The organism is Nocardia sp. CY15 (assembly GCF_009829295.1).
Classification (GTDB): Bacteria; Actinomycetota; Actinomycetes; order Mycobacteriales; family Mycobacteriaceae; genus Nocardia; species Nocardia sputi.
Map to the genome: position 1 here is coordinate 1 of NZ_VUOT01000030.1, position 57,671 is coordinate 57,671.

Genomic DNA, 57,671 nt, shown 5'->3' on the forward strand with positions numbered 1-57,671 from the left:
CCGAAATCCGGGTCACGCGACGCACGACCGGCCGAGCGGGTGCTTCGACCTCACGACGCACCGAGCCACACAACGCAGCAGCGAGAAGACTCTACTGAGTTGACATCCGTTAGGAACTCAACGGCGCATGCTACAAAGCGACCGACTTTGCGAAAGTCCTGCTCGGAGCCCGCCACCAACGCATTACCCCCTACACACCGCGGCACAACGGCAAGGTCGAGCGCTATCACCGGATCCTGGCCGAGGAATTCCTCTACGCCCGGGAATGGACCAGCGAAACCCAACGCGCAGACGCACTCGGAATCTGGAACGTCCACTACAACTACCATCGACCACATTCCGCCGCCGGAAACCGGCCCCCAGCCAGCCGCCTCCACACCGGCGTCACCAACGTCACGGCCTCATACAGCTAGTCGCTTGGGTAGCGCGGCGAGGTAGGGCTGTAGTCGCCGGTACACCCACGGCTCGACCCTGCCCGGACCGGCCAGAGCTGTCCGCAACTGTTCTCGTTCGGTGTCGTCGCCGTAGCCGACCAGCACCGGGACGGTGTGTTCGTCGATCATGCGGAACGTCTCGGCGACTTTCGGGAAGTCGAAGGACGCCCGCAACTGCTGGATCGTGGCCCCGACGCCGGTGTTGTCGATGTTCTTCACCGCATACCGGGTGGTGTAGTAGTCGCGCAGCAGCTCCAGCCGATCCGGGTCCCGCCCCGGACCGAAGAACGATCGTGTGACATCCAGGGCAGGCCCGTACACCATCGCCGTGCCTTCCACACTGCCGTCGACCGGGTCGAAGACCACCACCCGGCCCTCGTCGAGCAGCCCGTTACGGTTGCAGCGCCCAGCGGCCTGCAACAACGCCTCCGCAGTCGCGAAAGCCCGATACACCACCGGGAAATCCAGATCGACACCCGCTTCGACCAGCTGCGTGGCGACCACCGCCACCGGCTGCCCGGCGGCGAGGCGCGCGCTGATCTGCGCCAGCACATCACGGCGATGGGCACCGGCCATCCGCGTCGACAGATGCAGCACCGGCCCCTGCGTGTCGTGGGATTCGATCAGCCGATGTAGTTCGGCGGCATCAGCGGTCGTATTGACGATCAGCAGCACCTGCCGCTGCCCTGCCGCGTCCTCGGCGATCTGCTCGAGGGTGGGCTTGGGATCGCACCGCCACTCGAACCGGACCCGTCGTAGCCGGTCGTATAACGGCTGCGGTCGCGCAATGACATTGCGTCGCTCGACGTCCCGGAAGATCTCCAAGCTGAAGAACTCCGGCTGGGTCGCCGAGGCCAGCAACACCGTCGTACCGAAGTGCTCGCTCAGATGCCGCAGCACCGACAGGATCGGCAGCAACAACGAATCCGGCAGCGACTGCACCTCATCCAGCACGATCACCGAACCCGCCAGCCGGTGCAGCTTCCGCATCGCCGACGGCTTACGGCTGAACAGCGACTCGAACAACTGGACCGTCGTCGTCACCACTACCGGCGCATCCCAATTCTCCGCCGCCAACCGCTGCCAACGCCCCGCCGGACCGAGCCCGTCCACATCGAGGCCACTGTGATGCTCGAGCACATGCTCATCCCCGAACAACCGCCGATACACCTCCGCGTTCTGCTCGGTGATCGACAGGAACGGCACCGCTACAATCACCCGTGCCAAACCGTGCCGGACAGCGTGATGCACCGCGAAACCACCCGCCGCGATCGTCTTCCCAGCACCCGTCGGAGCGGGAAACGGGAAAACCCCGATCGGCTGCGACGCCGCAGCAACAGCCTGCTCGTACACCTCGCTACGGATAGCGTCCACCCCCGCTGCCCCACCATCCGAACGGGCCGGGCGGCCAGCCAGATACTCGAGACGGTTCCGTTCATACACTTCCGCCAACTCCGACAGCCGACGCGGCGACAGTCGCCGTTGCCCGGTGAAATGCCGCTCTGTGTCGAGGAAGTCGGCATCAACCACAGCGCTGAAAACCATCCGCAGCAGCAACTCCACCACACACCGATCCGCCGGTGGCAGCGCCCACACCGGGATCTCCGGCAATGGATCCGGGAAGATCTCCGGCATCACCGCCACCACCCGAGCGACCGCCTCCTGCACCGCGACCCGGTCCGGCCCCTCGGCACGCCCAAGCGCCTTCGCCAGTGCCGGTCGATCGCTCAACCCACCGTGATGACCGAGAACCGCCATCGAAAACAGACCCAGCCCGGCCTCTTTCGCCGCCAACCAGGTCCCGGCAAGTTTATGGTCAATACTCCGGCCCTGCCCATCGACCACGCGCCCACCACAGGTTCCGGCCCGCAGCAGCCCCGCCTGCCACGAACAGCCGCCTTTACCCGTGTCATGGACTAAGCCGACATACTCCGCAACCTGCGCGGCCCCGAACACCCTGGCGAACTGCGCCGCCAGCGCGGCAGTGCCTCGTGAATGATCGACCAGATCGTGACGAATCCCCGCCGTATTCTCACTGTGCGCCCACAAACCCGACGACAAACCTCCCCCTCATATCCAGAGCAAATTCGGCACAGGCAGCGACCGTACGCCAAGGGGCCGACAACCCGTGGCGCATCACAGGATTAGGGACAGCAGCATGCTTTCGCCCCCGTTCCCGAACTACATCGAACGATCTTCACCCTCGCGGCGCTGATCATGAGCGCGAAGGAAGTCGACGCCGAGACGGCGATCCCACTGACCGTCCTGCTCGTGTCCGGGATCGTGACGTGCATAATGACTCCGACCAACCGAAAAGACCGATACCAGCGACGGATCGGCAGGACCCGCGCACGGGTTTGCGCGTCGGAGGCAAAAACCTCCAATGCACAGAGATTCCCAGGGAGGTTCCGAACCGGCGAACAGCAGTTATCAAGTTCGACACACTCGAAGCAGTGCCTGCGCGCGGCCCCAGTCGACATCCGCCCAGCTCACGCACCGTGGCGCTCGCCCTCACGGGCGACCGAGGATCGCAACCCCGAGCACCTGGACACCGGCAACTGGTGGCGGATGTGGCGGTCGCCCTCACGGGCGGCCGAGGATCGCAACACCTACGAAGCCGAAGCGTGGAATGCCATCCGCGAGGAGGTGGGCCTTCAGGGCGGCCGAGGATCGCAACTGGGACATGGTGGAGATCACCGAGCACTACGGGCAGTGGCGGTCGCCCTCAGGGGCGGCTGAGGATCGCAACTGGCCGTCGCTGCAGCGGGAAGTGTCGTGGGTCAACACCGTGGCGGTCGCCATTACGGGCGGCCGAAGAGTACGAAGCCGACGCGTCCATGACTCAGATCAAGGCGGAGCACCACATGGCCAAGCGGACGGCAAGAGTGCTCCGGGAGGCCGGAGCGACGATCCGGCCCAGAGGTGGACGACAGCTATAGGTGACACCCGGCTCGAACTATCCACTACGCCACGACTGGTAGCTACTGACGAAAACAATCAAGGGGCTGCACGGCCTGCGCCGACTAAGCCAAAGCTCGAGGCGGCGTTCGAGGATGGCATTGGCGAATTCGATTGCCAGCCTGGCCTCTTCGCGGCTGGCGTGGTATACGTCGACCATGACAATGCGCGGTTAGGGTCCTCGGCGGCGCGGATGTTCCAGCACCCACACCGTCGTATCCACCGACCACACCGGGAACAGGTCCCTCGACAAGCGAATGACCGCGCGCATCGCGCCCCGGTCACCAACTCCTTGCGGACCGACTGTTCATGTTCATCCGATGACGCCGCCGCCGATACCGGCATCAGCACCGCTGCCCGCCCCTGCTCCGCTGTTGCTTTCAGCGCGGCCTCCAGCCAGGCGACGTTAGCGTGTGGCTCGCCACCAGCAGGCCAGCTCAGCCACCTGGACTGCGGCCTGGAGGACAACGCACGAAGCACCTCTGCCTGACCGATCCGCCCCGCCGAGTACCACCAGTACTCGATGACTCTCTTGCTCTCACCTCCGCATCGCGACCCGCCGATGGCCAGAGTCTGACAACCCCCTTGTTGCACCTCTAGTGGTTGGCCGCCTACGGTCGCAGGGGTCCGAGACGCGGTTCCCGGAGCGGAGGGGCAGTACACCATGTTCGTTGACGAGTTCGTCTCGCGCACGACTTGCCGACTTGGCCGACGTCAGGCGGCCGACGATTACCACGTGGTCGACCCGGCACGACGACTTCCCTCGGCCGGAACCCGGCTCTCGCCATGTGCGGCTCCCGGCAGCGATCAAATGGCTCGCAGGCGCCCGATCCCGGCCAAGGAACTCCAGGACGGCGAACCCGCCCGGTTCACCTACGGCGCCCGCGTCCTCGCCCGGGTCTCGACATCGAAACGAAGGAGCCGGAGCAGGCCACACCAACCGAGAGAGAAGACGGACGGGTGGTCGTCGATGAGCTCGTTGGCCCCCAAGCCGCCAGGATCCGGGGCAATGGATCACACGCGGACTATCTGGAGTACTTGTTGTGCTTGATTTTCCTGCTGCGTTTCGAGAGCCCCGCCAGCATTAGGGACAGAATATTCTACCGCGCTGGTAGCACGGGCGAGTTCCTGGAGAATCCCGAGCGCCTCACCCACGAGCTGATGCTCCAGCACGCAATCCCCGCCGGATTGGAAACGGCGTTCCGGCGCGTAGAACCTGCCAACATCGCTGACCTCGAACGGATAGTCGAGATCTGCTCGACCGTGGGCACCAACTCGTTCCGGTATCTGCTCGACCTGCTGTCACACGAGAGGAGCGCATCCGGCAGCGAGTTCTTCACCCCGCCCCGGATCGCTGCTCTTGCCGGAGCGTTGGCTGTCGGGCCAAGGGGCGAGCCGGGCAGTGTCTACGACCCCTACGTCCGCGGCGGCGAGCTAAGGGGTGAAACCAGCAGCAACGCACGCCAACCCCTATCGCAGGCCGACCGTCAGCGCGATCCTGCATCGGCACAATGTTCCGTTGCGTTCCTCGCTCCAACAGGGCCGGGCAGTGCAGGTCGCCAACCCTCGGTGGCTTTGTTCGCGAATTCGGACGGCACATGCTCACGAATTCCAGCGTCGATCGGACCGAACGATGCGCCCGGCTGTTCGCGAACGTCGACGGCACCCCAACGGCCCGAGGACGGCCGTTGGCTCGAAAACGATTGCAGCGCTGCATTATACGAGCAGGACGGATCAAGGCTTGGTGCTGTCGACATTCGTGGACATCGAACCCGCCAGTTGGGTGTCTCCGTCGGTGTTCGTGAACATGTGCCATCGCAGATGGCGGACAGAGCCACCTCGGCGACTTCAGATTAGAAACCCTCCAAGACCGTACGCCGCGGGATCAGCGCGCTACGTCAGCGACTGCAGGCCGCTGGCGAGGTCGGCGTTGATCAGCGCATCACGCTCATCAACGGTGAGCCACCGTGCCGTCGAGCTGCCGCCCGTCGGCCGCTCGACCCACAGCACATCGTCGACGGCTTCCGCGACTGCGTGCAGGTGGCTGATCACCATGACCATGCGGTCCTCACCGGTCTGAGCCCGCAAGACTTCGAGAGCCGAATGCAATGCCTCAGTGTCCAGCGTCGCGAAGCCCTCGTCGAGGAACAGAGACCCGAGTCGGGGCCCGCTGAGCGAATGCAGTTCGGCCAGGGCGAGAGCCAACGCCAACGAGGCCAGGAACTTCTCACCTCCAGACAGTCGATTGGCGCTGTGCGCTACTTGACTGCCGCGACTGACGATGTCGCAGTTGGGGGCGAAGCCGAACTGGTCCTCGGTCAGTTTCCCGAGCAGCGAACTGGCGATTCCGAGGAGCGTCTTGGTGTTCAGAGTGGTGAGGTGGCCCAGGAACTTTGCGTCAACCAATTCCTTCTTGAGTACTTCGAGGGCTGCGTGGCGAGCCTGGCCGGCGGCGATCGCGAAGTCGAGGTCGGCTGCCTGCTGTACCTGCGCTGTGGCCTCGCCTTGTGCCGCACGCAACCGTTCAGCATCCTTGCGTGCATTCGCCATCGCGACGATGAGCGGGCGAACAGCCTGGGACGTGGTCCAGTCGACCGTCTCCGCGATCTCGGGTATGTCGGGCAGTTTCTCCACCTCGACTTTGATACTGGCGATGGCGTTATTGGCTACAAGAGTGTGAGCAGCGCTCGCACCGGTCAGCTTCGAGTTGGCCGCAGCCGTCGCGTCGTTCAGTCTGTCGACGAACTCACGTGCGTCACCTATCCCGCGGCCCTTTGGGGCATCCGGAATTAGGCAGTCGCCATCCTCGAGATAGTCAACCGCGCGACCTAACGCTCTTGCCCAGTTGCCCAGCGCATTGCGCAGGTCCGACAGCGGATTGTCCAGAAGTTGGTTGGCTTCCTGGTCCAGTCGGCGCTGCTGGTTGAGCACATCAGCAGCCTCACGGCGTACCCGTTCGAGGGATTCGGTCAGACTCTCCATCTCAGCCTTCGAGGCGGCGACTGCTGCGGTTGCCTCGTGAACAGATTCAGCAGTGATGTCGATCACTTCGCTCGGCAGCATGTTGCGGGAACCGACGGGCAGGCCGTTGATCTCGGCTGCGGTCAGGGCGACCGCCGCGTTCTCACGGGCCTCCGCTTGTTGAACCTCGTCGACACGCGAAATATGGGCCTTCTGTCGGTCGACTAGCGCCTTGCGGTCGGCGTCGATGCCGATGGTGGCTTGTGACGCTCTGCCGCGCTGCAGGTTGACGTCGGCTGCGACCGCCGTCTCACATGTGGCGATCGCCTCGATAATTGGGTTTGTCGCAGTCTTGTCCGGTGCCGAGTCGCTGGGCAGAACGGCGAGTTGAAGAGCGGCAGTGAGCGTCGCCCAGGATGCGGCTGCGTCGAAGTGTCCACCGACTTCGCCGGCTGCGGCGGCGAACTCATTGAGCTGCGTGCACGACGCGTCGGCGGATCGTTGCGCTTCGAGCTCCGCGTCACGGTGCTTCTTCGCACTGATCGAGACTGTCCGTTCAGCGGATGCGACTGCGGCTTTGGCATCGGCGATGTCGTCGCTGATCTTCTCCCGCAGCGCCGTGGCCTTGCCGAGCGCCGTCTGGACCTTGCGGATCTCGTCCGAGGTCGCGGTCCCGCCCGCTTCGAAGGGATCCGGTACTTGCTGGTGGCAGACCGGGCAATCGTCTCCGGGATGGATGTCCGCGGCGATCAGTGCGGCCCGATTCTGCAGTTCCAGTGCACTTTTTCGCGCCTCCGCGAGGGTGACCGCGTCCTTGGCGGCCACGAGTTCCTGCGTGAGATCTGCGAACAGTTTATTGGCCCTTGCCAGTTCGTCGTTGGCTTCCTGCCGCGCATTGGTTGTTTCGGCGACATGGAAAGCCGCCTCGAGCGCCTCGCGGACTTTCATTCGGAGTTCGTTGGCGCGGCTGCGCACGTCGTCGCCGACTGCGGCGGCCGTGTCGGCGGCGTCGATGAGTGGCTGAGTCTTCTCGCTCCGCTTGTTCAATTCGGCTTCATCGGCAGCGATTTGGCTGGACTCCTCGGCCAGGCTCGTCGTGCGGTCGTCGAGGCTTCGCCGCTCCTGGCGATGGCCTTCAGCGCGCTCAACGAGGCGCGCCAAGATCCCTTCGGCGTTGCCCAACGAACTAAGGCCCTCACCTGCCTGTTCACGCAGTCGGATCTGATCGACCAGACTCTGCTCACGAGTGTCGATCTCGGCAGCGCTCTCGTCGAGCGACGCCCGTTGTTGCCCTATTCTCTCGGCGATCGGTCCGAGCTTGTCCAGGGTGGGGATCGCCTCGTGAACAATCCCTTCGGCGAGGTTGTCGGTGGCAGTCCGAGCCGCGATTGCTGCCGCACGAGCCGCCGAAACCGTCTCCTGCAGTGCGGATATCGTGCCGATGGTCGTGTCCAGTTGATCCGCCAATGCTTCAGCGACCGAGGCCTTCGAGCCGTATTCCGCTGCGGTCTGTGCCGGATCCGGCCACATGCCCTTGCGTTTCTCCGTCGCTGTTGCGAGAAGCTTTGCGAGGTCCGTCGCCCTGTCCCGGGCGGTTTCCTGGACCTTCACCAGCGATTCCGCCCCGAACAGCTCACGGAGGTGCCTCTTGCGCTCGCTCGCCTTCGAGGTCAGAAGCTGGTCGAACTTTCCTTGTGGCAGCAGTCCCACTCGAAGGAACGTGTCGTAGCCCAGCTGCAGGATGCCTTCGATGCGCTTGGTCACCGCCGTAGCGCCGTCGACTTCTTCGCCGGTATCGAGGTTCTTCAGGTGGTGTCGCCCGGCATTGGGATTGGTGGCATGAATTGTGCGGTGCACCCGCCAGCGGACGCCACCGTGGATGAAGGTGAGTTCCACGCTGCCGACGCTGGCCTTGTCGGCGATGAGAGGCTTCGTCTCTCGGCCGTCCCACGAACTCTTGTTGAACAGCGCGAAGGTGACCCCTTCGAGAATACTGCTCTTCCCGGCTCCAGTGTCACCAAGTACCGCGGTCAAGCCCTTGCCAGCGAAGTCGATGGTCGCGGATTCTGGGTAGCTGCGGAACCCTTTCATGGAGAGCGTGACCGGCTTCATCGCAGTGCCTCCGAATCTGTCGTGTGTCCGGTTGTCAGGACGCCGGCGCGGTCGATGTTCTCTGGGGTATGGCCGTCTATCGCGGCAGCCAGCAGGCTCATCTCGCAGCAGCGCGTGCCATCGGCGGGATCAGGGTCGGCTTGAATGTCAGCGAGAGTGGCCATGACGTGGTCCAGCGCTCGCCCTGCCACGCGACCGTCTGCTAGGTACTCGCGCAGGATCTCTTCGACACTGGGGAGGTCGTCGGCAGTCGTGGTCCTGTCCATGATCTGCTTTTCGGCCCCTGGCCGGTATTCGTCGATCCCCACGATCGTCGCCTTGGGCAGCATCTCGGAGAGAGTCTCCGAGAGTCCGAGTACGGGGCTGTCGGCATGGACGCTGACTTTCACCCACGCATCGCCGACTCGACTCGCATCCGCCCTAATCTGATCCAACGTTCCGGCGAGCCTCACCAGGCGGCGGCCGGACTCCAGTGCCACGAGCTCGATTCGAGGTTCCCGTCCAGGCGCGATCTCAGCGAGAACCACGCTCTTAGTGTCCCTTATCTCACCGAAGTCCATCTGAAGCGGACTGCCCGCGTAGTGCGCGCTGAAGCCGACCCCGTCGATTCGTTGTGGCTTATGGATATGACCGAGCGCGCCATAGTCGACCTCCGGCAGCCCCATTGCACTCGAAGCGAAGTCCGGCCCAATGGAGATCTTCCGCTCGGAATGCGACGGCGTCGCACCCTCAACGAACAGGTGCGCGGCGTACACCAGCACATCCCGAGGACCACGGTCGCGAGCGAGGCAACGGTAGACGTCGGCCTGCACGGCCCGCATCCGTTCGGCGTAGGTCGCGGTCGCCGTCGCTGGGTCAGAGAAGTCGTAGGCGAACCGGTTAGGGTGCAGATACGGCAGCCCACCCACCCGAACCGTCAATTCTCCTTGCGCTGCTGGATACTCGGCGACCAGCAGGCCGCCGGGACGAGCGTCGGTCGCGAATCGCACCCTGGATTCCGTGCATGTACGGGCGCCCAGGTCGCTGATCATGAACTCCAGGAACGACAGCACGTGCCGGGTGTCGTGGTTGCCCGCGACGACTACCACGGGTGCGATGTCGCCAAGCCGTCGAAGTGCCAGCGCGGCACGGCGCATGTCGTCCAAACTGGGTCGATGACCGTCGAATAGGTCACCGCTGTGAACGATCAAGTCAGGAGCGAAATCAGCTGCGATACTCCCGATCTCATTCAGTACGGCGTCGAACTCTGCGTCGCGTCGATGACGTCCGATTTGGCGCCCCAAATGCCAATCGGAGGTGTGGAACACGCGTGCTGTCACGGGGTTCTCCGAAGAAGGTAACGGGCGGGCATCCCATGCGCCGCCGCGGTCGAGTGGAGTCGAGCGACACCGAGACTACACCACACTCGGGAGAATGTCGGGAAAAAGTCTGGAACTCTGGTAGTCTCCAAAGCTATGAGCAACCCGCTGGACGAGTTGGACAAGAGCATCGCCGAGCTGCGGCGCGCGATCCGCGATGCATCCGCCGCCGGCGACACGGAGCGGGTCGGCGAACTCCGAGCGCAACTTCGCCGAACAGAACGTGCGTGGGATGCACTGCTGGAGACCGACGAACCGGCCCAGTCGGCCACCATGCCGGGCCAGCCGACATCGGCCGAACCCCCATCAACGACGCTACCTGCTCGCGAGCACGTACAGCGAGCGTTGGTGCTCCTCCAGACACCCGCCGCGCCGAAGCTCATCGTCGACGTCCACGACGCGTTCTTCCCTGGAGACCTGACGACAGCCAAACTGTCGAGTCTTCGCCGCGACGAAGAGCGGTCCTACCGTGCTGCTCCCGGCGCTCGCCCCTACTACCTGTGCCCGGCACTCAACCACGAGCTTCTGTCGCCGGCCAGAGCATTGCTCACGATCAGCACCTGGTCGCTCGAGCAACGCATCGTCGGCCCACTCTCGCCGCGGGTGAACTTTCTTACCGGCGCGATTCGAATCGCCGAGGCAATTCGTGGGATGCGAACAGCTGGTTCGGAACCCACGCCCGCCGCGATGCGCTTGCTGTGGCGGTTCGCGACCAACATCCCCGACGCGATGCCGCCGGAGGCGAGCCTCGTCGTCAAGGATCTGGACCAGGTGATCGACGCGGCCCTCACCGAACTGGAAGTTCACTCAGACGCCGATCACGCGGCCAGAACCGCGTCCGCGCGACGCGCACGAAAGCAACTGAACGACGACCAGCAACTGTTCGGCGCACCGCTGCGACAGGCCCGGCTCGAGCAAGCCGACTCCTGACACAGGAACAACCCTGATAGACCCTTCTGCCCCTTCTCCTCAAGGAACAACACTGCCGTGAAGGTAGCTCCTGACAGCCGTTTGGACGCGTTGCGTGGGTCCGCGACCCGTCTGAACTTCAACGCTCGGTCACTGGCCGCGCTCGAGAACAATCCGCGCTGCACCCTGCGGTCGGTCCTGGACGCCTCCGGCTCCAACAAGAAGGACATCGCGGAACATGCTGGGTACCGAACTCAGTTCGGCCAGTCCATCTTCGCCATCACCCGCGGGAACAACTTCGAGAAGATGGTGAAGGCCAATGGATGCGCCGAACTGCTGCGCGTACTCCGAGACGTCCTCGACCTCCCCATTCCGCAGGTCGGGTACCGGGATCTCAATGACATCGGCGGGGTCAGCACACCGTCCGTCCGTCACAGCGAGACCGAAAAAGCGCTGGTCGGTGCTGCCCGGGGCGATGGAGATGGCACCCTGTACGACCATCCGCTACTGCGTTTGGAGGTCGGCGGCCAGTTCGTATTCCTCGAGCCGGACCTGGTCGCGTTCAAGTTCGGCGACAAGTTCTACGTCGTGGAGATCAAGAGCTTTCCGGTCGTCGACGGACAGGCTGACCCCGCACTGGTGAAGTCCGCGACCACCCAGGCATGCGCCTACATCCTCGCGCTCCGCACGATGCTCGCGGCTGCCGACATCAACCCCGACGTCGTGTCCGACAAGATCGTCCTCATCGGGCCGAAGAACTTCACCAACCGACCGACCGGCGCATTTGTCGACGCGCGGAACCAGGTGAAGAACCTCGCCCGACAGCTCGACCGAATCGAACGCATCGGCAACCAGCTCGATCTGCTGCCTGAAGGCACGACATTCGACCTGGACAAAGACGAGGACGGACATCCTCAACGTCCGCAGTCCGAACTGTTGGAAGCGCTCGACTCCGTGCCGGCCGCGTACCGTCCGGACTGCCTCAGCCATTGCGAAATGGCCTTCTTCTGCCGGTCGCGGGCACGGGCCTGCGGAAGTCTCGATGTCCTCGGACCAGCGGTCACCGAGCCCTTGGGCGGCATTGACACCATGACCATGGCATTGGGGCTCGCGCGCGGCAAACTCGAGCCGAACCAAGAACAGGTCGAGATAGCTGTCGCGCTGCGACACGCGGCGCGACTGCGCGCCGAACTGGTCGACATCGGCGGTACCTCGACGAGGGGCGGGCGATGAGCAAGGTCTCGGCCCTGGCGCGCCTCGAAGCGATGGAATCGATGAGGGCAGTGCCCATCACGAAATTTCGCCACCGACGACTTTCAGCCAAACCACTGGTAGTTATCCCGCTAGTCATGGCCGGCGAGGCTGGGTCACCGCTCGCGGTGATGGTCGGATCCGCGAAGCGGTCGGCACGACTGATCATCGTCGGTCAGCCCCGCAATCCTGATCAGCGTTTCATCTTCGCTGCTGAATTCGGCAGCGTCGTGATGAAGTACATTAACGGGTTCCGCACAAACCGCCGCGAGATTCGCACGAAAGGCGGCGGGTCGCGATCTCAGTTCGTTACCGCCCCGCAGATTCTGGTGCCCAACCGTGGTGGGATCCAGGCGCTGAAGGATCTGGGGCGTACCTGCCGCTTCCGCAAGACAACCGGCGACTATCCAGTACCCGCGGTCGTGCCTGAGCTGGGCACATGGCTTACAGCCCTGACCGACTCCGCGGAGCAGGCCGGAACCTCGATGCTACTGGCCATCACCGATCTTCTTACTGAACACTGGGCCACTGGTCAGAGCACCTTCGAGGACCAAAACCTGGCTTCCGTCATGGCTTGGATCGCCCCACCTCAGAACGTCAGTGTCGAGCAGGCCCTTCTCGACGCCGAAAACCCGGTCATCTGCCCACCCGCCGGACCGTCGACGTCTCCGGAATTCGATAATCGACAGCTGCAGCCGGCGATCCGGAACTTCGATACCACGCGGCAGTCCGGAAATGTGGATGCCATCAACGCCGCGCGGCAGGAACTTCAGGACCTCATCGGCGAACAGATCAAACCAACGTGGCGAACGATGTGGGACGCGGTCGCTCAACTGAGCAGTGTCCCCGAGGCGCCGAGCGCGGCAAAGCGTTTCGAATCGGACTGCGCAACGTTCACGGCCTTCTCCGACTACCAGGACGCTGGTACCGCCCTGCCCCAGCGTGCACGAGACAGCGCAGTAGGAGCTGCAAGACGACTCAGCCGACATGAACGGGCCATCGAAGAGTTCGAAGCTGACAAGGCCTTCGACGACCCCTTCGTACTCGCCGACCGACGAAGCATCGGCGAAGCGTTCGCCGGAATCGTTGAAGCTGCAGAACCTAACCGAGTCGTCATCAGCGACAACAATCGTCGGATTTTGCGGCCTCGCTTCATCATCCGGACTCTCGATCCCACCCGACTCACAGATGAAACCCAGTTGATCAGCCCCACCATGCCGGACGGCCACAAGGCCAAGATCATCACAACAGAACTCAACGCCGACTTCAGCCTCGTCACCGTCGAAGTCGTCGGCGGCATGGGCACGCCTGCCAAACCGAAGTTCGGGTCGGTCCCCGAGGTCGGCCAGACCGTCGCCTACCTCCCGGATCCAGGCTGGCGACCCATACCCCAATTCCCATCTGCTGAGACCGCGCTGTGGACACACACCGACACGACGGCTCCCGATCTCGACATCTCGAATTCCATCACAGCGAACACAGAGGAGTGGGGCGATGACGACTGAGGACCTGATCGACGCCGATCCTGCTACACGGGCTGCAGCGGTCACGGACCGAATCATGACCGATCTAGCCAACTCTGATCACCGGGCAGTCGTGGTTGACTCACCACCCGGAGCCGGCAAGAGCACGCTCGTCGTACGCGCTGCGGGCGAGCTCGTTGCCGGAAACGAACGTCCGATGGTCGTGGCACAGACCAACAACCAGGTCGACGACCTCATCCTTCGTCTGGCTCGAGCAAACCCAGGAATTCCGATCGGCAGACTCAGCGGCGGCGAGTACCGGCCATCGCCCGAGACTGCAGGTGCCTGCACCATCGATACGAGCCTCGCTGCCCTGTCCGCGTGCCGAATCGTCGTCGGCACGTCCGCCAAGTGGGCGGTGGTTCGCGACGGCCAGTTCGGTTGGGCCATCCTGGATGAGGCGTACCAGATGCGCTCCGACAAACTCCTGCAGATTGTCGAACGGTTCGATCGAGGACTGTTCGTGGGCGACCCCGGGCAGCTTGATCCGTTCACCATCGCGGAAACAGAGCGGTGGACAGGCCTGCCGCACGACCCGACCAAGAACGGCGTCAGCGTCATGCTGCAGCACAATCCACACACTCCCGTGCACACGCTGCCGGTGTCGTGGCGCCTCCCAGTGTCCGCTTCGCCCACGATCCAGGAAGCATTCTATCCACGGGTCGAATTCACCTCCGGCACGACAGAACGCACACGATCCCTACAGTTCCGAACCAGGAGCTTCGGCTCCAGCGCACTCGACGAGACACTCGAGATGGCGGCTGCAACAGGCTGGGCCTACCATGAACTTCCCCGCCGACATGTCCCCCGAACAGACGGTGAGACAGTCCAATCCGTGGCACAGCTCGCCACCAGATTGCTCGACCGTGGCCCCACCGGATACTGCGAACGCGAGCCTGACGGTCGCGAGCTCCAGGCCACCGACATCGCGATCGGAGTGGCGCACCGCGACCAAGCCGACCTCATCCGAGCCGCGCTGAGTCGATCCAACAACCCCGCTGCCCGAGAGATCACCGTCGACAACGCCAACCGGCTTCAGGGGCGCGAGTACGAGGTCGTCATCGTGATGCACCCGCTGTCAGGCAGACGTGATGCGACCTCATTCCACCTCGAGTCCGGCCGGTTGTGCGTTTTGACCTCTCGGCATCGCCAGGCCTGCATCGTCGTTGGCCGAGCAGGAATCACCGACCTACTGGACAGCCACCCGTCAACCGAGCCGATCCACCTCTCGGTGCCGGCGAAATTCCCTGACGGCTGGCAAGCGAACCAGGTGGTCATGGCTCACCTCACCCAGCACCGGATAGGAGCATGACTGCCATCACCATTCCCACCGGCTCGGGTGCTGACGTGACTCGGGTGCCGCGCGGACTGCCGCCGGGTGACTTCACCTTCACCCTGCAGAATGCGGCACAAAATGATCCCAGACGGCACGAAGACAGATTATTCCCATTCATTTACATTGGGAACGGGTCGCCGGGTGTACGTGCTCTCCTCCTCTCCTCCATGTTTATCCAATACGCTGGAACACACCGTCAGTAGTATTCGCGAACGTAACCGAGTGCCTTCTCGAACACACCGCTGTCCCGAATCTTGAACTGTATGTACAGGGCTTGGCGCAGTACCTGACGAACCTGCTTGTCGCCTTGGATCGTGTCCTGCCAGCCGTCGAAGCGGACACCCCGCACCACTTCGTCGATCCGGCTCACCACATTGCCGACAATGATGGGTGTCTCGTCGGTTTCCAGCGCCTCGAACAGTTCGGTCAGCGCTGCCTGCCCCTGCTCCTCGCGCGGGACCTGCTCGGCAGCCTTTTCCGCCGCTACCGTGTCGCGGGCCAACTCCAGCAGATCACGCAAAAACTCGAGGCTGGATTGCTGGATCCCGGCGTATTTTTCGCGCAGCGCGTTGAGACGCTGACCAAGTTCGACGAAGACCGGGTTGGTGAGGTGACGCGCGATACGTGCGGTGACCTGCTTCTCGATCTCCTCCCTCGGCACATCGGGCCCTTTGCCCTGCATCAGATCTTCGATGGTCGCCGCGTCAAGCACGATCTCCTCGGAGCTCTGCGGAATCTCGACCCGTACATGCTCGTTGATGAGATCGATGGTTTTGGCCCCGAGCGCATGCCACACCAGACGGCCGGTGATGTCGGACGGCCGCACCGACTCGTATACATCTGTGAGCCAACGGTAATCGTCGCGGAAGGAAGTAAGGATCGGATCGGGGCTCAGTGCCTCCCACAACTGGGAGACGATGCTGTAAGCCCGGCGGAACGCGTCTTTGGTGTCATCGTCCGCGATCGCGGACTGAGCCTGGACGAGACCTTCGTACCCGCCGACTGTTCGATCGACCGCCGGGAAGAAGGCCAGTGCCGTCGCGATGGCCGGCGCAAGCTCATTCTTCAATTCCTCGATATTCGACACGACCCGCTCCACCGCCTTCTCGTCGAAGGCCAGCGATTTGGCGACGTCGTCGAAAATACCGAGGTAGTCGACGATCAGACCGTGTGTCTTGGCAGGCGGATACACCCGGTTGGTGCGAGTGATGGCCTGCAGCAGTGTGTGCTCCTTCAGCGGCCGGTCGAGATACTGGCAGTACAGGATCGGTGCGTCGAACCCGGTGAGAAGCTTGGCGGTGACGATGATGATCTTCAGCGGATCGGCGGGATCGTTGAACCGAGTGAGAATTTGCTCGAGTTGGTCTGCGGTGGGCGTCCATTGCGCCCAGTCATTGGAGTCGCCACGGGCTTTCGACATGACGATCGTCGACGCATCCGGACCCAGATATTTGTCGAGTTCGGCCTTGTAGGCAACGCAGCACGCCTTGTCGTAGGCAACCACCTGCGCCTTGAATCCCGACGGCTCGACCTTCGTGCGAAAGTGCTCGGCGATATCGGCGGCGATCTTCGCGATTCGCGACGGACTCTTGATCAACACCTCGATCGACGCCGCCTTCTGCGAGAGGGTGATCTTCTCCTGCTCCGACAGACCACGGTCGGCGACCAGTTCCTCGAAGGCGGCGTCGATATCCTCCTGATCGATGTGGATCTCCGACAGTCGCGGCTCGAAATGCAGTGGGAGCGTCGCCCCGTCACGGATCGAGTCGTGGAAGGAATAGCGCGACAGGTAGCCGCCCTCATCCTCGGGCGACCCGAACCACATAAAGGTGTTGCGGTCGCGCTTGTTGATCGGCGTACCGGTCAGGCCGAACAGGAAGGCGTTCGGCAGCGCCTCGCGCATCTTCTGGCCGTAGTCGCCCTCCTGCGACCGGTGCGCCTCGTCGACCATCACGATGATGTTGTGGCGAGTGTCCAGAACACCTGGCGCCTCACCGAATTTTTGCACCGTGGTGATGATAATCCGGCGGGCACCTCCGCTCAGCATGGTGTGCAGGTCGGCGCGGGAGTCCGCCGATTCGAGGCCCGGCACATCGGCTGCGTTGAAGGTCCCGGTGATCTGGGTGTCGAGATCGATGCGGTCGACCACGATCAGGATCGTCGGATTGGTCAATGCGGCCATCGCGCGCAACTTGAGCGCGGTGAAAACCATCAGCAACGACTTTCCCGATCCCTGGAAATGCCAGATCAGGCCCTGCTTGATCGTGCTACGCAACACGCGTTCGACAATGAGATTGGTCGCCTGGAACTGCTGGAACCGAGCGATGATCTTGATCTTGCGGTGCTGCTTATCGGTCGCGTAGAGGGTAAAGAACTGCAGAAAGTCTAGTACCGCAGCGGGTTTCAATACCCCCTCAGCCGCCTCCCTTACCGCGACCAGCCCGAACCTGGCCGGAGCATCCTCGTCGATCACCTCCTCGCGCCACGGCCCCCACAGTTCGATCGGCATTCCCACGGTGCCGTAGTGGAAGTCCTTCCCTTCACTCGCGAAGGAGAACACGTTGGGGACGAAGAACTGCGGCACCGTCTGTTCGTAATCGCCATGGACCTGTGCAGCCCCGTCGATCCACGTGTAGGCCGATCGGGTCGGCGACTTCGCCTCGCCGAGGACGAGCGGAAAACCGTTGCACCACAACACCAGATCGAAGCGCTTCTCGGCCCGCCCCTTCCTGAAGATGACCTCAGTCGAGATGATCCACTGATTGGACGAGTCATCATCGGGGTCGTCGAAATTGATCAGCCGAACCGTCGTATGCTCTCCGTTCGGCCCGAACGGCATCGACTTCTGCCCGGTCAGCCACGCCATGAACTCCTCATTGGCGACCACCGGATGCCCGCTCTTACGTGCGGAGACGAGGATGGCGCGGAGGTGGTATAGCACCTGCTCTGCCTTGGAGTCGTCGACCTCGGGATTGAGGTTGATCAGGGCCTCGTTGACCCGGCTCTCGAGCATCACTTCATCAGTGCGCCGCGGGAGTTCGGAGCCGGGCACGAATTGGACGTGTGGCGATTCCACGATGTCTCGGATCAAGTCGCGGACGGTGTTGGCTTCGTTGAACTGGGCCATTAGTTAACTCCGGAAACCTCATCGAGAGCACGCGCACGCAGCGCGTCAAGAGCCGCTAACTCCATCCGGGCAGATTGGAGCGCAGCGTCAAAGGTGGCTAGGTTTTCGAGTATCGCCACCTGGTCTGAAACAGGCGGTATGACAAGTCGATGCGTCTTTATGTCTTTGCCGTTGATCTTCCATATACCATTGGTGGACTTGGCCTTTCTGAGCAACGCGGTATGAACACTGGCGCTATTCCATTGTTCGGAAGCGAATGCTGGCATCACGCGCGACTCGTCGAATTTCAGGCGAATAAGGAGATCTGGGTAAATACAACCCTCTGGCAAACCGTCGGTGACCAGCCCGCCTCGACCAGTTGAAGTCCGATTCCCATTACCGCGCACAATTAGAAAATCATTGCGCTCAAGCTGGAATGCGGCGACGGCAGGAGGGGCGACCTCAATCCACTTCACAGATTCACCCCCGTGGACGTGGCCGTCACGAATTGCGCTTATACTCAGAGTTGGGACACCTAGTTGTTCGGTGTTGGCTGTTGCCGACTTTCCGTTCGTAGGTCCAGACGTAACGACCGCAGTCACAGGCTCAGATGGCCATCCGCGCTCCCGAGTTCCATATTCCATCAGTTCAGCAAAGAACAAAGACTTGCCCGCCGCGATCTGTGCTACGGATTCAGTTAGATTTACACTGTGACGCTCTGTCGCCCACAGCAGTTCAGCGATACGCCTCTGCTCATTCAGGGGTGGAAGTTCGAACTCGTACCTGGCGAGTTCGCCCCAATTAAGGTAAGGGTTGACCGATCCTCGAGAGTTCTTAATGGCATAAGAATGAAATACCTCTGCTGAAAGCACGAAGGGCAGAAACTCTTGAAGAAGAATATCGGGGTTGATCGCTTCAAGGACGAAAGTTTTCTCGCCGGTGATACCCATAAAGTCCGGCACTGCCACTTTGCGAAGGTACGTGCGACGGGAAACGTATAGCACGTGCCCAGGCTTGAACCGCTTGTAGAACATCGGTCCGATCGGGTCTCGTCCGACTACTCCCCAATTGGTAATCGATAGACTATTGCTGGGGATGTGCTCCCCGGCAAGGAAGCGCTCGAGTCCGGAAGTTTCAGCATCCACGCGGTCGGTAACGTGTCGGACAACCTCCCCGAGGCTTACACGCTTCCACTTCGATTTATCGAGATTCAGAGTCGTCACGCCGAAATCCCCGATCGAAGTACCGTCAAAACATCTGTTACCGCTCGGTCAGCTGCGCCGGCAGCTGTTCGCCATTGGTTGAGAACCTCCAGCAAGTCGACGTGTTCTTCTGGAGAACTGGATTTGGCGGCATCAACGTACCTCGAAATCTCAAGGCTGTATCCGCTGGCAGCGATCTGGTCCAGTGTCGCAACGGCGGTGAAACTATCCTGCGCCTCGAACCTTCGGTAAGCATCGAGAATCTTGCTCTGATGAGAATCGCGAAGAAAGGACTGCCCCATTTCTCGTGAAACCTCTTTTTCGGCGTTGATGAACAAGATCTTGTTCTTACGCTCCGACGGTTTGCTTGTGCGTAGAACCACCACTGTCGCAGGCATCGGCGAGTTGTAGAACAATCCTTCACTCAGTCCGAGGATGGATTCGATGAGGTCGGACTTCACGAGGGCTTCGCGCATGGCCGCTTCATCGCGCCGGAACAGTACGCCGTGCGGGAAAAGGATTGCGGCGCGGCCGGTCTCGGGATCGAGGCTCGCTGCTATGTGCTGAAAGAACGCATAGTCGGCACGACCTTGCGGCGGCAGCCCCCAGAGCTTCCGGCCGTATGGGTCGCTGGCGAATGCCGTCCGATTCCACGCTTTGATCGAATACGGCGGGTTGGCGAGGACCACATCGAAGGTCTGCAACCGTCCTGACGCGTCGTGAAACGCTGGCTGCGACAACGTATCTCCGTGAGCGATATGTCCATCCGTCACGCCATGCAGGAACAGGTTCATCCGCGCGATGGCTGAGGTGCCGTAGTTGAGTTCCTGGCCGTACAGATGCAGGTTGCGCCACTCCTTGCCCTGGCGCTTCACCTCGGCGACAGTCGAGATGAGCATGCCCCCGGTGCCGCAGGTCGGGTCGTATACCGATTCGCCCGGTTGGGGTTCCAGCATCATCGTCATGAGGTGGACGAGGGTGCGGTTGGTGTAGAACTCCTGGGCGGTGTGGCCGGAGTCGTCGGCGAACTTCTTGATCAGGTATTCGTACCCGTTGCCGAGCTCGTCTTCGGGGAGGTTGGCGATGGTCAGGGTGCGGGTGGAGAAGTGTTCTATCAGGTCCGCCAGGGTGGAGTCGGGCAGGAGGTTCTTGTTGCCCCAGTTGCCGTCGCCGAAGACGCCGGGCAGGGTGTCCGGGTTCGCGGATTCGATCTCCCGCATGGCGTACAGGATCTTCGCGCCGATATTGCTTGTCACGAAACGGATGTCGTTCCAGTGGCAGCCGTCAGGGATGGCGAAGCGGTGGTTTTCGGGAAGATCCGCGAGCTCGTCGTCGCCGTAGATTTTCGCGGCGGCCGCATGCTCTTCGTCGTAGACGTCAGAGATTCGCTTGAGGAAGACCAGCGGGAAAATGTACTGCTTGTAATCGCCCGCGTCGATGAGGCCGCGCAGCACGATGGCCGCGCCCCACAGGTACGACTCCAGTTCCCGCTGGCTGATACGTGCCGTCATGCCGATGCCCCCAATCCCCACTTCGCCAATTCGGATTCCAGGGCGGCACGCGTCTGCGCGGCTTTCGCCTGGGCTGCTTCGAGATTCGCCAATGCTTCGTCCAACGTTACCTTCTCCTTGGTGTCGGCGGGCGCGACGTACAGCGGGATGTTGAGGTTGTACCCGTTGGCGGCGATCTCCTCGAGGTCGACCACGCGCGCGAGACCGTCGATATCGCTGAAGGTTTCGTATGCACCAAGGATCTGTTCGGCGTGCTCGGGCTCAAGGGTGTTCTGGTTGCGTCCGCGCTTGAACAGCGTCTCACCGTTGATGAACAGGACCTTGTTCTGCTCCTCGCGCTTCTTCCCGCGGCGCAGAACAAGTACGCAAGCGGCAAGATCGGTGCCGTAGAACAGTTTCGGTGCCAGGCCGATGACGGCGTCGACCGCGTCGGATTCGAGGATGTGCGTGCGGATCTCCGCCTCGGCGCCCTGGCGGAACAGTGCGCCCTGCGGCAGAACGACCGCCACCCGCCCAGTCCGGGAGGCTGCGGAGGTTAGCATGTGCTGCACCCATGCCCAGTCGGCGTACCCTTTCGGCGGTGTACCACCGAGGTTGTTGCGACCCCACCGATCGGTGACCCACTCCCCTTCTCCCCAATTTTTCAGGGAGAAGGGCGGATTGGCCACGACACAGTCGAATCGGGCGAGCCGGTTACCGGAGAAGAACGCGGGTTCGCGCAGCGTGTCCTCGCGGATGATCTTGAAGTCCTCGATGCCGTGCAGCAGTAGGTTCATCCGAGCGATTGCTGAGGTGGTGAGCACCTTTTCCTGACCATAGAGTCTGCCCCACAGCGTTTTCGGGCTACCGCCGGTAGCTTTCACATGCTCGATGACCTCGATCAACATACCGCCGGTTCCGCAGGCCGGGTCGTAGACCGTCTCGCCTTCCACCGGGTTCAGGATGTTGATCAGCAGAGCCACCACCGAACGTGGGGTGTAGTACTCGCCGGCCTTCTTGTTCGACTGGTCGGCGAACCGTTTGATCAGGTACTCGTAGGCGTTGCCGAAGACATCCGGCGGCACTGCCGCATTAGACAGCGTCTTGGTGGAGAAGTGCTCGATCAGGTCCGCGAGCTTGCGGTTGGGCAGTTTGTCCTTGTTGGTCCAGTTCGCGCCGCCGAAGATACCGTAGAGCGTCTCCGGGTTGGCCTTCTCGATCTCCCGGAACGCCGTCTGCAACATATTGCCGATGTTCTCGGTGCGGCTGCGCACGTCCTCCCACAGGCTGCCCTCCGGGATCGAGAACCGGTGATTCTCCGCGAAGGCGGCGAACTCATGGTCCCCTCCCGACTCCTCCAGCGCCTCGGCGAACTCCTCCAGATACACATCGCTGATCCGCTTGAAGAACATCAGCGGAAAGATGTAGGCCTTGAAATCGGCCTGATCGATGCTGCCGCGTAGCAGGTCAGCGGCTCTGCCGAGGTATTGCTCCAGCTCTGGGAGGGATATGCGGACGGTCGTCACGGGGCTCCTTCGGGATCTCGATGACCATTGCGGGCCAGGGCACCGACATATTGTCCGCAGGCCCTCACATAGCGAATCATCCCCCTCCGGCGTCGTACTGCGGCGGAGGGCTCGACGTCGAGTGGATTGTCCGAGCCGGCCGAGGTGCCCCGGAGGGACTCGATCGGCGGAAATGGAGTGTGAACGGATTTGCGGCAGAACAGGTTTTGGTGATCGGAGCCATGGACACGACGCGGGCGCAGCTCGTACAGGTGGTCACGTTGCAGGCGTGAGTCGACGGCCTTGAGATGGTGACCGTCCAAGACGAGGGGCACGCTCCATTTGTCGGCCTACACGGTGACGGCGAAGCCGCCGAAAATCTGTGGTGCCAGCGGGTGGTGCGAGGGACTCATGTCGCGGTAGATGGGCTGCGCAAGGGTGCAGATGATTTCTGGATTACCGCGTGGCAGCGGGAGATCCGGGCAATCAAGTGTACGCCCGGCCGGAAGTCGTCGCGCTGGTGGGTGTTTCATGATTGCTGCACAACGACCGCGCGAGTGTTGGTATTCGACTGGTGACCGGGAGGTGTCTGGACGAGGCCCAGTATCCGCAACGTTGGCTGGTCAATCTGGAGGTGGGGGCGATTCTGTCTGTCATCTCGGCGAGAAGACACTCGATCGACGTGTCGTGGATGCCGGGATGTAGGCAGGACGGTGAAGCCTTCAGCCAGTGACCCGCGGTGCGGTTGACCGGTCCCTGTCTGACCAGCCCCCTGCAGGGTAATGTCGACTCCGCGACCGATGTCTATGGCTACTGGCGTGACGCCCTCTACGGACTCAGCGTTGCGTGAGGTGGTGGGCGCGGAGCCGCTATGGATCCCGTGGCTCAGAGGTACTGAGCGCCTTATATTTCTGGCTTGTGTGTCGGTCACCCGACGTACTCTGGCGCCGATGAGTATTGCAGGCGTAGAGGGTGCGTATCAGGGGGCTCTTCGGGCGTTCAAGACCCCGATGCTCGATTTGCTCCATCAGACGTATGCGCCGTTTGTGGTGACCATGTTGGCGACAGTGTTCACGGTCGAGCGTTCCACGGTGGCCGTGGCGGACGCGCATGCGGAGATCAGCGATGCGTTGAACCAGTTGCGGGCAGTGGGATACGGCGAGGAAGACCAGTTGCCGTTGCCGGTGGGCAGCGCGCGTGATCTGTGCCGTCAGTGGGTGAACGCTGGGTGGCTCGTGCGCCAGGTGCTGGACAACGAGGTCGAGGTGTATCGGCTGTCTGCGCACGGCGTGGGCGCATTGGAAGTTGCGGGCCGGGTGGGAGGTTCGCGGACACGGGTGTCGGAGTCGCGGGTCCGGACGCTGTTGGAAGCAGTTGAGCGGCTGGCGCAGGACGCCGACCCGGATGTGACGGCGCGGATCGCCCGTCTGAGAGGGGAGATCCAGGAACGGCAACAGGAGTTGCGGCGGCTCGAGGCTGGTGGCCCTGTCGAGTCGATCGATGATGAGCGGCTGGTGGAGGAGACGGAAAACGTTCTGCATTTGGCGCGGGAGCTGCCAGCAGACTTTGCCCGCGTGGCGGAGTCGATCAAGGCCATGCAGCGGGACGTGGTTGCTGATCTTCGGCAGGATGTCCGGCCGACGGGGGAGGTGTTGCGTGAATACCTCGAACAAGGACAGCAGATCATGGACGCAACGCCCGAAGGGCGGGCGTTCGCAGGGGCGCTGCGGTTGATCGGCGATCCAGAGCAGATCGATGATTTGTCGAGCAGGTTGCGCACGGTGCTGCGGCATCGGTTCACCGTGCAGTTGACCGAACCGCAGCGGCGGGAGTTCACCGATATCGCACGCCGGATCGAACGAGGCGTCAAGGAGGTGCTGACAGCGCAGCGGCAAGCGTCGCACGTGATCACGACCCAGGTGCGCAACCATGATCCGATGCGGGACCGGCAAGTGGACGAGTTGCTCCGTGAGGTGATGACCGGCTTTCAACGATGGATGCCCGGCTCCCGGCGCGGTGAGCCAATCGAGCCCCTGCGCCGCCTACCAACCGCCAGCGTCGAGCATCTGCGTCAATCGGTGAGCAATCTACGCCCATTCCAGGCGCCCGCACCGCTGGCCGAGTGGAACCCGGACATGTTGCCGGACAACGATACCCGGGCATGGGGCGGCCCGAATTACGCGGCGCTGGATGAGCATCTAGCACGGTTAGCCGCCGAAACGGACACCATCGAAATCGCGGCTGCGTTCGGTGCGGCACCCGAAAAAATCCGCCGCCCAGTCGATTTGCTCGGTCTGCTCGAGCTCGCGCATCGCGCTGGTATGACCGAAACTGGAGAGGTTGTCACCGTCGAGGCGGTCCGACCGGATCAAACTCGGCGGCGATTCGCGTTCGGTGGCGTGGTCGCGGCGGCGAGGGAGGGGGCGGCGGATGAGTGAGACGAATGCCGACGGCAGCTCGTGGTCGGAGACGGAGGACACTGGGTTCATCGACCCGGTGTCGATGGAGGAAGACCCGACCGAGTTGTTCGCCGGCGACACGGGCACGCTGGACGCGCAGGTGCGGCGGGTGCTGGTGAGACTGCTGCAGCGCCGGTTCCTGCTGGCCGACAAGAATCCGACGCAGTGGCGAACGCTACTGGAGAACCAGCAACTCATCGAGTCGCGGCTACACGACATGTTCGTCCGGCTCGTGATCGATCACGAGCGCGGCATCGCCCACAAGCAGCAGGTGCGATCAGCGGAACTCGATGTGCCGATCCTGTTGAGAGACGACCCCTACAACCGCGCCGAGACGCTGGTACTGGTCCACCTGCGCACGGTATTCCAGCAGGAACGGGTCGCGGGTGAGATGTCGGCGCGCGTCGATATCGAAGAGCTCGAGCAAACGGTGCTGACCTACTTCGATCCTGATGACACCAACCTGGCACGAGGGCAGCAAGAGATCCGCAGCGCGGTGACGCGGTTGGCCAAGGAGGGGTTGATCGAGGAGGAAACCTCGGGCCGGTACCGGATCACGCCGCTGGTGGAGGTCGTGATGAGCACGGAGAAACTCAGTGAGCTGAGTCAGTGGTTGCGTGAACGCAACGACGGCCCAGGCCACATGGTCGACGACGCCACGGGAGATATCGCGTCATGAATATGATCGACACGCTGTTCGGGCTGATCCCCGAGGCGTCCCGCGGCGAGCAGTGGGTGGCGCGGGATCTGCAGCTGGTCAACTGGGGCGGGTACGACGGGCATCATCGTGTGCGGTTCGCGCCCGGCGCGACCCTGCTGTGCGGTGAGTCCGGATCGGGCAAATCGACTCTGATGGACTCCTATATCGCGTTGATCATGCCGCACACGATGCCGTTCAACGGAGCCTCCAATGGTGGTGTCGTCGGTCGGCCGCGTGGCAAGGATCAGCGCAACATCCTGTCGTATGCGCGGGGAAAACTCGATGAATCCCGTACTGGCGGCGAGACGAAGGCCCGGGTTCTGCGCGGCGACGGCCGGGACACCTGGTCGGCGATCGCGATGACATGGGTGGATCGGTCCAGTGCACAGTTCACTGCTGTGCGGGCATGGTATGTGCCGTCGTCGGCCCGCTCCCTCGACGACCTCGTCAAGGTACGAGCCACCTGCGACGGACCCTTCGACCTACGCACGCTGGCGGGACCGGCGAACAAGCGGCTCGCCGAGCCCGCAGTGAAAGCACTCGGACTTACCTGCCACCCCACAGATCTGGAGTACACCGCACGGCTGCACACCGCCCTCGGGATCGGCGCCGCCGGTGACGGAAACAAAGCAGTCGCGCTGCTGGGCCGGATTCAGGCAGGACAGCAGATCACTACCGTCGATGCGTTGTACAAAACGATGGTTCTCGAGGAACCCTCCACCCTGTCCACCGCTGATGAGGTGGTCAAGCAGTTCGACGAACTGTCCAGCACGCGCAAACAGATGACCACCGCGCGCCAGCAGGTCAGGGCTCTGACCCCGATCCGGGAGCATTGCAGCACAATCCACGACGCGCGCGAGCGCGTGCGCATGATCGAGGTCATCGGATCGTTCACCGACTCCTCGTCGCCAGCGTGGTTGTGGCGGCACGAACGACGAGTCGAGTTGCTGCGCGCTGCCAAGGAAGACCTACGGCAACGTCGCGAGGGAGCCGACCGAGAAGTAGATGCGCAGTCGGCTCTCGCCGATGCGGCCAAATCCGAATTGGATGGAGTAGCAGAGACTCTGCGTGCTTCCGGCGGCGACAGGTTGGACAGAGCCCATGGCGCGCTTCGCGAGGTGGACAAGCGACTCGACGAGGTCAGACGGGCGCGCACACGACTCGACAAAGCGTTGCATGTCCTGGACGCCGAGGTAGCCGGCGAAGAGGATTTCGCTGCGTTGGTCATAACCGCACGCCGATTGCTCGATGACAAGATATCCAGGCAAACCGCTCAGAACAACTTCGCCGAAGCTAAGGCGCACCAGACGACCGTGAAGCACGGACTGGTGGAGTTACGTGCCGAGCGCAAGGCCGTCGCGGCTCGCCGGGGCAATATCCCCACCGAGTTGCATCGAGCGCGCGCGGCGCTCGCGGAGGCCGCTGGTCTCACGCTGGATGATCTGCCGTTCGTCGGTGAACTGATCGAGGTGCATACCGTATTCGAGCCGTGGCGCGAAGCGTTCAACCTCGCCCTGGGCGGGTTCGCCACCAAGATGCTGATCGACATCGCACACCTGAACACGTTTCGCGAAAAGATCAACACCGTGCGCACCGTTAGGCGCATCCAGTTCGAGGGCGTGCGGACCGGATTGCGGGACGAGATCGGGCTCGACGATCGCAAGCTGCCCGGCCGCCTCGACTATCGTCCCTCGCCGTTCACGGCCTGGCTCAAAAGCGAACTCGTCAACCGGTTCGACTATGTCTGCGTCGAAAACCCCCGTCTGCTGCCACAGCATCCCAAGGCACTCACGATCACCGGTCAGATCTCGGACGGCACACGCGGTGCGCACGGCGGCCAGGGACGGGCCAACGTCCTCGGCTTCACCAACGACCGGCTGCTGAGGGGCCTCGATGAACAGATTCGCGACGCCGAGAAACACGAGACCACCGCAGACAAGCGATTGAAAGACGCGCAGGACGCCCTCGACTCCTTCGAAGACCGCCGCAGCGCCTACCGTACTGTAACCGAACTGTCCTGGGATCAAGTCGATGTCGACTCCGTCTCGGCCGAACGGGACCGATGGACAAAAATCATCGACGAGGTTCACTCTAACAACCCCGAAATCGACCGGCTGCAAGCGCAATTGAATGCGCTAAAGGCCAAGGTGAAGGACCTCGCCGAGAAAGCGGTCCGGGCCAAGCTGAAAAGGGAAGGCCTCGACGACGCTTGGAAAACAACCACCGCCGACGCAGCCGACGCCCAAGAGGAACTCGACACCGCCCGCCAGTCTGGTCGCGAGATCACCGCGGAGCATCGCGACTATCTCACCGCATTGTTCGGTACGGGAATCACTGGCGATGTCCCAGCCGACGAGGCCCTCAAGCTATTCGATGCCGCCACCCACCGTGTGACCGATCGGCTCGCCACCGATCGACTGACGGCGACGAACGCGATCGCCAGCGCCAAAAACGCACTGTCCGAAACGTTTTCGACATTCGTCGAACGCTGGCCGAACCCGAACCTCGGTACCGACCCTGATGCCTCCTACGATGATTTCGAACGCCTGCTCACCGACCTGGAGACCAGCCGACTGCACGAGCTGGAAAGCCAATGGCGCGACAGCCTGCTGAAACTGTCGGGCAACGACCTCACCAGCCTCGACAGCGAACTCGCCACGGCCATCCGGGAGATCCGCGACCGGATCGAACCGGTCAACCGCATCCTCGCCGACCTGGCCTTCTCCGATGATGACCATCGACTGCAGATCGACCCACAAGAAAGCCACTCGACCGTTCGCGCTCGCTTCCGCAAGGAGCTGCGTGATGTCCGCCGCCTGATCGACCAGGCCGGCACCGACACCGAACGCGAGCGTGCCTACGGCCGGATGGCCAAGGTGATCGACCGCATCCGACGCACGGCCCCGGACTTCGCCGACCTGATCGACGTGCGCAACCACATCCGCATCAGCGCCGAAAAGCGCAACGCCGCAAACGAACACGTCGCGCTCTACGACCACATCGGAGAGAAATCCGGCGGCGAGTCCCAGGAACTGGTGGCCTTCATCGTCGGCTCGGCCCTGCGTTATCAGCTGGGCGATGCGGGTGCTGAACGACCCCGCTACGCTCCAGTCTTTCTCGACGAAGCGCTCATCAAGGCCGACGCCCGCTACACCGGTCGCGCCATCGGTGCCTGGCGTGGCCTCGGATTCCAGCTCATTATCGGCGCCCCCAACGACAAGAACAGCGCCATCGAACCGCATGTCGAGGCCGAGTATCTGGTGCTCAAGGACACCCAGAGCCGCTCGTGGGCCAAACCCATTATCGGCGTGCCTGAGGAGCAGGAGTGACCGCCCGTCTGGTGACAGTGCAGGAGGCCGTTGACTCGGTTTGCCGCAGAATCGACCAGAAGTGGGCTGACGCTGTGTGCGCCGAGCACGGTATCAGTGCCCCCCTGACCTTTTCGGTGCCGCTTCGCCCTGGCCTGTCGACGGGGAAAAGAGTCGGGCAGATCGGGTACGACCGCTGGCACGAATGGCATGTGGCCTGGCGCCTATTCGAGACACAAGTCATCAGTGGAATCGAACGGGTCCAGATCATCCGCAAACCGGTGACGATCCGCGGTGTAGCTGATGAGTTCCCGGCGATGCTCGTAGCCGAAACTACCGCCGCTGCTATCGAACTCGTGGCCCGAGCCCAAGCGAGCCCCCTGGCCGTCGACATCGATCGGGCCCGCTCCCTCGCCGCGGCACTCGCCGCCGTCGGTGCGACTCTGACCCCTGCAACCTTGAAGGCCACCTACCGGCTCGCGGATTCTGACACAGCAGTTCTGTTCGAGGCTGTGTCCTGGTTACGCGACCACCCCGACGTGGGCGGCTGGACCGCCCGCCAGCTCCCGGTGCCCGGTATGCACTCCAAGTGGCTCGAAACCCACAGTGCGCTCCTGGCGATGGTGGCAGGCCGCGACGTGCGCGCCGAAGTCAGGCCACGACTCGCCGTCGTTCACTTAACCTACGTAGACCCCGACTACACCGCTTCGGGCAGGCGCAGGCACGACTCGTGGACCACCGGCGACGTACACGATCTCGCGTACGAGCCACGGGTCGTCCTCATCGTCGAAAACCGTGACTGCCGCCTCTGGTTCCCACCTGCTCAGGACACGATCATCGTCGAAGGAAACGGCAAGGCCGCCGCGTCTCTTCTTGCCAGCATCGCCTGGATACGCGAGGCCGAACACGTTGTCTACTGGGGTGATATCGACGCCGACGGCTACGCGATCCTCGACCGGCTTCGCGCCACGATGGGCACGCCCGCCACCGACAGCCTGCCTGTCAAAACGGTCCACTCCATACTCATGGACGCTGCCGACCTGCACCGGTACGCCCGTCACGGCGTGAACCACGACAAAGCCGGTCACCCGATCAAGCCTTCCCCGGCGCGTCTCACCCACCTCACCCAGGCCGAAGCCGACGCCTACGACTCCGTCGCCACCGCAGGACCCGCGCCTTTCCGGCGAATCGAGCAAGAGGCAATGCCACTTTCTGACGTTGCGGCACGACTTGAATCATTGATCAACACTCTCGACTCCGACCTTGCTTCCCGATCGGTGACACCTTGAGGTTGCCTCGGTGGCTACACCGAAGATGTCCTGGAAGCGCTGGCCATCCTTTCGACCTGCTTGCCACTTGGCAAGGTCGATCCATTTCGCCTGGTCAGGTAGACGCGCAACATTGTTTGATGATTCCGCACCTCGTCCGCCAATTACCGACCAGCAGGGAACACCGCTCGGCTGGAACGCCGGACGCCGCCCGCGACGAGCACGCCGTGGCAGGTGTCTAGCTACCCCTCCCCACACCCCCTCGTCGACGGCCGCCGCGGCACCCCAGTGGCAAGGGTCGCAGGCCCGCGGCAGTACCTCTCAGTCAGAACCTCATCGAGGTGGTCTCGCTGAGGAGGTCCCGGCGGCCGCCGACCATCCACGTTGACGATGCGGAGTCGTCGCCGAGGTATCGGCCGCTGAAATGTCGGAGGGTGGGGAGACGATGTTCAGGCTGACCGTATCCGCCTACTCGAAAGCTGGGCCGCCGACAATGACTGTCGCCCTGGTTGAACTCCTTGACTCGCTCGATGAGCGGGTAAAAACCGAATTGTCCTGCAAGCCTGACGTGGTTGACCGCGGCCACGAGCTGAACGTCGACGCCTTACCGATTCAGGCCCGTCGGTGGCACAAGTCCACCGATGTGGTGGCCGTGTTCGCTGATCTGAAGAACAGCAGCCAGCTCGGCGTCAGCATGCACGCCGCGAGCACTGCGAGCGTGTACGAGGCCGCCGTGGGCGGAGCCGTCGACATCCTGGATAAGTTCGGCGCCAACTACCTCGACATCCAGGGCGATGCCGCCTTCGGCGTCTTCTGGGGTGACATGCGCACCGAACGTGCCCTGTGCGCCGGTATCACGATCAAGACCTTCAGCCCCGCGATGGCCGAGCAGTTCGAGAGCAAATGGCCGACGCAGCCCGATACCGGGTTCCGGGTAGGAATCGCCGCAAGTACGATCCTCGTCAAACGAATCGGTGTCCCCCGGCACCCGAACAAGCAGAAGCCCGTATGGGCTGGCCGGGCCGTCAACTACGCGAGCAAGGCCGGTTCTGCGTGCGACCGCCACGGCCTCGTCGTCACTGGCACGGTCTGGGACCGTATTGAGACCAACGACTATCTCACCGCCACTTGCGACTGCGGGACCCCGAGCGACCGCCTCTGGGAGGACATCACCATCGAGCGCCTCAGAGCTGGTGATGAGGCCGACGCTGCGGGACGGCAACTCACGGCGCCCTGGTGCAGGATCCACGGCGAACAGTTCTGTAGAGCCATCCTGGACGGAAAGAAACGGCGCGCCACTGTTTCCGAGGCTCTGCACGCCTCGATCCTGGCGAGCCAGAGCAGGGACGAGTTCCGCGCTTCCGCCCGCCGCGAGCGGCGGCGGTGGTCGATGAGCGGTGCGGCGGTCCGATGACGATGATCAACCGTCCCCACCACACTCTGCGCCCGACTGTCACTGCGTCAGCGCCGGATCACACAAACGCGATCACCTTCGGTTGGCGAGTACACCAAGCTCAGGAAGCGTGGACCGCGAAGGTTGATGTCAAGGCCAGCATCGTCCTCGCTCTCGACGGCGCGGTACTGGTCTCGATCATCGCCGGCCACAACAAGGATGGTGTGCTCACTGAACTGACCGGCTGGCGCAGCCTCATCGAGGTTCTCGCCGCGATCTCGATACTCGTCGCTCTCGTACTCGCTGGCCTGGTTGTTCGACCGGCGCTCGGCCCCAGCCGCCAGCACCGCGCCCAGCACAGCACCCACATCATCTACTTCGGGCACCTACGGCACTGGGACCCGCCGCAGCTCGCCACGAGATTACGATCGCTGACACCTGACGAAGAGACCGACCAACTGGCCCAGCAGGTCGTCTCGATGAGCCAACGCAACTGGTGGAAACACCGACTCCTTCAATGGGCGCTCTACACCACCGCCCTCGCCGCCCTGCTACTCGCTGTAGCCACGCTGTGGCCGCGCTGACCATTTCGCACGCCCTCGGGTAGGAGTCGTGGGGCTTCCAAGCGTTCGCCGTCGAAGGAAGGTGCTCGTATGGGCTTCAAGGACGACTGCACAGCAGCGGTCGCTGAGATCGCCAAAACGCCGTTCAACCACCGGTACGGCCAAGTGGTGCCGAAGACCGAAGACATTGTCATGCGAGACGGGGCGGTGAGACTCGAAGCGGTCTACCTCTACTCCGACATGGCGGATTCGACGGGACTCGCCCGCCATTTCAGCCCGGATGACGCCGCCCGGATCATCCGGGCGTACCTCAATGCCGTCTCACGCGTGATCCGCTTCCGTAACGGGGCCATCAGGAGCTTCGACGGTGACCGGGTTATGGCGATTTTCGTCGGCGACAACGCAGCCTCCGTCGCGGTCAAGACAGCACTCAACATCACCTGGGTGGTCGAGAAAATCGTTCACGAACAGCTGAAAGACCACATCGACCGGTATTTCGACTGCTACATCGAAGATCGCTGGAGGATCCGGCATCGCACTGGTGTCGACCTCGGGGATGCGTTGATAGTGCGTGCCGGCGTGCGTGACAACAATGACTTGGTTTCTATAGGCGATGCCCCCAACATCGCCGCGAAATTGAGCGACGTGAAGAAGTTTCGAACGACGATCAGCGATCGTGTGTACGACGAGCTCGACTACAACTGCAAGTACGGCGGCAAGGACGACGTCGACATGTGGACGGGCCCCCTTGTCGCCGATGTTGGTAGCGGAAGGACCGAAGTCGTACACGGGTCCAACTGGAAGTGGGGCCTGTCCTGATCCTGCATCTCCCGATGCGGGTGGGCCGGTTCAGTCCGGCCGTGTGACGGAGCCCTTCCAGGGATCGAGCATCCATATCTGCTGGGGGTGCTCGGTACCGCTGAGGATCATCCATGGGATTGGGCTCTGCGGGTGCCACAGCCACTCATCGACGACGCCAGCGCGTCGGTAGTCGCGGTGTCGATCGCCCCAGTCGGCATCGGTCAGTCGATAGCTCTGCACCTCGAGCGCAACCTCGCTGCCGTCAGCGAACACGACACGGACATCGCAGCGTCGCTTACGGTTCGGCAGCCACACCTCGCTGCGACGTCGACGACATCCGGTTGTATTCGAGCCCACGTCGCGACAGCTTCCTTGCTAGAAAGGTGCCACTCCGACTCCGGCTCATGCTCTCCCTCCGGCGGGCCCCTGGCCCGATGGATGCGCGAAATGGGGTCGCCGAACCCCGCCGATGGGGCCTTTCACCACCAGCGGCACTTCGGTACCCGGCGCAGCGTCGATGCCCGCATAGCACAGCGCACACACCAAAGTCCGGTCGCCGCGGTAGCTCCTCGCCCGCAGCTCGTCCATACGCGGATCGGCGGGATCCGTTGGCGCATAGTCGTACTGCTGGCGAACGAGGTCCAACGCGACTGTGAGTTTGTTCGAGGTACCCACCTCAGAACACCCCTCTTCTCGAATGGGCGGTGGCCTTCCAGCAGCGGCAGCTGCAGGAAGCCTTGGCAAGGCCGCGCTAGTCGAAGTGGGATGTGTTTAGAAGTCCGGCTCGAAGTCGAGTCTGAGCGCATGTGATGCGGTAGCAGTAAATGTCAGTCACGTTGGCGCGCCGAAAAGTTCGAGATGCACCAGTTTCAACAACTTTTGATTGCGGCCTGTCTCGATCGTACGACGGCCTGGCCGCGATGTCACGACGATCTCGGCGAGCATGGATGCACAACCCAGCACTCTCGCCAGCCCGCTGGTGTCAGCAGGACGCTACCGGCCCCAACGGGTGCGGGAAGTTGGTCGCCCGGTCCTATGCCGAGCCGTCGCGGTGCGCGAAGGCCCACAGCTGTGTCACCGCTAGCTCGACGTCGGTCATCGAGCCTGCGGTAACGCGGTCAGCAGTCGGTGCGCCAGCCGCGTCGGTTCATGCGTTCGAAGTAGGCGTCATCAGCGGCTTGGATCTCTGCATCGGTGGCCTGGCGAGGTTCAGGTTTCGGCGTAGAATCCGCTTGGGCGAACAGCAGTCGCAACGGCTGCTGGGGACGCAGGTCCGCGCGCTGGACGATCTGTTCGGCCTTCGCTTTCGCGTCGGGGCGGGCGCGGCGATGGCAGTCGAGAGGGCGGTGGTGAGCTGGGTGTTGTTCCAGCGCATGGCGCCGGGGCGATCTGCAGGTTGGTGATGTCACCGGCAGCGTTGACTTCGACGCTGACACCGCGGACTTCACCGCGGCCCCGCACCGCCGCGACGGCGTTGGACAGTCGCTGGCTGTTGCGGCGGATCTCGGCGAGGTTGTGCTGGAGCTGTTGCTCCCAGGCGGTCAGATCGGTCATCGACGGCCCGGCTTCTTGGCGATCTGCTTTGACCGGTCCCCGATGACGGGACCACCTGATCTCATTCACTGGGGACGGGCCACCTAGATTGCGGGCCGAGTCCTCGCGGGTGCCCGGGTTCCATCTGCGGACGGTGGCCGACGTGCCGCTGGATGGACGACCTGTGGGTCGTACGAGTGCGTGTCCGGAGGCTGGTGTGCCCAACGACGAATTCCATGAGCACATTCCCGGTGCGTTGGAGCGTTATCCGCAGCGCTGACCGGCCAGGTCCGGTCAGTAGTGCGGGAGCTGGCCGGACGGCCCAGCGTCCGGCTGGTGGCGGCGCTGCGGCCGCGGTTGTCAGGCTTCCTGACGGCAAACCTCTAGCGGTCGGAATGCGGCGCGGGTGGCGGCCGACCGCCCGGCGGTACTGGGGGTGTCAAGGCTAGTGCGCCGCTTGGCCGGACGAGGATGACGAGGTGGCGGGCGCGGGTGATGGCCACCCGCAGCAGCCTACGGTCGGCCTGCTGCTGCTTCGACGCCGGGTCCGGGTCAAGGAGCGGCATATCGTAGCGACCTTCGACGATGACGACAGCGTCGAACTCCTTGCCTTTGGACTTGTGCATCGTCATAACGTGCACGGGCGCGTCACTCGGTTGTTGCACATCGATGGCTTCGGTCGCCAGCGCCGTCCGTATGGCGTCGACGGCCCCGAGATACCCAAATGTGCCGTCCCACGTGTCCGATAGCGCCCACGCTACGGAGTCGGTCGCGTCGAGGAGTCGGACTAGCCGGGCCTTGGTGGCGACCTCAACGAGTTCAGAACTGCCGCGCAGGGTGGTTCGTGCGATTTGCCAGTCTGTGATCGATCGACCGGTGAACGATGGTGCGACCTCGGCTGCTTGGAGTAGCACTTTCGCGGTCTTCGAGGCGGGCCTCCTTCCGCTCCGGATGGCATCGATGGCGCGTTCGAGAGTCGCGATGACGCCCCGCGCGCCGACTGTGCCAAGGCCGACCTTGACGAGGTAGTAGTCGGCGAGGCTCTGGAGTGTGCTGATCGCGGCATCCTTGGCAGACCGCCTCGGCCACTCAAGGATGCTGCCGACGACGAGGGCAGAAGCGGCCGCCAACTCTGGATCCCAGTACAGGATGTGATCAATGGGGACCAGGTGCTCGCCTTGGAAAGCCGCTTCCTCGGACAGGGAAGTAGAGATCCTGCCCGCGAACGCGTTCACTCGTGTGAGAACCGCCAGTGTGGGCGGGGCCGACAGCTGTTCGCCGAGCCAACTCAGCGCGCGCTGGACAACCCAATGGGTCACCTGTTCCGGTTTGTCGTATTTGTACCCGATGAAGCGGACGTTGGTGGGTTTCGCGGTCGGGGTGTTGCGTAGGGCCGCGTTGGCGTACTCAAGAATTCCGGACGCGGGACTGCGGTGGTTGTCCGACGACAGGTCGAACGTCTCCGGCTCAAGCGCCTTCTTCGCCTCTTCTAGGCGATTCTCATCGACTCCGTCGATGTGGTCGAAGATCCGTTGGTCTGGGTCGGCGAGGCAGATGATCGTGCTTTGTTTGCTCAGCGCGCGAACCACACGCCACTGGTCGGTGTTGGTGTCTTGGAACTCATCGACGACAACCACCGGGTAGCGAGTGCTGTACAACTCGCGCAGATCTGCGCTGCGCTCGAAGAGCTCGGCCACGGTCGGCGCGAGTGTGTCGAATACGTACAGCGACTCGTCGGCCGCGAGGCGCCGCTTCTCGACTGCCCATGCGTCCGCGTCTCCATCGAAGTCCGCGCGTCGCTGTGCTTCTCGTTCCGGGGTGATGAATCGTGCTTGTGCGCCGGTTATAAGGCGTCCGTGACTGCGCACGAGGTCGAGAAAGAACGAGTGGAATGTTCTTACTGAGAGGGTCGACCGTTGCTCGCGGTTCAGGGTGCTCTGCATTCGGTCGGATACCTGTCGGACGGCGGCCCGGGAGAAACTGAGGAACAGGATGCGCTGCTCGGCCTGAAGTTCTGTGCTGCTCCTGGCCGCCTTGAGTAGCGCGATGGTCGTCTTGCCGCATCCAGGTCCGCCCTCGATCACGATGTGGCCGGGAGCTGCGAGAATGGCCTTTCGCCGCTCGTCGAGTTCGACCTTTTTCACTGTGGGACCGGGTCGGCCCCGGCAACCTGCTCGTCATTCGGGGCGTCGGACGCCGCAGTGGCTTTTACGCTCGCGGCGATGTCTTCGTCGATGGCGCGCAGGAAGTCGACGTAGGTCTTGGGAAGCTCGCTGGCGTCGCCCGCCTCGGCGACCAGCAGTGCAGCGTAGCCGTAGTACGCGCCCTTGCGGGCAAGCAGAACCTTCTCCGCCAGCTCTTCGACAGCCTGGTCATCGGAGTCTGGGGCGAGGTAGCCGCATTCCGTTGGGTAGTCCGGCATAGATGCAACCGTGGCGAGGAAGGCACGCTTGGGTCGGATCGGCATCTCGTCCATGAGCAGCTTCTCAATGCTTTTATGGGGTATCGGCAAGTAGATGTCGAACGCTTCGGCTTGCTGCGCGGCATCGGCTGGGAAGGGGCTGTTGGGGGTGTCGTGGAGGCCGTAGCAACGCTTGCCAAGTGCCTTGAAAACGGGACCGAGGGGAGGGACAGAAGCGTCGCTCTTGGCGTTGTAGATGGAGACACCGGCGAGGTCGAGATGGGTGTAGGTCACGGTCGGGTCGGCCTCCATGACGTCGGCGACTGCGGGTATGACAGAAGCCTCAGTTCCGCCTTCGACTACGAGGACTCCTCGACCGAGGATGGCTTCGGCGAACTGGCGGCGTTCCTCGCGCACCTTCTTCGGCTTCATCAAGACGCCGAGGTCGAACGGGTCGCTCGTGAGAACACCTTCATCCGTCCGCGACAGCATCAGGACGCTTTCCGGCGCGAATCGCTCGATGACGTACGGCGAATGGGAGGTAACGATGGCCTGCCCCATGCGGCTACGCACGAAGTCGACGAGGCGACGCTGCGCATGCGGCGGCAGCGCGATCTCCGGCTCCTCCATGGCGAAAATGACCGCGTGGTCACCCTTGAGTTCAGCGATGTAAGTGAGTAGCGCGAAGACCAGCAGGTTCAGCGAGCCGGTGCTGAGGCGGTTGAATGGCACGGCGTGGTGACCCGGCGACGCTGTGACGAACATCCGCAGCGTCTCGCGGATAGACTCACGTGTCAGGTCTGACGGGTGAACATGCACTCCACGGTCGTCGAGTGCCATGAACTTGCCAACGCGGGTTTGTATCTCGTTCAGGACGGCGTCAAGCTTGGACTTTTCGCGCAGGTCGAGGTCGGCAAGGGCGGTGCGGGCGCGTTCCCAGAGATCTCCGGTGGCCTGATCCTCAAGGCGAACGATTGTGTCGAGCAACGAGCCCCGCTGGAAGCTCATGGCCCGGGTGCCGGTGCGGTTGGTTCGCAGGTATAAGTACCCACAGTAGCGCTTGTCATCGCGTCCGAAGACGCGGCGACCTTCGCCGAGTTCGGTGGATCCGGTCGACAGGTCGTCGATGACTGGAGCGGGGTGGGCGAAGAAGGTGTTGCCCTCGAAGTCATCCTCGTTCGAGTCGAACCGCCCCAAAAATACAAGCGGAAGGCACCAAGGGTGCTCGTCGGCGGTCTCGACAGCGTTGGGGTTCTGGTCGGCGAAGTCACGCTCGCCGACCGACCACTTCCGGATGAAGTTGCCGAACCTGGTCAACGCGGTGTCGCTGAGATCGACGAGGACTACCTCGATCTCGACCTGAGGAGTCGACTCACCGCACGGCTGGTAGTTAGCGCCGAAAAAATCGTACTCATCGATAACGGGGCGCCGGAACATACGCTCAGGACCTAGGACGAGATCAAGCGCCTCGCAGACCGTCGACTTGCCCACACTGTTGCCGCCGACGAGTAGCGCGTTTCCGTTGAAGTCAACGCGTCCCTCGGAGATGCCTCGGAAGTTCTTGATCTGGACCCGACTGACGCGCATGTTGTACCCCCTTGGATGAACTCGTAGACCTTACCGATGATCGCCCACGACAGTGTCACAGACTGCTCGCCTGATGCACGCTTCTTTGATGTGAACGGCCGGTAGGATTTTGGGGGGCACCGCCTTCACGTTCTTCCTGTTCAGCTAGCTCTCCGCCAGCGCCTCTCCATGCAGCGTTCGACAGGAGGCCAGGTGCATAAGAAACGTCTTCTGCGCCAGCGGCTCCGTCCCGAGCTCGTCATCGAAATGTGCATCGACACTCGGGGAGAGTTCGCTCTGGTCACACCGGAGCATGAGAATGGCGCGAAGAAGGGCCACAGCGTCGGCCAGGACGCGCTGCCTCGGGCACGACAGGGTGTTCCTGGGAATCCACCAGAGCCTGTCGGCGGAACGTGATTGGCGTTCCGTTGACAGAGCCGAGATCAGCACCGCCTCCTGCTAGTTGAGCCTGCCGAGGAGCAATTCGAGGAGGGAGCCGATCTGTATTTGCCAAGACAGCGCACTGACTAGCGGCACCAGGTGACAGGAGTCAGAAGGCACCGCCTCACAGCGGAGGCTTCTCTTACAGGTCAGGCACGGTCACCGTGCGTTTTAGGCTGCGTGCCGCGACCAGACTCCCCATCTGGACTCGAACCAGGAACCTGCCGTTTGGCATTCGGCTGGCCGTCGAAAGCTGGGGCCAATCTGGGGCCACACGCTGTGCGCGGCCGAGAACGACCAGCACGTTTGGAATGTTGCCGCATGCTCGAATACCGGGTTTGACGTGTGCAAATGACATTAGCCCAGAGCTGGGGGTCAAGTGGTCGCAGGTTCAAATCCTGTCAGCCCGACAGTGAAAACCCCTTCCGACCAGCGTCGGAAGGGGTTTTCCCAGTTCATGCGGTAGGGCTGATTCGAGCGGTTCTCACAGAAATCTCACGTTTTCAGGCTTGTGGAGCCTCGGGCCCACCGCTCGAGCACGTCTCGATTGTCCGGAACGGTTTCCGGCACGTCGATGTAGTGCGCCTTGGCCACTGCGCGGGTGTTGCCCAGTTGGCGGGCGGCGCGTTCGGGGTCGCCGTAGGCGTGGTCGACGGCGGTGGCCGCGCCTTTGCGGAACGTGCGCGGGGTCACCCAGGCGAAGTTCTCCCCGCGCCGCGCGCCAAGTGCGGCCGAAGTTGTTCGGGTTGCGCAGCGACCCGTTTCGGGCAGGGAACAGCAGTCCCATCGGGTTGGGACGGTCGCCGACTTCCAGGTCCTTGACCGACTCCCGGACCGCCTCGACGGTGTGGGCGGGCAGCAGGATGCGCCGCCACCCGTTGTCGGACTTCGGGGCGGGTTTGCGCACCCATTTGCCCTTCACCTCGACCAGGGTGCCGGTCACGTCCAGGTAGGGCTCGGGCGCGTCCAGATCGATGTCCTCGAGCAGCAGCGCGAAGACCTCGTGCGGGCGGATTCCGGTGCCGGTGATCACGTCGACCACCCACACCACCGTCCAGTCCCGCGGCGGGCCACAAGTGTAGGCCGGGGTGCCGGGTATTGCCTCACCGGCCGCCCACGCCCGGACCTGGGCACGGAACGCCGGTAGCGCGTCCTGGTCCTGCACCTTGCCGCGGGCCGGCGGCTTGCGCCGGGTGAACGCGGCGACACCGTCGACCGGATTGCTGTCGAGCACGCCATGCCGCACGGCGATCGCCATCATCGCGCGCAAGATGATCTTGTGCTGCTTGGCTTTCCGCCGCAGCCCCATCCCGACGAGTCGTTTGAGGTGACGGTCGAGCTCTCCAGTGGTGGCCTGCCAAATCTGGAGATTGCCGACCGAGTTCTCGATCTTGATCGTCTTCTTGTTCGCGCGCTTGTCGGGTGGAGACGTAGACCTCGCGGCGATAGTCCTCGACGTTGCCCGGGGTGTAGGCGTCATCCGCCTCCATCTCCATGATCAGCTCGGCCGCCAAATCGATCAGCTTGGTGTTGCGCGTGATCCGCGCGTATCCCGACTGCTGCCGGTGATCACGCATGGCTTCGGCGAGGCGGTTGCGGGCCTCGTCGGCTGTGTCTCCCATCCGTTCCAGTTGCTGCGGCCCCTGCGCGGTGTAGAAGCGAACCGTCGCACGCCATTTGCCGTTCTTCTGTTTCTTGGGCTTGCTCGGCTGGCCGAAGGTGCCAACCGGCTTCGGCAGTCTGCCTCCCATCGATCGCCTTTCAATCCGTCGAAATGCTGAGCCCACCTCGCCGCGACCGGATTACGCGCAGCCCGGCGCGCCGATCCAGATGGTTCGCGGTGGAGTTCCGAGACTTCGTGATCTAGCGGCAACAGCGCAAGAGGCATCTGTTTGCCACAGATTAGCTGTAGTGTTTTGTTGCCCGGCCGAGTTGCCGACGATGACGGACGCGGTCGCCGAATCTGTCATCCGACACCAGCACTCAAGTGGACCCTGCGCTGCTTCCTCCACCGGTGGCGAGTTGCTGTTCTTCCCAAGCAACGACGTCACTGACCCGGTAACGCCGGTATCTGCCCATGCGGGCGAATCTGGGGCCGCGGCCCGCCGCAGCCCACGCCGAGAGCGTCTTCTTCGGAATCTTGAGTCGCCGAGCGACTTCCTCGGTGCTGAGCCAGATCTCGTCGCCGCTACCGTGAAGCACCGGACCGCGGTGCCGCTCCGCGCGGCCGTCATTGCTCGGCATCGACGGCTTGGACGGGGGTCTCGAAGACATGGGTCACCTCAGTTGAAAGGACCCTGCCTGCCGATTCTCACCCACCATCCATTCAAGCTTCCCGGCGACGATTGCGCCAGTGGCCATGCTGATCGGCGGGGTTGGTCACGGCCTCTCGAGGCCGCTGACGTCCCCGCGGGCTCACCCCCCGCAAACGCGAGGAGCCTCCGGCAAGAACGACATTGCCGGAAGACACCTCGCCTCGAGATGCGGGTGATGACACCGAGTCCGTTCCAGCGGACCGTAACGCCGTTGACCTAGGTTTTCCTTGAAGCCGCCTGGGGGAATCGAACCCCAGAGGCGTTGTCCGCGAAATCCTTGGTCAGCGAGCCGACTTCAGTGCATACTCGCCGCTCAACCGCTGTTTCACGACGTGTCGCTACGTTTCGATACGGAATGTACCACTCAGCTGATGACACGGTCATCAGCAGGCAAACACGTCGATCGCTAGCGCAGGTGATGACGGCGTCATCACCCTTGTCATCACTACAGCCTTCTTGCCGACATAATTCGGATGAAAAGCCTGGTCATCGACGCGTTCGCGCGCGTGTCGCGCACTGTACGGTCGAGATCCCCGCACTGCTCACTCTGATCCGACCGCAGTGCTCACGGCATCTCACCACACGGCAGCGCGACTCGACCGTCTCGATGATCCGCTCACCACCGCCGGGTACCTTCGCACCAGCGCCTACGGGGGGCAGGACCAGTTCCGGCGCAGTACCTTACTTCACTGTCGCTAGGATCCGAATCGAGGACATCTGTCCAACCCTAAGCCCCAGCGCAGAGTACAAGCCCCGAAACACCAACGTTCGGGGCTGTCCCCTTTCATAGGCCCTTCCGCCGCTCTTACCTCTACCAGACTTCGTGGCGTTCGATTGAGCACGAGAGGCGAACCCGGACTTCGCCGAGCTGCTGCCCGGATTCTTCGCAGCCGCCGACTGGATTCATGACGCGGCCGCGGTGGTCATCTTGCCGCCGCCGTAGCCCTGCGCGTCCGTCGGCCCCTCTTCCGGGATACGCCTGTCCAGCCCAGCTCGCACCGATTGCTGATTCCGCCTTCGGGGCGACGGACTCAATCCGTGGTGCGTTGATCCCGATATTGGCCCACGAGATGCTGGTAGAAACTGTTCTCCGGCGACTCCAGCGAGATGGCCCGCAGGCCGACGGTAACCTTCCGGCCGACCATGCGGGTGCGCCGCATCGGCGGGTTCGGCCGCAAACATCGGTGTCTCTGCCTAGGCGATGCCGACGCCAACTGTTGATGCGCCTGCGATGCACGCAGCCGTCAGCGCGATCGTTGTGACAAGCCGCTGCCCAGCCGAAAAGGTTCGCATGTCGTCCCCTCCCTTGCACTGAAGGTATCTCCTTCACTGCTCTCGGACGCTGCTGCCGCACAACGGGTTCCATCCACAGTGGTGACTGGTGTCACAAGCTCCCGACACGGTCGCGTTCGGCAGAGTTGTGTATCTGGGACTTCGGAGCGAACGCATGAGCGTGTCGCAGCCGGGGAGTGGTTGATGAGCGCTGAAGCCGACGCGGTGTGCGGCGCTGGTTACGGAATGAAGCCGGTCCTGGAACTGCTTGCCCTGAGGGTGTTCTCCTACCGGGAGGGGGCCGAGTGAACGAGGCGATCACCTTGCACGAGCAAGTCCTCACCGACTACGAACAACTCCTCAGCCCCAACCACCCCGATACCCTTGACCGCGCGCCATAACTTCGCCCCACGCCTACCAGAAAGGACGCCGAGGAAACTCGGCTGTCCCCCGCTCCGAGCAGATCCTCACCTACCGCGAGCGAATCCTCGGCCCCGACCACCCGGACGGGGAGCACACCCACCGACTACGGGTCATTCCCGCAGACGCGGAGATGACCCCTCATTGCCGCGCCGAGCCAGCCCGGCACGGGCTAATCCCCGCGGGCGCGGGGAGCACGACGGGCTCGAGAACGTGGGCTGTAGTAAGTCCGGATCTTCCCCGCGGGCGCGGGGAGCACGAGACTCAAGTCGCCGCCGAGCCGGCGTGGCATCGCCAGCCTTCTCGAACTCATACACCGTCCAGCGCTGCACCACACAACGCTGCGAACGAACCTTCACCCTGCAACCGCTGCGGGTTGTCGCCAGCAGTGACCAGCAGTTGCGCGGCGGTGTCGGGCCCGACGCCATAGGCCGACCGCAGCGCAGGACACAGCACCGCGAGCTTCTTGGTGTGCGCCGCGTCCTTGTTCGCCACGGCGGCCAGTGTCTCCGACATCAGCCGGTCCTTCCTGACGAACCATCAGGTTCGACCCATCGGACCGAGGTCAGTTCCGCCGGCTTTCCGACACTCCCGGCGGCGGTGCGGTATAGCGGTGGTGGCCGACGGATGCGTCGCTCCTCGGCGTTTCGGCGACGGTTCCCGGTTGGGTCGGCGGTGCGAGCGTGATCGCTGCGGGTTTGTGTCATGATCGTTCGCTGTCGGCCTGTGTCGCGTTCGGGTGGGTCCGCAGCCGCCGGTGCCGGTGGCGGAACAAGAACGTCAGGGTAGCCTGCAGGGCTGCGCCCCAGTAGGGAAGCAGCCCGAGGGGTGCGCGCGGGACGAAGGACACGGAGTCGGTGATCTCGGTGCTGTTGCCGGAGGGACGTAGGGTGCGTTCGTGCACCCAGACACTCATCGACATCATGGTCGATTCCTCGCGGAACCGTGTTCCGGGATCGATCTCGGCGACGGTGATGTTGTCGAAGTCGATGGGGAGCCATCCGTATAGCAGGAGGACGCTGCGTCCCAGTCGAGTTCCGGGTGCTACGTCGTCGATAGTGCGGTCTCGGAACGTCTTGGGCACGGTCATCTTGAGATAGGGCCGCAGTTCGGCGTTGATGCCCTCGGGCGAGGTAATCGTGGCCCAGACCTGTTCGATGGGCATATCGACGGTGCTAACCATCTCGATGTGCCGGGTTCTCCGTTTGCGTGTCATCGGCTTGCGCTACCTTTCTGGGTGTGGGCCTGGTCCGGTCATTCGTAGTATCGGTGGGCTCCAGGGGTTCTGGGTATGGCTAGACGCCGTCGGCAAGGCTCAAAGGACTTGGCCGTTTAGAACTCTGCGACGACCCGACAGCCAATTGGGATACGCGAGTTGATCGCTGCTATAGGACAACGTCGGCGAGGTCGTCCGCGGGTGATGCAACCGCCAGCAAGGGGCAGAAGGGTTGGCACAACGGGGATTAGGGCTTTTCTCTTGGTCCGGAGAACACTATTTCGTCGCTACCGGGCTCTTGCGCTCGACAGCAACCGGCTGCCCGGCTGGTCCGGACTCCCTGGTGCACCGCCGGCTCTGGGCACGATGACCTTCGGCACCGAATGGGGCTGGGTGCGACCTGCGATGAACCCTGATGGCTCGCTACCCGACGCCTTGATCAGGATGAATGCGGCTGATTTCTTACCACGGTAAGTGGGACAGAGCCAATATCTGGACAGGCACCATGTCGCCGAAGTCGTCTCCTCTCTCCGGTGTATCGCGGATATCACGGGCGGATACTCCACTCGGCTGATGCGTGGCGTTCGCGCCAGAAGTCGGCGTAACGGCCGCCGGCTCGTAGGAGCGTGGCGTGAGTCCCAGTCTCAGCCAGTCGTCCGTCGTCGAGGAAGAGGATTTGATCGGCGTGCTGGATGGTGGCGATTTTGTGGGCGATGATGACGACGGTTCGGCCTGCCGCCACGAGTTCGCTGATCCCAGCGCTGATAGCGGCCTCGTTCTCGGGGTCGAGCGCGGCGGTGGCTTCATCGAAGAGCACGATGGGCGAATTCTTGAGCAGAGCACGAGCAATCGCGACCCGCTGGCGTTCCCCGCCGGAGAGCGCGATACCGCCTTCGCCGGTACGGGCCTGCCAGCCTTCGGGGAGCCGTTCGATGATTTCATCGAGTCTGGCGGCGGCCGCGGCCCGGTGGAGTTGTGCCTCGTCGGCGTCCGGGGCGGCGATAGTCAGGTTGTCCTCGATGGTGCCGTCGAATAGGTAGGTGTCCTGGAAGACGACCGCCAGAGTGCGCATCAGATCGGGAGTGGGGATGTCACGAAGGTCGATCCCGCCGATATGGATCGAGCCGGAATCGACATCCCAGAAGCGGGCGATGAGTCGGAGCAGGGTGGTCTTGCCCGATCCTGATGGTCCGACGATCGCGGTCATGCCTCCAGAGGGGATTGTGACGGTGACGTCGTCGATGACACGAGTGTGCTCGTAGCCGAAGCGCACTCGGTTCAAGGTGATGTCGTGCTCAGTGGGAGCCTGACCGCTCGTAGGCTCGGGAAGAGGCGGCGCGTTCAGGATGGTGCCCACGCGTTCGAGGGCCACGTCTGCGACCTGGATCGCGCCGGAGAGGCTGGCGATCGCGGCGAGTGGTTCGATGAAACGTGACGCGAGCACGAGCAGCGCGATGGCCTCGGGCACGGCGAGCTCGCCGCGGGTGGCGAGCCAGGCTCCGATGACCACGACAAGGGTGAAGCCGATCTGGACGATCCCGACGTACGCGTATTGCGGCAGTGTATGTCGGGCGAGCGCGTGACGGAACGCGCGTCGTTGCTGGTCGAGAGCCTGCTCCATCGGTGCGAAGCCAGCACTGGCTCTTCCGGTGGCCCGGAGCACCGGCTGGGCTTGGGCGAACTCGATGGCGCGGGCAGCTGCTTCCTCAGAAGCCTCGTCCATGCGGCGCTGAGTGTCGTGGATGATCGGAGCCGACCAGCGCATCACAAATACGGCGGCGGGCACCGCCGCCAGGAAGGCTAGGCCGATCCGCCAATCCACGAAAAACACGCCGACGACGACCGTGGCCGGAGTGGCGATCGCCGCAATCCGCTCAGGCCAGACGTGGGAAACGATGCTCGCCGCCGAGGGGGTGTTCTGGGCCACGACGCGCGCGATGCGCCCCGGTGTCTGATTCACATACCAACCCAGCGGGAGCCGCCCGAGGTGCTCGCCAAGACTATGTTGCAGGTCGCGCATAATACGGTTGGCGGTCGGATATCCCACAGCGTGGCCCCACCACACACTCGCAAGATACGCGACCCCGACGACGGCGATCGCGAACAACCACCAGTGCACATCTCCAATGCGAATCGGGTCGGACAACAGCTCGCGCAGCAACGGCAGGAGCATGACGAGCACGAGGCCCTGAAGGACGCCGGAGAGTATGTAGCGCAGGGCGAGCGCATTGATCATGCCGCGGTGCGGCCAAATCTGGAGGATGCGGCGGATCATCGGGACTCGTCCTTCCCTCGCGGGGTCGTGACTTGAGGGGTCTGGTTCTGCGCTGTCCACATGGCCCGGTAACGGCCACCGGCGGAGAGCAATTCGTTATGGGTGCCGCGTTCGACCACTCGTCCGGCGTCGAGGACGACGATCTGATCGGCGTGCTGGATCGTGTACAACCGATGCGCGACCACGACCACAGTGCGTCCGCGGGCCAGTCTGCCTAGAGCTTCCTGGACGGCGCGTTCGTTCTCGGGATCGACATATGCGGTCGCCTCGTCCAACAGCACGATTGGGGCGTCTTGAAGGATGGCGCGAGCGATGGTGATCCGCTGCCGCTGCCCGCCAGAGAGCACGCCGCCACGACCGGCGATCACAGTGTCGTACCCCGCAGGCAGCGCCAGAATCGTCTCGTGCATCCGGGCGGCACGAGCAGCCGCCTCGACCTCGGCGTCGCTTGCGCCGGGACGTCCCAGACGGATGTTCTCCCGTATCGTGTCGCGCAACAGCACGATATCCTGGAACACGATGGCAATGCGGGCCAGCAACTTTTCCTGCTGGATGTCGCGCACATCGACACCGCCGATGGTTACTGATCCAGCACCAACATCGAAAAATCTGGGGATAAGCCTGCTGAGAGTGGTCTTGCCGGAGCCGGATGGTCCCACGACAGCGGTAACGGTACCTTGTCGGCAGAGGAGGTCCACCGATTGCAGCACGGGCTCTTCGGCGGTGTAGCCGAAGGTCACCGCGTCGAATCGAATGCTGTACGCCCTTGGGGTCTGCGGTGCGTCGGGCTCGGGAAGTACTGGCTGGTCGAGCACGTTGCGCAGGTGCTCTGCGGCGACACGAGCCTTACGGAGCTGTTGGGTGCCTTGGGCGATCGTCATGTACGGCGTGGGCAGGCTGACGCCGACGAGCAAGAAGGGCAGCAGGTCCACCGGGTCGAGCCAGCCGGCCGCGACCAATCCGGTCCCCGCTCCTGCCACAACTAACAGTACCGAGGCGGGCGAAAGGAGCAGGAGCGTGACGAACATCGCCCGCCCTGCCTCAGCGGTCCAGGCAGCGAGGGTATCGCAGAACCGGTCGATGCCCTCGGACAGACGGCGATAGGTCCGCCCGGCGCCGCCGTAGGCCTTCACGACCTGGATGCCGTCTACGTACTCGATGGTCGCGTTGTTCAATTCGACCTGGGCGGCAGTCAGCTCGGCCATACGCGCAGGCATGGTCCGGTGCGCAGCTCCCATGGCGAAGGACGCCAGGGGAAGCACCGCCAGGGTGACCAGGGTCATTCGCCAGTCCGTCGCCGTGAGATAAACCAGTGCGACGATCGGGAGCCCGATCGCGCTGGCAAGGTCGAGGACCGCGTGGGCGACCATGTGGTGCATGTCCTCGATGTCGTCCTCCATCGCCTTCTTCAGCTCGCCCGAACCACGTCCGGTGAACCAACCCAACGGAAGCACGGCCGCATGCCGCGCCAGCCGAGCGCGGAGAGAGCGCTGCAAGTCGGCATCGGCGTAATGCGTCACCAGATTCGCCACCACCATCAGCAGCAACCGCCCCGCAGCGCCGACGACACCGACCCACACCCACATCCACACGACGTCGGCCTGCTGTGCAGACGTCAACTCACGACCTATTTCGGCCACGGCCACGTAGGGAAGCAGGCCGAGCATCGAGCTGACGAAAGCCAGACCCGCCCCTAGATACAGCTGCCGGCGAACCGGGCGCAGCAGGTCGCGCACTGCGGACCGCAGGGGCCGGTCGAGCTTGTCGACCTTGTCGTCCGACACATCCGCACCTGTAACCAGCAAAGTCATCAACTGCCTCCCAATCGACTGACCGTCAGTCAATAACTTACCATATGGCACGATGGGTCAACAGACACCTGACAGGAGGCAATGAGTGGGTCGGACCAAACCTGCGGAGCAACGGCGCTCCGAACTTCTCGACGCCGCGGAGCAACTGCTCGCGCAGAAGGGCATCGCCGCGGTAACGGTCGAGGACATCACCCAGGCTGCCGGCGTCTCGAAAGGCACCTTCTACTCGTACTTCCGAGCCCGCGAGGACGTTCTCGGAGCCCTCCGCGCGCGATACATCGAGACCTTGCTCGACGCGCAGAACGAGGCGATGTCGCTCCTGCACCCTGATGACTGGGCCGGGCGCATCGAGACATGGCTCGTCGCTGGAATTCGCACCTTCCTGCTCGATCCAGCCAAGCACAACACTTTGTTCCACCTACCGCACGGATCGACCGGCGAGGAGGTCGACAGCGAGGAGGTCGGATACCGACATGTCGAGCTACTGAGGTCACTGTTGACGGCCGGACGCGACGCCGGAGGGCTCCGAGTTGTGGATCCCGAGTCCACAGCCGTGCTGCTGTACGGCTCGATCCATCACGGTGCCGACTACCTCTTCCACGCCGCGGACCCAGCGCTCACCGAGCGGGTCATCGCCGAGGTACGCCGCTGGTGCCGCTCATTCATCCTCCCCGAGCTCTAGGGACTGCTTCGGACAGATCCGGGCGGTCTCTTGGAGACCGCCCGGCGTGGGCAACCACCCCCGCCATGGGGCACCGCCTCCTTCGCGAATCGCGGGAGCGACCGCGACGGCGAGATCGTCGGCGTTATGCAGATCAGACGAGACCCTGGCCTCGCTCAGCTGACCTGCGGGCAGCACCCGCGCGAGGGTTGCGCCGAGCGCCGTCGGGTGCCGAGAGTCGGTACCGGGAATGATCAAGGTCGGCACGGTCACCTCCGCAAGGTCTTCGACGCTGCCGGTCTCGATCTGCTCGACGACCTCAGGTGGCGTCGCTGTCGATTGGCGGCGCGGCGTGGACGACCGGTCCATCGGGCCGATGTCCCTGCACCTGCGCCACCGGTTCACCCACTTGGACGTGCACGCCCGCGAGATCCCCATCTCGGCCACCACGTGTGCGATCGGCCTGGTTCGGCAGTGCTCGGCGAGTCGTCGTCCCTCGATAGACAGAGGGGCGTTGCGGTGTGTCACTGCAGGGTCCGTGAGGTGGTTGCTCGGGTTGTGGTGGTCTCGTCGGGTGTGACGTCATCTTCCAGCCTGGTGCGGTCGACAAGGACGAGAGGGACGGCGATCGCGGGAGGACGGCTCCGATGACGCCGACCCAGGTGAGGGAGGTGCCGCGAGTGAGTGCGGCTGCCGCGAGGACCGGAGTGCAGCTGATCCCGAGCTGGAAAGCCGACACCGTCATCGCCCCAGCGAGCGTCGGGGCGTCGCCTGCAATAGCGAAGACACGTCCGTAGATCGCGTGGTTCAGCACGAAGGCAGCGATCCCGAGCAGGAATACGGTGAGAATCACCGCCCACGAGTGGTGGATTGCGATGACCATGGTGACCGAACGGATCACGATCGCAACGGTTCCGCTCAGGAGCGCGACGTGCGGGCGACGGTCGGAGATGCGTCCGCCGATGGACAGGCCGGCGAAGGCGCCGATCCCGAAGAGGGCGAGGATCGCGGGGATCCAGACCGTAGGCATACCGGTGATGTCGGCGAGCACGGCCGCGAGGTAGTTGAACGTGATCATGTAGGCCGCTGTGGTCAACCGACATGGCAATAATCATTCTCGTCTGACAATATAATTGACCGACGGTCAGTCGATCTCATAGTCTCGGCTCTATGAGGAGTCTCGTGAGTGCCCCGTTGTCGAGCAGTCTGGACCACTACCCCATCACGGGCCGGCTGCGACGTTACTCGCTGATCGTCAGCCTGTACCTGGTCAGCGACATTGCGTTCTCATTCTCCTTCGGGGCGCTCACGACGATTCTGCTGAGCCTCGGCCACCCCAAGAAACTGGTGGCGCTGGCGCCGCTGTTCGGTGTGGTCTACGTGCTGCGATTCATCGCCGGTCCGATTATCGACCGGGGCCACCCGTCTCGTAAGGGGCCATACCGCAGTTGGCTGTGGGCGACTCAAGCAGCCCTGGCTGCGTCGCTCGCCGCGCTGTCTGCGGTTGATCCGGCACATGACCTGCCGCTCGTGTTTGCCGGACTGATGATCCTGCTCGTGTTCGCTGCCCTGAACGACACTGCGACGAACGGGCTCGCGGTACGGATTCTGGGACCCACCGAACGAGGGCTGGGCAACGGCATCCAGGTCGCCGCCGCCACTGCGTCGATCGTCCTCGGCACCGGCGGCGCGCTGCTTCTCTACGACCTCGGCGGTTGGCGCGTGACTCTGCTGATTCTCGGGGCGTTATTCGCGATCCCAGCCGCCATGCTGATCGGATTCCGGGAACCCGCAGGCGAGGCCCCGGCCGCGATCCAATGGTCGCGGATAGGTACCTTTTTCACCTCGACGACACGACGCACCTTCGCGCTGATCGTCGCACCTCTCCTGGTTTCCGGCGCGTATCTCGTTACTGCCGTTCAAGGTGCGCTGTTGCTGGATCGAGGATGGAGCCTGAGCGATATCGCGACGCTCCAAGGCGTCTACGCGCCGGTGGTCGGCGTAATCGCGGGCTTGGCAGCAGGCGCCGCAATCTCACGGTGGGGGCGGGCCCGTCCGCTCGTCGTAATCGGCGTCGCCGGGATGCTGTCCGTCGCGGCGACACTCCCGATCGCCATCGGCGACGCATCCGCCACCGTCGCAGCAACCGGGATACTCATGATGAGTATCGGCTATGCGGCCATCATGACCTGGATCAACACCGTCTATATGGATAACAGCCGTGCGGATTCATCGGCAACGGACTATTCGTTGCAAGCGACGATCCTCGGACTGCTTCGCATGATCGCGAGCACAGTTGGACTCGCGCTCATCCCCGGTTTCGGATACATGGCCATTGTGCTCGTCTCAATCTTCTTCACAGTTCTTGGCTTCGGCGTCGCATGGCGGCACACACGAGCCATCGAGTGAAGGTCAGTCAAGCGCCGCTCGGCCGCCGCGCGCCTCGCTCGCAGTGCGGAAAGCGCGTCCTCACTGGCCGCCGCGATTTCCAGAAGGTCTCCAAATTCCCGAGACGGATCACTGAGTTGACTCGGCCCGTGGTTCAAGGCGAGCCCGCGCGCCCGGGTCTGTCCAGCCAACGGCTCTGTCCCATTTTCGGTGGTAGCGGAACCTCGCCTATCCCAGCAGGATTCGGTGTCGGAGTAGCCGAAAGCCGGCGCGGCCGTACATCTGCCGTTTGATCAGCTTCGTTTTCGTATTGACGCCCTCGCAGGGACCGTTGGTGTAGGGCAGGGTCAAACCGGCGACGGCAGCGTCGTGGTCTTGGTCGAGGCCGGTGAGGAACGGGTTGAATTCGGTCAGGCCGGCTTCGCGGACCTGCTTGACCCAGCTGTCGAGGTCGCTGCCGCGGCGCTCGGTCATGAGTTGGGCGAACTCCCGGACGAGGTCGACCAGGGCGGTCATCTCCGGGCACGCGGCGGCGATCTCGTCGAGATGAGCGCGGCGGGGATCGGGCAGGTCGGCCGGTCGGGTCAGGATCCAGCTGGCCACGCGTTTGGGCGAGATCGCGATTCGGTCGCCGTCGAGGCGTCCCTGGTTGACGTAGCGGTAGAGTAGGTTCAGCCCTCCGGCGTAGCCGAGAACTTTGATCTCGGCGAATAGTTGCAGGACCGGTACTCCGGGGTCGGCGGCGCGGCGGGCGCGCAAGTGGTCGCGGTAGGGGTCGACCAGGCAGGGCCGGTACTGCGGCGGGCGGCGCAGACGCTGCGGCTCGGGCGCACGGGCGTAGCGTTTGACCGTGTTCAGCGACACGCCCAACCGGCGTGAGCAGTCCAGCAGTCCGACCCCTCGATCGAGCAGCTCGTGCACGGCGTGCCAGCGTTGCAGGGTGGTGGCGCCGCCCTTGACCTGTCGATACTTCGGTGCTGCGGCCGACCAGCAGGTGCTGCGGCCGACCAGCAGGCGCTGTGGGCGACCACCGTCTTCTCGACCACCTGCGCCAGCCCGTGCCACAGGTGCCAGCGGTCGCTGACCTGCATCGCGGTGGGCAGGGCCCGGCGCACGGCCTCGGCATAGGTGGTGGAGCCGTCACGGACAACGACCTGCACGTGCGGGTGCTCGCTCAGCCACACGGCCAGGGTGTCGGCTTTCCGGTCGGCCAGCACGTCGATGCGGTCGTGGGTGACCGGGTCGATCACCACCGTGCCGTAGCGGTGGCGGCGCCGCAACGCGAAATCGTCCACGCTCACCGCGGCCGGCACCGGCCGCTCGGGCAGCGGGATACCCATCAGCACCCGCGCCGCCGTGTGGCGCGACAGCCCGATTGCGAGTCGCGCCAGCAGCCGGGCTCCGGCGCGTCCGGCCAGCTCCCGCACCACCGATCGAATCTGACCGGTCAGGCGCGTGGTGCGCCGCTGGTAGCGCTCCAGCACACCGGGTACCTGCTCACGAAAGGTGTTGCGACAGCCTATGGTCGGGCACACCAACCGCCGCACCTGCACTCGCACGTGCACTGCACGGCCGTCGAGCGGCAGGTCGACGACGGTGCGCTGGTGGTAGCTGTGCACCTTGCCCGAAACAGCACCGCAGCCCGGGCAGGCCGCTGGACCACCGGGGGTCCGAGCGCGTACCCCAATCCAGGAGCCCTCGTCGCTCACCTCCTCCACCAACAACGGCGACAAACCCGAAAACATCACGACCACAGAGACATTCACATGACCCACCGGCACATCGTGCCGTCACGCCCCTCGGGTCACCACCGAAAATGGGACCGAGCCCAGCCATCGGTGTAACTCGGTTTGATTGGGTTACTTCCGTCCAGCGCTGAGTCGGCCTTCGAAGGTGATGTCGAAAGCGTTCAACGCGGCTTTCCAGCGGGTGACCCACCGTTTCGGCCTGTTCCGGTGGGATCGAGGGCCATGATCGACAGGTAGACACACTTCAGGCGGTAGTCCGGCCGGAAATCGTGTCCCCAGTCCGAGACGCAGTGCGCCTCGTCGATCACCACCAGTCCCGCGTCCGCCGCGAGCTTCGGCAGCACCTGGTCCCGGAAATCCGGATTGTTCAGTCGTTCCGGGCTGACCAGCAACACGTCGACCGCGCCGGCGGCGACCTGCGCGTGGATCTCGTCCCATTCGGTCACATTGCCCGAGTTGATGGTGGCGGCGACCACCCGCGCTGCGCGGCCGCCACCTGGTTGCGCATCAGCGCGAGCAGCGGAAACACGATCACCGTCGGCCCGCGACCGGCCCTGCCCAGCAATTTGGCGGCGATGAAGTACACCGCGGACTTGCCCCAGCCGGTGCGCTACACCACCAACGCCCTGCTCCGCCGCACGACCAGCGCCTCGATGGCGATCCACTGGTCCTCCCGCAGCCGCGCATCGGGCCCGGCCAGTTCGCGCAGCAGCTGCTCGGCGTGCTCGCGCAGGTTCGGGGCGGTGAGGTCGATCGAAGAGACATCGGTCGCCGCGGTCATGCGCTCCATCGTGCCCGAGGGCACCGACACATGACGCGGCCCGGTCGCTACCGCGTTCGGCTATCGCCCTGGTGTTATCGGCCTGGGGATTCATCGCAGTCGCTGGTTTGCTCGGTGCCGTTGTCGCGGCCGATCCGTTCGGGATCGTGGTCTGTTTCGGGATTCTGATGCTGGTCGTGTGGCGAGTAGCTCGCTGGCATAGGCGGTTTCGGGCCCGGCGCCTACCTGTTCGATGGCTGCCAGACGCCGACGAAGGAGCCGCATGTCACAGGTTGGCCGGAGATCCGAGCGAGTATGCCGTCCGCGATTCCGGCCGGGTCTACCACCGAAGCATCGGCCGGGACAGCAACCGGGATCGGCTTTGCCGAAGCTAGGGCGCGACTGGTGACGGTCTGGAACAAAATCAGGTAGTCGCCCTCCCGCTCGATTTTTTCGGCTGCCGCATCAAGGCGAGCGCGGCTGTCGGCGACGAGTTCTGCCGAAAGTGGCCAATCGATGGGAAAGGGGTTTCGGATGTGCAACGCCGGATAGATGAACGGATTGTCGGGCAGCACTGCGGTGCGGGACGCGGGATACTGGTCCAGGCAGCGCACAATCTGCTCGACGTATGCCGCGGTTGCCGGGTTCGTCCGGATTCCACGCATCGCAGGTATCGACTCACCGAGGTCGGCAGTCAGTTCCCTGGCCGGCAGATCACGGTAGGGGGCCTGCAGTCGAAGTTCACTCATCCAACCGAGCGTGGCAACCAACAGGATGACGGCGGCGATGCCACCGACAATGCGGGCCCGGTCGACCACAGTCGGCAGGTCCCGCACCAGCTGTTCGATGGCCAGCAGCGCGAGGCTGCCGCCGAGCAGCGTGGGTGAGGCGTATCCCCACGACAACGACACCATGTATCCGAGCAGCACCATGCCGACTGATCGCCACGGAACGCTGCGTTGCGTCGCGGCGTGGATGCCGATGGTCAGAGCAGCGGCCCACCATAGAACGATGCCCCAGTTGCCGGCCCGCTCGAGCTGTCCGTCGACAATGACTGCCCCAAGGATCAGGCAGGCGATAGCCGACGCGATACCGCGCATCATCGGCCCTCTTGTCGTCGATGCGAGTACCGCGACGGTATATACGCCGAGAATTGGTATTGCCCCTGAGATCACACCGATACTCAGCAGGCGCTGACCGGCGGTGGCATGTCCGCCGCCGAGTTGGTCGATCATTGCCCCGAAACCGCCACCCGCAGTGACGATCACCAGGTATATAGCAGAAGGGCCGATCAAAGTGGCGAGGTCGAGGATGAGCCGCCGCACCGGATGCCGACGTTGGATCAGCAGGACGACAAGGGTGACGAGGACTGCTGGTATGAACGATTGTTTGGTGACCGCTGCGAATCCGATGGCGAAAAGACCCGACCGCACCAGCCATACCCGATCGCGTTGCCGACCCATATCGAACGCGTACCAGCCCACGGCGACAAGGAATATGCCGTCGACGGTGTGCCACGCGGTCATCGCGAACAGGTGGACGTTGATCACTGCGACCGATGCAACTACCGCAGTGCGGACCAGCCCCCACCGCAGGACACCGATGCCGGTCGTCCATGCCGCCAGCACTACCGTCGCGACGATCAGCTGTAGGCATGCCACAAAGGCCGAGGACAGCAACAGCGGTCCGGGAATCACGAAGTCGATGATGTGTAGGTACGCCGAGCCCAAAGGTCGTGCCGAGATCAGATCGCGATGCGGTATCTCGCCGTGCAGTATGCGCCATGACTGAGCAACCACAAAGCCTTGGTCGGTGGGGTTGAATCCGAACCGCTCGAGGCCGATGGTCAACGCTGTCGCGAGACCGACGATCCAAGCGGTGTGCCCGAGCCGACGTCGCCACTGGCGACCGGACGTGAATGTGGGTCCAGGCGCCAAGGCTCGGGACTCGCCCGCTGCTACCCGCTGATTCTGTTCCGAGTTGGTGACCACCGTGGACAGTCTATGCTCGGCACGGCGTAAACATCTGTCCGCAAGCCACTTTCAGCTCGCACTCCACAGAACTCCGAACCCGCAGAGCGGCGGCGATATCGGCGGTCTTGTCACCGGCGGCGAACCGCTCGGCCGCCGCCAAGCAAACCACCTCCCGCCGGACACGCCCCGCGGCCGGCAATCCCCCGCCCTGCCCCTACCTCACCGCACAGGTATCAACCCACAGCCCGAGTGATCACCAGCTCCGTCAACCGCAATCAACCGTCAAAGATCTGTAGGAGTGCATTTCCGCGCTGGTGCCACCGTTCTGCCCGCGCCATCGTCCCAGCGACAGGATCGCACGCTCTACGGAGTCCGCGCGAGCCGAGGCTGTGACCCGTCTTCACGCGGGGTGCGCGGTCGTCGTGGCCAGTTCGACGAGCCGGGCCCGGACCAAGTCCGGTCGCTCTTCGGCGATGAAGTGGCCGCAGTTCTGGGCCAGTTCGAGGCGGTAGTCGTCGGCGCGCGCCGTCTTCTCGGACGCGAGCGAGGGATGGATCGCGGCGTCGTCCACCCCGAACAGGGCGCGGATCGGTACGGTCGCGCGGCGTTGTTCGCGCCGTACGGCGGACCGGGGGACTTCGCGTAGCAGGAAAGTGCGGTAGGTGTCGGCCGCGGTGCGGGCGCAGAGCGGGTCGCGGAAGCGGTCGGCGTACGCGTGGATCACCTCGGGTCCGAACTCGTCGCGGTTGCGCACGGCGCCGACGAAGATGAGCTGTTCCAAGAAGCGGGTGCGCTGGTGGAGATACGTGCCGAACGCGGCGACCGGCGGCTGGTAGATCAGAAACCGCCAGGCGTGCGGCAGGAAACTGCGCGGTGTCTGCCACGGGTGGGCGATGTTCAGCGCCAGCAGCGCGTCGAATCGCTCCGGCTCCCGCAGCACGAGCAGGTGGGCGATGTAGCCGCCCCAGTCCTTGGCCCACCAGTGCGGCGCGGGTCCGGACCAGCCGTACCCGGGCAGGTCCGGCGCGATGATCCGCAGGTCGTCCGGCGGATCGGCGAGCAGGTGGCGGTACGCGTAATGGTGCTGTGGCCCGCCGTGCAGCGCGAGCACCGGACGTTTGTTCGCCGGACCCGCCTCGGTGACGTGGAAGCGGATGCCGCGCGCGGTGACGAATGAGCGCCGCACAACAGCAATCTCGGGTGGGCCCGCCGCCGGGTCTGATTCCGGACGCGGTGCGACGAACGAGGGACGCCAGCGCATACTCGATGGTATGTTCGCGCCCGTGCGCGAACGGCGCCGAAGCAATGGGTACCCATTCCGGACGAATACGACCAGATCGACCGACCAGTGGATGCATCGGGGAATGTCGTGCAGCCACGATCGGGAGCAGGACGTGATTAGAAGGGGAGGCTAAGTTGCCTGTTCAGTTGTGGCCAGGACGGTCGAGACGTTCGCGATTCGAGTCGATCGTCGATGATCTCGAACTGCCGCCGGATTGGACGGTGGAACCGTTCTTTGCTCGCCTGGAGCAGGTCCGCGGGCGTGAGATCGTGCATCTACCGTTGCCGGAGTATTTCCCGGTCGAGTTGTGCGGATTGTGGCTGGCCCGCTCGGTGGACGATGTCGTGCTGTATCGCCCCTGGCAGGTGCCGACGATGGCGCGGCATGTGGTGGCGCATGAAGGCGCCCACATGTTGCTCGGTCACGGCAGAGACAGCACACCGGCCGAGCTGGCGGCGCTGCTGGCTGTTGTGGATTTCGACGGTTGCCCGGATGCCGACGCGTCGACAGCCAGGAAAGCTCGTGGTGCAAGTAGCTACAGTGACCGCGACGAGTACGAGGCTGAACTGTTATCCCTATCTCCCGCTGCAACTTCCCATCGGCGAGAGTGCTCATGACGAGGCGTCAACGAGGGTTCACGCGATTCACCCGCCCGGTCTTCCCCAGCCTGTAACCCCTGGATGGAACCCGAGTCCTCGGGCTTCGCACCCCACGGTTACCCATGATGCACGTCGAGGTGGGGACGATCCACACGCACGGGATCGGGAACTACGTCACCGACATCAGCCGATTCCTCCTTTTACGAGTTCCACTGTCACTCATGCGACCTCGTGTCGCACGACCTGGTTGAGCCAGGACGATCCGGGCGTGGTGAAGTGCACGTGGAACCGGGGGTGACGCGCGAGCCATTCGTTGACGATCGGGGTCTTGTGGGTCGCCAGGTTGTCGCAGACCAGATGAACAGCCAAGTCG

Annotated in this window: 37 protein-coding genes and 6 pseudogenes (1 of these 43 running past the window's edge); 21 read left to right on the forward strand and 22 right to left on the reverse strand. The window is 63.6% G+C overall.

Annotation, left to right across the window (positions count from 1 at the left end; genetic code table 11):
- Positions 1-119 precede the first annotated feature (119 nt).
- Positions 120-413: pseudogene (locus GVY39_RS26530) on the forward strand (integrase core domain-containing protein); the annotation flags it as partial.
- On the opposite strand, the gene cas3 reads toward GVY39_RS26530, so the two are convergent.
- Complete coding sequence (cas3, locus tag GVY39_RS26535) at positions 402-2,495, reverse strand: CRISPR-associated helicase Cas3' (RefSeq protein ID WP_201295366.1); 2,094 nt, start codon at positions 2,493-2,495, stop codon at positions 402-404. The pseudogene GVY39_RS26530 and the gene cas3 overlap by 12 nt on opposite strands.
- Before the next feature lie 1,857 nt (positions 2,496-4,352).
- Between cas3 and GVY39_RS26540 the strand changes: the two genes are divergently transcribed.
- A complete protein-coding gene (locus GVY39_RS26540; RefSeq protein WP_159929498.1) occupies positions 4,353-5,249 on the forward strand; it encodes a hypothetical protein in 897 nt (298 codons plus the stop codon).
- Between the two features lie 36 nt (positions 5,250-5,285).
- Here GVY39_RS26540 and GVY39_RS26545 read toward each other — a convergent pair whose 3' ends face one another.
- Both GVY39_RS26545 and GVY39_RS26550 read right to left on the reverse strand, forming a co-directional pair.
- Complete coding sequence (locus GVY39_RS26545) at positions 5,286-8,465, reverse strand: AAA family ATPase (protein ID WP_159929496.1); 3,180 nt, start codon at positions 8,463-8,465, stop codon at positions 5,286-5,288.
- Positions 8,462-9,784 (reverse strand): exonuclease SbcCD subunit D C-terminal domain-containing protein, encoded by a 1,323-nt coding sequence (locus GVY39_RS26550; RefSeq protein ID WP_159929494.1) that lies wholly within the window; start codon positions 9,782-9,784, stop codon positions 8,462-8,464. The genes GVY39_RS26545 and GVY39_RS26550 overlap by 4 nt, the downstream gene beginning before the upstream one ends.
- Before the next feature lie 135 nt (positions 9,785-9,919).
- On the opposite strand from GVY39_RS26550, the gene GVY39_RS26555 reads away from it, so the two are divergent.
- The 4 genes from GVY39_RS26555 to GVY39_RS26570 are packed head-to-tail and all read left to right on the forward strand — an operon-like array spanning position 9,920 to position 14,818.
- Positions 9,920-10,753, forward strand: a complete 834-nt coding sequence (locus GVY39_RS26555) for a hypothetical protein (protein ID WP_159929492.1) — start codon at positions 9,920-9,922, stop codon at positions 10,751-10,753.
- Between the two features lie 57 nt (positions 10,754-10,810).
- Positions 10,811-11,965, forward strand: a complete 1,155-nt coding sequence (locus GVY39_RS26560) for a hypothetical protein (protein WP_159929490.1) — start codon at positions 10,811-10,813, stop codon at positions 11,963-11,965.
- The gene (locus GVY39_RS26565; protein ID WP_159929488.1) at positions 11,962-13,488 is read left to right on the forward strand and encodes a hypothetical protein; all 1,527 of its coding nucleotides are present in this window, start codon (positions 11,962-11,964) and stop codon (positions 13,486-13,488) included. The genes GVY39_RS26560 and GVY39_RS26565 overlap by 4 nt, the downstream gene beginning before the upstream one ends.
- Positions 13,478-14,818, forward strand: a complete 1,341-nt coding sequence (locus GVY39_RS26570) for an AAA domain-containing protein (protein ID WP_159929486.1) — start codon at positions 13,478-13,480, stop codon at positions 14,816-14,818. Before GVY39_RS26565 ends, GVY39_RS26570 begins: the two co-directional genes overlap by 11 nt.
- Positions 14,819-15,038: 220 nt before the next feature.
- Here the strand turns inward: GVY39_RS26570 and GVY39_RS26575 are convergent, their stop codons facing one another.
- The 4 genes from GVY39_RS26575 to GVY39_RS26590 all read right to left on the reverse strand — a co-directional run bounded on the left by GVY39_RS26575 (position 15,039) and on the right by GVY39_RS26590 (position 22,166).
- Positions 15,039-17,969, reverse strand: coding sequence for a type I restriction endonuclease subunit R (locus tag GVY39_RS26575; protein WP_159929484.1), 2,931 nt, complete (start codon positions 17,967-17,969; stop codon positions 15,039-15,041).
- Positions 17,969-18,982 carry a restriction endonuclease subunit S gene (locus GVY39_RS26580; RefSeq protein WP_223522100.1) on the reverse strand — a complete coding sequence of 338 codons (1,014 nt, stop codon included), beginning with the start codon at positions 18,980-18,982 and terminating at the stop codon, positions 17,969-17,971. The genes GVY39_RS26575 and GVY39_RS26580 overlap by 1 nt, the downstream gene beginning before the upstream one ends.
- Before the next feature lie 185 nt (positions 18,983-19,167).
- Positions 19,168-20,661: a class I SAM-dependent DNA methyltransferase gene (locus GVY39_RS26585; protein ID WP_159929480.1), complete on the reverse strand. Its 1,494-nt coding sequence runs from the start codon at positions 20,659-20,661 to the stop codon at positions 19,168-19,170.
- Positions 20,658-22,166, reverse strand: a complete 1,509-nt coding sequence (locus GVY39_RS26590; protein WP_159929478.1) for a class I SAM-dependent DNA methyltransferase — start codon at positions 22,164-22,166, stop codon at positions 20,658-20,660. The genes GVY39_RS26585 and GVY39_RS26590 overlap by 4 nt, the downstream gene beginning before the upstream one ends.
- Positions 22,167-22,680: 514 nt before the next feature.
- Here GVY39_RS26590 and GVY39_RS26595 point away from each other — a divergent pair.
- The 8 genes from GVY39_RS26595 (at position 22,681) to GVY39_RS26630 (ending at position 32,655) form a co-directional block, all read left to right on the forward strand.
- Positions 22,681-22,878, forward strand: coding sequence for a hypothetical protein (locus GVY39_RS26595; protein ID WP_159929476.1), 198 nt, complete (start codon positions 22,681-22,683; stop codon positions 22,876-22,878).
- Between the two features lie 217 nt (positions 22,879-23,095).
- A complete protein-coding gene (locus tag GVY39_RS26600; protein WP_159929474.1) occupies positions 23,096-24,583 on the forward strand; it encodes a DUF3375 domain-containing protein in 1,488 nt (495 codons plus the stop codon).
- Positions 24,576-25,283, forward strand: a complete 708-nt coding sequence (locus GVY39_RS26605; protein ID WP_159929472.1) for a DUF4194 domain-containing protein — start codon at positions 24,576-24,578, stop codon at positions 25,281-25,283. Before GVY39_RS26600 ends, GVY39_RS26605 begins: the two co-directional genes overlap by 8 nt.
- Positions 25,280-28,633, forward strand: coding sequence for an ATP-binding protein (locus GVY39_RS26610; RefSeq protein ID WP_159929470.1), 3,354 nt, complete (start codon positions 25,280-25,282; stop codon positions 28,631-28,633). The genes GVY39_RS26605 and GVY39_RS26610 overlap by 4 nt, the downstream gene beginning before the upstream one ends.
- Positions 28,630-29,901, forward strand: a complete 1,272-nt coding sequence (locus GVY39_RS26615) for a Wadjet anti-phage system protein JetD domain-containing protein (protein WP_159929468.1) — start codon at positions 28,630-28,632, stop codon at positions 29,899-29,901. Before GVY39_RS26610 ends, GVY39_RS26615 begins: the two co-directional genes overlap by 4 nt.
- A 472-nt stretch (positions 29,902-30,373) precedes the next feature.
- Complete coding sequence (locus GVY39_RS26620; RefSeq protein WP_159929466.1) at positions 30,374-31,294, forward strand: hypothetical protein; 921 nt, start codon at positions 30,374-30,376, stop codon at positions 31,292-31,294.
- The gene (locus tag GVY39_RS26625) at positions 31,291-31,857 is read left to right on the forward strand and encodes a Pycsar system effector family protein (RefSeq protein ID WP_159929464.1); all 567 of its coding nucleotides are present in this window, start codon (positions 31,291-31,293) and stop codon (positions 31,855-31,857) included. The genes GVY39_RS26620 and GVY39_RS26625 overlap by 4 nt, the downstream gene beginning before the upstream one ends.
- A gap of 69 nt (positions 31,858-31,926) precedes the next feature.
- Complete coding sequence (locus tag GVY39_RS26630) at positions 31,927-32,655, forward strand: adenylate/guanylate cyclase domain-containing protein (protein ID WP_159929462.1); 729 nt, start codon at positions 31,927-31,929, stop codon at positions 32,653-32,655.
- A gap of 30 nt (positions 32,656-32,685) precedes the next feature.
- On the opposite strand, the gene GVY39_RS26635 is transcribed toward GVY39_RS26630, so the two are convergent.
- On the reverse strand, positions 32,686-32,910 hold the full coding sequence (locus GVY39_RS26635) for a hypothetical protein (RefSeq protein WP_159929460.1): 225 nt from the start codon (positions 32,908-32,910) through the stop codon (positions 32,686-32,688).
- Positions 32,911-33,869: 959 nt separating this feature from the next.
- Between GVY39_RS26635 and GVY39_RS26640 the strand changes: the two genes are divergently transcribed.
- Together GVY39_RS26640 and GVY39_RS34655 are read left to right on the forward strand one after the other, a co-directional pair.
- Positions 33,870-34,040 (forward strand): hypothetical protein, encoded by a 171-nt coding sequence (locus GVY39_RS26640; protein ID WP_159929458.1) that lies wholly within the window; start codon positions 33,870-33,872, stop codon positions 34,038-34,040.
- Positions 34,041-34,273: 233 nt separating this feature from the next.
- A pseudogene (locus GVY39_RS34655) lies at positions 34,274-34,533 on the forward strand (ISL3 family transposase); the annotation flags it as partial.
- Between the two features lie 20 nt (positions 34,534-34,553).
- On the opposite strand, the gene GVY39_RS26645 reads toward GVY39_RS34655, so the two are convergent.
- The 3 genes from GVY39_RS26645 to GVY39_RS26655 all read right to left on the reverse strand — a co-directional run bounded on the left by GVY39_RS26645 (position 34,554) and on the right by GVY39_RS26655 (position 39,887).
- Positions 34,554-36,314, reverse strand: a complete 1,761-nt coding sequence (locus GVY39_RS26645; RefSeq protein WP_159929456.1) for a UvrD-helicase domain-containing protein — start codon at positions 36,312-36,314, stop codon at positions 34,554-34,556.
- Positions 36,311-38,158, reverse strand: coding sequence for an ATP-dependent endonuclease (locus tag GVY39_RS26650; RefSeq protein ID WP_159929454.1), 1,848 nt, complete (start codon positions 38,156-38,158; stop codon positions 36,311-36,313). Before GVY39_RS26650 ends, GVY39_RS26645 begins: the two co-directional genes overlap by 4 nt.
- Positions 38,159-39,062: 904 nt before the next feature.
- Positions 39,063-39,887, reverse strand: coding sequence for a hypothetical protein (locus GVY39_RS26655; protein ID WP_159929452.1), 825 nt, complete (start codon positions 39,885-39,887; stop codon positions 39,063-39,065).
- Positions 39,888-39,948: 61 nt separating this feature from the next.
- Between GVY39_RS26655 and GVY39_RS26660 the strand changes: the two genes are divergently transcribed.
- Complete coding sequence (locus tag GVY39_RS26660; protein ID WP_159929450.1) at positions 39,949-40,359, forward strand: hypothetical protein; 411 nt, start codon at positions 39,949-39,951, stop codon at positions 40,357-40,359.
- Between the two features lie 202 nt (positions 40,360-40,561).
- Here the strand turns inward: GVY39_RS26660 and GVY39_RS26665 are convergent, their stop codons facing one another.
- Positions 40,562-40,852, reverse strand: a complete 291-nt coding sequence (locus GVY39_RS26665) for a helix-turn-helix domain-containing protein (protein ID WP_236565692.1) — start codon at positions 40,850-40,852, stop codon at positions 40,562-40,564.
- Positions 40,853-42,470: 1,618 nt separating this feature from the next.
- Between GVY39_RS26665 and GVY39_RS35370 the strand changes: the two genes are divergently transcribed.
- On the forward strand, positions 42,471-42,566 hold the full coding sequence (locus GVY39_RS35370; protein WP_159929448.1) for a tetratricopeptide repeat protein: 96 nt from the start codon (positions 42,471-42,473) through the stop codon (positions 42,564-42,566).
- Positions 42,567-42,909: 343 nt separating this feature from the next.
- Here GVY39_RS35370 and GVY39_RS35375 read toward each other — a convergent pair.
- The 4 genes and pseudogenes from GVY39_RS35375 to GVY39_RS26690 all read right to left on the reverse strand — a co-directional run.
- Positions 42,910-43,032, reverse strand: a pseudogene (locus GVY39_RS35375) (transposase); the annotation flags it as partial.
- 256 nt (positions 43,033-43,288) lie between these two features.
- The gene (locus GVY39_RS26680; RefSeq protein ID WP_321209866.1) at positions 43,289-43,750 is read right to left on the reverse strand and encodes a hypothetical protein; all 462 of its coding nucleotides are present in this window, start codon (positions 43,748-43,750) and stop codon (positions 43,289-43,291) included.
- 598 nt (positions 43,751-44,348) lie between these two features.
- Entirely contained in the window at positions 44,349-46,076 is a 1,728-nt protein-coding gene (locus GVY39_RS26685) for an ABC transporter ATP-binding protein (RefSeq protein WP_159929444.1), read from the reverse strand.
- Positions 46,073-47,938 carry an ABC transporter ATP-binding protein gene (locus tag GVY39_RS26690; protein WP_236565691.1) on the reverse strand — a complete coding sequence of 622 codons (1,866 nt, stop codon included), beginning with the start codon at positions 47,936-47,938 and terminating at the stop codon, positions 46,073-46,075. The genes GVY39_RS26685 and GVY39_RS26690 overlap by 4 nt, the downstream gene beginning before the upstream one ends.
- A gap of 34 nt (positions 47,939-47,972) precedes the next feature.
- Here GVY39_RS26690 and GVY39_RS26695 point away from each other — a divergent pair, with 34 nt between their 5' ends.
- Complete coding sequence (locus tag GVY39_RS26695; protein ID WP_159929442.1) at positions 47,973-48,569, forward strand: TetR/AcrR family transcriptional regulator; 597 nt, start codon at positions 47,973-47,975, stop codon at positions 48,567-48,569.
- 276 nt (positions 48,570-48,845) lie between these two features.
- On the opposite strand, the pseudogene GVY39_RS34665 reads toward GVY39_RS26695, so the two are convergent.
- Positions 48,846-49,076 (reverse strand): annotated as a pseudogene (locus tag GVY39_RS34665) (leucine zipper domain-containing protein); the annotation flags it as partial.
- A gap of 654 nt (positions 49,077-49,730) precedes the next feature.
- On the opposite strand from GVY39_RS34665, the gene GVY39_RS26710 reads away from it, so the two are divergent.
- Positions 49,731-50,957 carry an MFS transporter gene (locus GVY39_RS26710; RefSeq protein WP_159929438.1) on the forward strand — a complete coding sequence of 409 codons (1,227 nt, stop codon included), beginning with the start codon at positions 49,731-49,733 and terminating at the stop codon, positions 50,955-50,957.
- Positions 50,958-51,164: 207 nt separating this feature from the next.
- Here GVY39_RS26710 and GVY39_RS26715 read toward each other — a convergent pair.
- The 4 genes and pseudogenes from GVY39_RS26715 to GVY39_RS26740 form a co-directional block, all read right to left on the reverse strand.
- Positions 51,165-52,681 (reverse strand): annotated as a pseudogene (locus tag GVY39_RS26715) (ISL3 family transposase).
- Between the two features lie 251 nt (positions 52,682-52,932).
- Positions 52,933-53,465: pseudogene (locus GVY39_RS26725) on the reverse strand (DEAD/DEAH box helicase); the annotation flags it as partial.
- Between the two features lie 221 nt (positions 53,466-53,686).
- Positions 53,687-55,294 (reverse strand): hypothetical protein, encoded by a 1,608-nt coding sequence (locus GVY39_RS34670; protein WP_240679474.1) that lies wholly within the window; start codon positions 55,292-55,294, stop codon positions 53,687-53,689.
- A 523-nt stretch (positions 55,295-55,817) separates the two neighbouring features.
- Entirely contained in the window at positions 55,818-56,603 is a 786-nt protein-coding gene (locus tag GVY39_RS26740; protein ID WP_201295365.1) for an alpha/beta fold hydrolase, read from the reverse strand.
- Between the two features lie 230 nt (positions 56,604-56,833).
- Between GVY39_RS26740 and GVY39_RS26745 the strand changes: the two genes are divergently transcribed.
- A complete protein-coding gene (locus GVY39_RS26745) occupies positions 56,834-57,316 on the forward strand; it encodes a hypothetical protein (RefSeq protein ID WP_159929432.1) in 483 nt (160 codons plus the stop codon).
- A 201-nt stretch (positions 57,317-57,517) separates the two neighbouring features.
- Here GVY39_RS26745 and GVY39_RS34675 read toward each other — a convergent pair whose 3' ends face one another.
- On the reverse strand, positions 57,518-57,671 hold the final stretch of the coding sequence (locus tag GVY39_RS34675; protein WP_236565690.1) for an IS630 family transposase. Its footprint extends 293 nt past the window's final position; 154 of the gene's 447 nt are visible here — the last part of the coding sequence; its start codon lies off the right edge, out of view; it ends in the stop codon at positions 57,518-57,520.

Coding starts and splice junctions, on each gene's coding strand:
- GVY39_RS26610 (WP_159929470.1), top strand. CDS start 25,280: ATGAATATGATCGACACGCTGTTCGGGCTGATCCCCGAGGCGTCCCGC.
- GVY39_RS26565 (WP_159929488.1), top strand. CDS start 11,962: ATGAGCAAGGTCTCGGCCCTGGCGCGCCTCGAAGCGATGGAATCGATG.
- GVY39_RS26665 (WP_236565692.1), bottom strand. CDS start 40,852: ATGTCTTCGAGACCCCCGTCCAAGCCGTCGATGCCGAGCAATGACGGC.
- GVY39_RS26650 (WP_159929454.1), bottom strand. CDS start 38,158: ATGCGCGTCAGTCGGGTCCAGATCAAGAACTTCCGAGGCATCTCCGAG.
- GVY39_RS26555 (WP_159929492.1), top strand. CDS start 9,920: ATGAGCAACCCGCTGGACGAGTTGGACAAGAGCATCGCCGAGCTGCGG.
- GVY39_RS26625 (WP_159929464.1), top strand. CDS start 31,291: ATGACGATGATCAACCGTCCCCACCACACTCTGCGCCCGACTGTCACT.
- GVY39_RS26580 (WP_223522100.1), bottom strand. CDS start 18,982: ATGTTCTACAAGCGGTTCAAGCCTGGGCACGTGCTATACGTTTCCCGT.
- GVY39_RS26685 (WP_159929444.1), bottom strand. CDS start 46,076: ATGATCCGCCGCATCCTCCAGATTTGGCCGCACCGCGGCATGATCAAT.
- GVY39_RS26655 (WP_159929452.1), bottom strand. CDS start 39,887: ATGGGGCTGCGGCGGAAAGCCAAGCAGCACAAGATCATCTTGCGCGCG.
- GVY39_RS26680 (WP_321209866.1), bottom strand. CDS start 43,750: ATGCCCATCGAACAGGTCTGGGCCACGATTACCTCGCCCGAGGGCATC.
- GVY39_RS26575 (WP_159929484.1), bottom strand. CDS start 17,969: ATGGCCCAGTTCAACGAAGCCAACACCGTCCGCGACTTGATCCGAGAC.
- GVY39_RS26545 (WP_159929496.1), bottom strand. CDS start 8,465: ATGAAGCCGGTCACGCTCTCCATGAAAGGGTTCCGCAGCTACCCAGAA.
- GVY39_RS26600 (WP_159929474.1), top strand. CDS start 23,096: ATGAGTATTGCAGGCGTAGAGGGTGCGTATCAGGGGGCTCTTCGGGCG.
- GVY39_RS26630 (WP_159929462.1), top strand. CDS start 31,927: ATGGGCTTCAAGGACGACTGCACAGCAGCGGTCGCTGAGATCGCCAAA.
- GVY39_RS26605 (WP_159929472.1), top strand. CDS start 24,576: ATGAGTGAGACGAATGCCGACGGCAGCTCGTGGTCGGAGACGGAGGAC.
- GVY39_RS26620 (WP_159929466.1), top strand. CDS start 30,374: ATGACTGTCGCCCTGGTTGAACTCCTTGACTCGCTCGATGAGCGGGTA.
- GVY39_RS26585 (WP_159929480.1), bottom strand. CDS start 20,661: ATGACGGCACGTATCAGCCAGCGGGAACTGGAGTCGTACCTGTGGGGC.
- GVY39_RS26570 (WP_159929486.1), top strand. CDS start 13,478: ATGACGACTGAGGACCTGATCGACGCCGATCCTGCTACACGGGCTGCA.